The organism is Bacillus sp. CZDM1 (assembly GCF_055502545.1).
The window spans coordinates 403,700-461,370 of record NZ_JBUESO010000003.1 but is presented as its reverse complement, the minus strand read 5'-3'; the positions used below and the strand labels follow the sequence as shown (position 1 = coordinate 461,370).

Annotated in this window: 53 protein-coding genes and 2 tRNA genes (2 of these 55 running past the window's edge); 20 read left to right on the top strand and 35 right to left on the bottom strand. The window is 37.8% G+C overall.

Going from position 1 to position 57,671, the window contains the following annotated elements; translation table 11 throughout:
- A protein-coding gene (locus tag ACY3XC_RS09915; RefSeq protein WP_464868367.1) for a glutathione ABC transporter substrate-binding protein crosses the window boundary here: on the bottom strand, window positions 1–1,592 show its 5' portion. The gene continues 28 nt to the left of window position 1, outside the view; only the first 1,592 of its 1,620 coding nucleotides appear in the window; the start codon lies at window positions 1,590–1,592; its stop codon lies off the left edge, out of view.
- Between the two features lie 39 nt (window positions 1,593–1,631).
- Entirely contained in the window at window positions 1,632–2,642 is a 1,011-nt protein-coding gene (locus ACY3XC_RS09910) for an asparaginase (protein ID WP_464868366.1), read from the bottom strand.
- 145 nt (window positions 2,643–2,787) lie between these two features.
- On the opposite strand from ACY3XC_RS09910, the gene ACY3XC_RS09905 reads away from it, so the two are divergent.
- Window positions 2,788–3,606 (top strand): M55 family metallopeptidase, encoded by an 819-nt coding sequence (locus ACY3XC_RS09905; RefSeq protein ID WP_464868365.1) that lies wholly within the window; start codon window positions 2,788–2,790, stop codon window positions 3,604–3,606.
- A gap of 438 nt (window positions 3,607–4,044) precedes the next feature.
- On the opposite strand, the gene ACY3XC_RS09900 is transcribed toward ACY3XC_RS09905, so the two are convergent.
- Window positions 4,045–4,141 (bottom strand) — tRNA-Sec (locus ACY3XC_RS09900).
- 218 nt (window positions 4,142–4,359) lie between these two features.
- On the opposite strand from ACY3XC_RS09900, the gene ACY3XC_RS09895 reads away from it, so the two are divergent.
- Window positions 4,360–4,788, top strand: a complete 429-nt coding sequence (locus ACY3XC_RS09895) for a DUF2621 domain-containing protein (protein WP_179157505.1) — start codon at window positions 4,360–4,362, stop codon at window positions 4,786–4,788.
- A gap of 80 nt (window positions 4,789–4,868) precedes the next feature.
- Complete coding sequence (locus ACY3XC_RS09890) at window positions 4,869–5,351, top strand: hypothetical protein (RefSeq protein WP_464868364.1); 483 nt, start codon at window positions 4,869–4,871, stop codon at window positions 5,349–5,351.
- A 60-nt stretch (window positions 5,352–5,411) separates the two neighbouring features.
- On the opposite strand, the gene ACY3XC_RS09885 is transcribed toward ACY3XC_RS09890, so the two are convergent.
- Both ACY3XC_RS09885 and ACY3XC_RS09880 read right to left on the bottom strand, forming a co-directional pair.
- A complete protein-coding gene (locus ACY3XC_RS09885; RefSeq protein ID WP_179157504.1) occupies window positions 5,412–5,879 on the bottom strand; it encodes a CcdC family protein in 468 nt (155 codons plus the stop codon).
- A 66-nt stretch (window positions 5,880–5,945) separates the two neighbouring features.
- Window positions 5,946–6,653 carry a cytochrome c biogenesis CcdA family protein gene (locus ACY3XC_RS09880; RefSeq protein ID WP_095251695.1) on the bottom strand — a complete coding sequence of 236 codons (708 nt, stop codon included), beginning with the start codon at window positions 6,651–6,653 and terminating at the stop codon, window positions 5,946–5,948.
- 273 nt (window positions 6,654–6,926) lie between these two features.
- Between ACY3XC_RS09880 and ACY3XC_RS09875 the strand changes: the two genes are divergently transcribed.
- Window positions 6,927–7,106, top strand: a complete 180-nt coding sequence (locus tag ACY3XC_RS09875; RefSeq protein ID WP_179157503.1) for an aspartyl-phosphate phosphatase Spo0E family protein — start codon at window positions 6,927–6,929, stop codon at window positions 7,104–7,106.
- 42 nt (window positions 7,107–7,148) lie between these two features.
- On the opposite strand, the gene ACY3XC_RS09870 is transcribed toward ACY3XC_RS09875, so the two are convergent.
- The 9 genes from ACY3XC_RS09870 to yneA form a co-directional block, all read right to left on the bottom strand.
- Complete coding sequence (locus ACY3XC_RS09870) at window positions 7,149–8,942, bottom strand: ABC transporter ATP-binding protein (protein ID WP_464868447.1); 1,794 nt, start codon at window positions 8,940–8,942, stop codon at window positions 7,149–7,151.
- Window position 8,943: 1 nt separating this feature from the next.
- Window positions 8,944–10,695 (bottom strand): ABC transporter transmembrane domain-containing protein, encoded by a 1,752-nt coding sequence (locus tag ACY3XC_RS09865; RefSeq protein ID WP_464868363.1) that lies wholly within the window; start codon window positions 10,693–10,695, stop codon window positions 8,944–8,946.
- Window positions 10,696–10,859: 164 nt separating this feature from the next.
- The gene (locus tag ACY3XC_RS09860) at window positions 10,860–11,324 is read right to left on the bottom strand and encodes a hypothetical protein (protein WP_464868362.1); all 465 of its coding nucleotides are present in this window, start codon (window positions 11,322–11,324) and stop codon (window positions 10,860–10,862) included.
- A 177-nt stretch (window positions 11,325–11,501) separates the two neighbouring features.
- Entirely contained in the window at window positions 11,502–11,723 is a 222-nt protein-coding gene (locus tag ACY3XC_RS09855) for a YneF family protein (RefSeq protein WP_095251700.1), read from the bottom strand.
- 77 nt (window positions 11,724–11,800) lie between these two features.
- Window positions 11,801–12,241, bottom strand: a complete 441-nt coding sequence (gene sirA / locus ACY3XC_RS09850) for a sporulation inhibitor of replication protein SirA (protein WP_464868361.1) — start codon at window positions 12,239–12,241, stop codon at window positions 11,801–11,803.
- Between the two features lie 254 nt (window positions 12,242–12,495).
- On the bottom strand, window positions 12,496–14,499 hold the full coding sequence (gene tkt, locus ACY3XC_RS09845; RefSeq protein ID WP_464868360.1) for a transketolase: 2,004 nt from the start codon (window positions 14,497–14,499) through the stop codon (window positions 12,496–12,498).
- Between the two features lie 180 nt (window positions 14,500–14,679).
- Window positions 14,680–14,910, bottom strand: coding sequence for a DUF896 domain-containing protein (locus ACY3XC_RS09840; RefSeq protein ID WP_464868359.1), 231 nt, complete (start codon window positions 14,908–14,910; stop codon window positions 14,680–14,682).
- 132 nt (window positions 14,911–15,042) lie between these two features.
- Entirely contained in the window at window positions 15,043–15,699 is a 657-nt protein-coding gene (locus ACY3XC_RS09835; RefSeq protein WP_464868446.1) for a YneB family resolvase-like protein, read from the bottom strand.
- A gap of 9 nt (window positions 15,700–15,708) precedes the next feature.
- The gene (gene yneA, locus ACY3XC_RS09830) at window positions 15,709–16,032 is read right to left on the bottom strand and encodes a cell division suppressor protein YneA (protein ID WP_464868358.1); all 324 of its coding nucleotides are present in this window, start codon (window positions 16,030–16,032) and stop codon (window positions 15,709–15,711) included.
- Window positions 16,033–16,189: 157 nt separating this feature from the next.
- Between yneA and lexA the strand changes: the two genes are divergently transcribed.
- Window positions 16,190–16,813 carry a transcriptional repressor LexA gene (gene lexA / locus ACY3XC_RS09825; protein ID WP_179157496.1) on the top strand — a complete coding sequence of 208 codons (624 nt, stop codon included), beginning with the start codon at window positions 16,190–16,192 and terminating at the stop codon, window positions 16,811–16,813.
- Window positions 16,814–16,983: 170 nt separating this feature from the next.
- A complete protein-coding gene (locus ACY3XC_RS09820; protein ID WP_179157495.1) occupies window positions 16,984–17,268 on the top strand; it encodes a DUF4257 domain-containing protein in 285 nt (94 codons plus the stop codon).
- A 90-nt stretch (window positions 17,269–17,358) separates the two neighbouring features.
- Here ACY3XC_RS09820 and glnA read toward each other — a convergent pair whose 3' ends face one another.
- The 4 genes from glnA to hflX all read right to left on the bottom strand — a co-directional run bounded on the left by glnA (window position 17,359) and on the right by hflX (window position 21,916).
- Complete coding sequence (gene glnA / locus ACY3XC_RS09815) at window positions 17,359–18,693, bottom strand: type I glutamate--ammonia ligase (RefSeq protein ID WP_464868357.1); 1,335 nt, start codon at window positions 18,691–18,693, stop codon at window positions 17,359–17,361.
- Window positions 18,694–18,826: 133 nt separating this feature from the next.
- The gene (locus ACY3XC_RS09810; protein WP_464868356.1) at window positions 18,827–19,228 is read right to left on the bottom strand and encodes a MerR family transcriptional regulator; all 402 of its coding nucleotides are present in this window, start codon (window positions 19,226–19,228) and stop codon (window positions 18,827–18,829) included.
- Window positions 19,229–19,371: 143 nt separating this feature from the next.
- Complete coding sequence (locus ACY3XC_RS09805; RefSeq protein WP_464868355.1) at window positions 19,372–20,643, bottom strand: methionine gamma-lyase family protein; 1,272 nt, start codon at window positions 20,641–20,643, stop codon at window positions 19,372–19,374.
- A gap of 4 nt (window positions 20,644–20,647) precedes the next feature.
- A complete protein-coding gene (hflX, locus tag ACY3XC_RS09800; RefSeq protein WP_464868354.1) occupies window positions 20,648–21,916 on the bottom strand; it encodes a GTPase HflX in 1,269 nt (422 codons plus the stop codon).
- A gap of 171 nt (window positions 21,917–22,087) precedes the next feature.
- Between hflX and ACY3XC_RS09795 the strand changes: the two genes are divergently transcribed.
- Window positions 22,088–22,693, top strand: coding sequence for a trimeric intracellular cation channel family protein (locus ACY3XC_RS09795; RefSeq protein ID WP_464868353.1), 606 nt, complete (start codon window positions 22,088–22,090; stop codon window positions 22,691–22,693).
- 32 nt (window positions 22,694–22,725) lie between these two features.
- On the opposite strand, the gene spoVK is transcribed toward ACY3XC_RS09795, so the two are convergent.
- The 3 genes from spoVK to miaA form a co-directional block, all read right to left on the bottom strand.
- Window positions 22,726–23,676, bottom strand: a complete 951-nt coding sequence (gene spoVK, locus ACY3XC_RS09790) for a stage V sporulation protein K (protein ID WP_464868352.1) — start codon at window positions 23,674–23,676, stop codon at window positions 22,726–22,728.
- A gap of 123 nt (window positions 23,677–23,799) precedes the next feature.
- Window positions 23,800–24,030 (bottom strand): RNA chaperone Hfq, encoded by a 231-nt coding sequence (hfq, locus tag ACY3XC_RS09785; RefSeq protein WP_034672853.1) that lies wholly within the window; start codon window positions 24,028–24,030, stop codon window positions 23,800–23,802.
- 29 nt (window positions 24,031–24,059) lie between these two features.
- Entirely contained in the window at window positions 24,060–25,037 is a 978-nt protein-coding gene (gene miaA / locus ACY3XC_RS09780) for a tRNA (adenosine(37)-N6)-dimethylallyltransferase MiaA (protein ID WP_464868351.1), read from the bottom strand.
- Between the two features lie 304 nt (window positions 25,038–25,341).
- Between miaA and mreBH the strand changes: the two genes are divergently transcribed.
- On the top strand, window positions 25,342–26,349 hold the full coding sequence (mreBH, locus tag ACY3XC_RS09775; RefSeq protein ID WP_464868350.1) for a rod-share determining protein MreBH: 1,008 nt from the start codon (window positions 25,342–25,344) through the stop codon (window positions 26,347–26,349).
- Window positions 26,350–26,794: 445 nt separating this feature from the next.
- Here the strand turns inward: mreBH and ACY3XC_RS09770 are convergent, their stop codons facing one another.
- From ACY3XC_RS09770 to mutS, 3 genes are all read right to left on the bottom strand, one after another.
- The gene (locus tag ACY3XC_RS09770; protein WP_464868349.1) at window positions 26,795–27,247 is read right to left on the bottom strand and encodes a hypothetical protein; all 453 of its coding nucleotides are present in this window, start codon (window positions 27,245–27,247) and stop codon (window positions 26,795–26,797) included.
- Between the two features lie 118 nt (window positions 27,248–27,365).
- Window positions 27,366–29,246: a DNA mismatch repair endonuclease MutL gene (mutL, locus tag ACY3XC_RS09765; RefSeq protein ID WP_464868348.1), complete on the bottom strand. Its 1,881-nt coding sequence runs from the start codon at window positions 29,244–29,246 to the stop codon at window positions 27,366–27,368.
- Between the two features lie 20 nt (window positions 29,247–29,266).
- Window positions 29,267–31,861 carry a DNA mismatch repair protein MutS gene (gene mutS / locus ACY3XC_RS09760; RefSeq protein WP_464868347.1) on the bottom strand — a complete coding sequence of 865 codons (2,595 nt, stop codon included), beginning with the start codon at window positions 31,859–31,861 and terminating at the stop codon, window positions 29,267–29,269.
- A gap of 163 nt (window positions 31,862–32,024) precedes the next feature.
- Here mutS and ACY3XC_RS09755 point away from each other — a divergent pair, with 163 nt between their 5' ends.
- A complete protein-coding gene (locus tag ACY3XC_RS09755; RefSeq protein WP_464868346.1) occupies window positions 32,025–32,732 on the top strand; it encodes a YwaF family protein in 708 nt (235 codons plus the stop codon).
- Between the two features lie 67 nt (window positions 32,733–32,799).
- Window positions 32,800–32,873 (top strand) — tRNA-Arg (locus ACY3XC_RS09750).
- Between the two features lie 455 nt (window positions 32,874–33,328).
- Here ACY3XC_RS09750 and ACY3XC_RS09745 read toward each other — a convergent pair.
- The 3 genes from ACY3XC_RS09745 to ACY3XC_RS09735 form a co-directional block, all read right to left on the bottom strand.
- Window positions 33,329–34,183 (bottom strand): hypothetical protein, encoded by an 855-nt coding sequence (locus ACY3XC_RS09745; RefSeq protein WP_464868345.1) that lies wholly within the window; start codon window positions 34,181–34,183, stop codon window positions 33,329–33,331.
- 111 nt (window positions 34,184–34,294) lie between these two features.
- On the bottom strand, window positions 34,295–34,435 hold the full coding sequence (locus ACY3XC_RS09740; RefSeq protein WP_464868344.1) for a hypothetical protein: 141 nt from the start codon (window positions 34,433–34,435) through the stop codon (window positions 34,295–34,297).
- A gap of 359 nt (window positions 34,436–34,794) precedes the next feature.
- A complete protein-coding gene (locus tag ACY3XC_RS09735; protein ID WP_464868343.1) occupies window positions 34,795–35,760 on the bottom strand; it encodes a hypothetical protein in 966 nt (321 codons plus the stop codon).
- A gap of 279 nt (window positions 35,761–36,039) precedes the next feature.
- Here ACY3XC_RS09735 and ACY3XC_RS09730 point away from each other — a divergent pair, with 279 nt between their 5' ends.
- The gene (locus tag ACY3XC_RS09730) at window positions 36,040–36,876 is read left to right on the top strand and encodes an ATP-dependent DNA ligase (protein WP_464868445.1); all 837 of its coding nucleotides are present in this window, start codon (window positions 36,040–36,042) and stop codon (window positions 36,874–36,876) included.
- A gap of 387 nt (window positions 36,877–37,263) precedes the next feature.
- On the opposite strand, the gene ACY3XC_RS09725 is transcribed toward ACY3XC_RS09730, so the two are convergent.
- Entirely contained in the window at window positions 37,264–37,875 is a 612-nt protein-coding gene (locus ACY3XC_RS09725; RefSeq protein ID WP_464868342.1) for a hypothetical protein, read from the bottom strand.
- 648 nt (window positions 37,876–38,523) lie between these two features.
- Here ACY3XC_RS09725 and ACY3XC_RS09720 point away from each other — a divergent pair.
- Complete coding sequence (locus ACY3XC_RS09720) at window positions 38,524–40,041, top strand: PASTA domain-containing protein (RefSeq protein ID WP_464868444.1); 1,518 nt, start codon at window positions 38,524–38,526, stop codon at window positions 40,039–40,041.
- A 499-nt stretch (window positions 40,042–40,540) separates the two neighbouring features.
- Window positions 40,541–40,969, top strand: a complete 429-nt coding sequence (locus ACY3XC_RS09715; protein ID WP_464868341.1) for a hypothetical protein — start codon at window positions 40,541–40,543, stop codon at window positions 40,967–40,969.
- 403 nt (window positions 40,970–41,372) lie between these two features.
- Here the strand turns inward: ACY3XC_RS09715 and ACY3XC_RS09710 are convergent, their stop codons facing one another.
- From ACY3XC_RS09710 to ACY3XC_RS09700, 3 genes are all read right to left on the bottom strand, one after another.
- Window positions 41,373–41,870 (bottom strand): tyrosine-type recombinase/integrase, encoded by a 498-nt coding sequence (locus ACY3XC_RS09710; protein WP_464868442.1) that lies wholly within the window; start codon window positions 41,868–41,870, stop codon window positions 41,373–41,375.
- Between the two features lie 295 nt (window positions 41,871–42,165).
- Window positions 42,166–43,326 carry an LVIVD repeat-containing protein gene (locus tag ACY3XC_RS09705; RefSeq protein WP_464868340.1) on the bottom strand — a complete coding sequence of 387 codons (1,161 nt, stop codon included), beginning with the start codon at window positions 43,324–43,326 and terminating at the stop codon, window positions 42,166–42,168.
- Window positions 43,327–43,765: 439 nt separating this feature from the next.
- Entirely contained in the window at window positions 43,766–44,410 is a 645-nt protein-coding gene (locus tag ACY3XC_RS09700) for a coiled-coil domain-containing protein (protein ID WP_464868339.1), read from the bottom strand.
- 556 nt (window positions 44,411–44,966) lie between these two features.
- Between ACY3XC_RS09700 and ACY3XC_RS09695 the strand changes: the two genes are divergently transcribed.
- Window positions 44,967–46,184 (top strand): IS110 family RNA-guided transposase, encoded by a 1,218-nt coding sequence (locus tag ACY3XC_RS09695; protein WP_464868338.1) that lies wholly within the window; start codon window positions 44,967–44,969, stop codon window positions 46,182–46,184.
- Window positions 46,185–46,410: 226 nt separating this feature from the next.
- On the top strand, window positions 46,411–47,415 hold the full coding sequence (locus ACY3XC_RS09690; RefSeq protein ID WP_464868337.1) for a DUF3231 family protein: 1,005 nt from the start codon (window positions 46,411–46,413) through the stop codon (window positions 47,413–47,415).
- A 329-nt stretch (window positions 47,416–47,744) separates the two neighbouring features.
- Here ACY3XC_RS09690 and ACY3XC_RS09685 read toward each other — a convergent pair whose 3' ends face one another.
- The gene (locus ACY3XC_RS09685) at window positions 47,745–48,233 is read right to left on the bottom strand and encodes a hypothetical protein (RefSeq protein WP_464868336.1); all 489 of its coding nucleotides are present in this window, start codon (window positions 48,231–48,233) and stop codon (window positions 47,745–47,747) included.
- Window positions 48,234–48,288: 55 nt separating this feature from the next.
- Here ACY3XC_RS09685 and ACY3XC_RS09680 point away from each other — a divergent pair, with 55 nt between their 5' ends.
- On the top strand, window positions 48,289–49,536 hold the full coding sequence (locus ACY3XC_RS09680) for a tyrosine-type recombinase/integrase (RefSeq protein ID WP_464868335.1): 1,248 nt from the start codon (window positions 48,289–48,291) through the stop codon (window positions 49,534–49,536).
- Window positions 49,537–49,859: 323 nt separating this feature from the next.
- On the opposite strand, the gene ACY3XC_RS09675 is transcribed toward ACY3XC_RS09680, so the two are convergent.
- Entirely contained in the window at window positions 49,860–51,098 is a 1,239-nt protein-coding gene (locus ACY3XC_RS09675; protein WP_464868334.1) for a Bcr/CflA family multidrug efflux MFS transporter, read from the bottom strand.
- Between the two features lie 376 nt (window positions 51,099–51,474).
- Here ACY3XC_RS09675 and ACY3XC_RS09670 point away from each other — a divergent pair, with 376 nt between their 5' ends.
- Window positions 51,475–52,395 (top strand): hypothetical protein, encoded by a 921-nt coding sequence (locus tag ACY3XC_RS09670; protein ID WP_464868333.1) that lies wholly within the window; start codon window positions 51,475–51,477, stop codon window positions 52,393–52,395.
- Window positions 52,396–52,400: 5 nt separating this feature from the next.
- Window positions 52,401–53,135 (top strand): SH3 domain-containing protein, encoded by a 735-nt coding sequence (locus ACY3XC_RS09665; RefSeq protein ID WP_464868332.1) that lies wholly within the window; start codon window positions 52,401–52,403, stop codon window positions 53,133–53,135.
- Between the two features lie 158 nt (window positions 53,136–53,293).
- Here the strand turns inward: ACY3XC_RS09665 and fbp are convergent, their stop codons facing one another.
- Together fbp and ACY3XC_RS09655 are read right to left on the bottom strand one after the other, a co-directional pair.
- Window positions 53,294–55,225 carry a fructose-1,6-bisphosphatase gene (gene fbp / locus ACY3XC_RS09660; RefSeq protein WP_464868331.1) on the bottom strand — a complete coding sequence of 644 codons (1,932 nt, stop codon included), beginning with the start codon at window positions 55,223–55,225 and terminating at the stop codon, window positions 53,294–53,296.
- Between the two features lie 178 nt (window positions 55,226–55,403).
- The gene (locus ACY3XC_RS09655) at window positions 55,404–56,207 is read right to left on the bottom strand and encodes a helix-turn-helix domain-containing protein (protein WP_464868330.1); all 804 of its coding nucleotides are present in this window, start codon (window positions 56,205–56,207) and stop codon (window positions 55,404–55,406) included.
- A gap of 132 nt (window positions 56,208–56,339) precedes the next feature.
- Between ACY3XC_RS09655 and ACY3XC_RS09650 the strand changes: the two genes are divergently transcribed.
- Window positions 56,340–57,500, top strand: a complete 1,161-nt coding sequence (locus ACY3XC_RS09650; protein WP_464868329.1) for a Gfo/Idh/MocA family protein — start codon at window positions 56,340–56,342, stop codon at window positions 57,498–57,500.
- 24 nt (window positions 57,501–57,524) lie between these two features.
- Window positions 57,525–57,671, top strand: partial view of a ThuA domain-containing protein gene (locus ACY3XC_RS09645; RefSeq protein WP_464868328.1) — the beginning only. It continues 591 nt past the right edge of the window; 147 of the gene's 738 nt are visible here — the first part of the coding sequence; its start codon is at window positions 57,525–57,527; its stop codon lies off the right edge, out of view.

Below are 57,671 nucleotides of genomic sequence, written 5' to 3'. Positions count from 1 at the left end.
CTCAGAGAACCGTCAGGCAGTAAGTAAATGCCTTCCAGGTAATTCTTTTTCCCTGCGATTGTGTCTTCGACAATCAGAGGTGCCCAAGGTGCATCGTCCCAAATCATTTTCTGAACGTCAGCGTAAGCTGCTTGGCGTTTTTCTGGATCTGCTGTTTGTAAAGCAGCGTTAATTAACTGATCTGCCTTTTCATTTTGGTAATAGCCAACATTATAGGATTTTGGTGGGATTGAATCTCCGGCAAGTAACGGACGAATTCCCCAATCTGCATCCCCCGTGGATGAAGACCAGCCACCATAGTAAAGCTCGACTCCGGCATCTTTCGCATCCTGAACGGACCAAATTTTTTCCGAAAGTGTACCTGCTTCCATAGGAACTACTTCTACTTTAATGCCAACTTGCCCCAATTGCTGTTGTAAAAATTCCATTGCCTTCATCGCATCTGAGTTGTTTGCACCCCATATGGTAGTTGTAAAACCTTTTTCATAGCCTGCTTCTTTCAACAGTTTCTTTGCCTTTTCCAGATCATATTGGTATGTTTTTTGTTTAGAATAGAACTGGAGTCCGGCCGGAATGATTGAATCCATTTCGCTTCCAAATCCACGGTACACAACCTTTAGGAACGCTTCTTTATTAATCGCATAGTTTATTGCTTGACGTACTTTAACATCATTGAAAGGTTTCTTTGTCGCGTTCATGGTCATATAACGTGCTACAATAGAAGGTTTATTTTCTACGATTATACCGTCTTTTCCATTGATGGCTTCCACCTGTTCGGTAGGAACCGGATAAATAAAATCGGCTTCCCCTGTTTGTAACATCGCTACGCGCGCTCCGTTTTCCGGTACAGGCTTAAACTTGATGCTATCTACCTTCGGCAAATCCTTTTCCCAGTAGTCCGGGTTCTTTTCAACAGTCAAATGGTCGCTTGGATCCCACTCTACAAATTTGAACGGGCCAGTTCCAACAGGATGCGTGGATACCTCTTTCCCATATTCCTTCAAAGCCTCGGGACTAATGATTCTTGCCGCAGGATGGGCAAAGTTATTCAGCATGGCTCCAAACGGTTCCTTTAACGTGACTCTAAAGGTGTACTCATCTACAGCCTCTGTTTTGTCAACTAGTGAAAACATGCTGTGTCTTTTTAATTTATTATCTGGATTAGCTACGCGGTCGATGTTTACCTTCACTGCTTCCGCATTAAATGGGGTACCATCGTGGAACTTGATTCCCTGCTTCAATTTGAAGGTAAATACTTTTGCATCATCGCTAGCTTCATAGCTTTCCGCCAAAACAGGAACCATCTTCATATCTTTGTCGAACCCAACCAAGCCTTCGTACATCGTAGCTTGGACAGAACCGGACAACGTATCGTTCGTGTCCTGCGGATCCATGCTTACGAGGTTATCTTTGATGGCAATCGTAAGGCTGTTTCCGTCTTTTTTGGCAAGCGGTTGTTCTTCTTGCTTTGTCTCTGTTTTCGCTTTCTGGCTCTTTTCCGACGAACCAGACTGACTGGAGCAGCCTGCAAGCGCAAGGCTTATGGCCATGAATCCAGTAAGAACGGCGGTCAGGTATTTTCTTTTTACCATTTTATTTCCCCCTTGATCATTTTTATATACAAAAGTGTCTTAGCACTTGTGTAACGAAAAGGATGGTACCATTTCACCCACATTTTCTTGGCGGGCATTCTTAAGAACAGGGCGGTAATGATGCATAACTTTGTTGAGCTGCTCTTCATTGATGAAATTAAGTTGTCTCAAGGTCTCTAGAGCGACAGGATAGGCTGCTCGACCATTTCCGTCCTCTATCTTGATTGCGATGCCGATTCCCGTTTCCCTATCCCCGATCAGGTAGACACCTTCTGCTCCTGCTTTGCCAAATAAACGGCCTTTAGTCGCATTCATAAAGTCGGTACAGAAACGGCCAGTTCCACCTACCATCTCGGGATAATTCATCATGGCAGTTGTTATTCGATTCGCAGCCTTGGCTCTTTCTTCTCCCATGGAATCAGGGCGGGCCATTCTAGCAAAGGCATAGGCAAACCGCTCTAACGGCAGGGCATGCACTGGAACTCCACAGCCATCTGTTCCCATTTGAATTTTATCAATTGGATATTCCGCCACTTCTGAAATCGTTTTCAAAATTCTTTGTTGAACCGGATGGCTGGGCAGATAGTAATCTACAAGCGTTTCTCCCATGTGTTTAGCTGTCACCAGCATGCCTGTATGCTTACCAGAGCAATTGCTATATAAAGAGGTGAGATCCTTACCCTCTGCCATCAATTTCTTATATGTATCCTGCGAATGTGGAATATGGGTTCCACATTGTAAAGCTGTGTCTTCAATTCCTGCTCGTCCAAGAATAGCCAGTACTCGATCAGTATGCTGGGCCTCTCCACTGTGTGAAGCGCAACATAACGAAATGTCTGATTCAGACAGCTCATAGAAGTCTGCAGCCCCTGTTTCCACAACCGGAATTGTTTGTAAAGGCTTCACAGAAGACCGAGCATAGGTTAACCGATTAGGATCCCCAAGCGAATATAACAATTTACCTTCCAAATTAACGACAGCTATGTGTCCGAAATGGGAGCTTTCTACCCTTCCACCACGATATACATCTACTAGTTTTGATGGAAACAAAACTTTGCACCTCTTTTCTGTTTTTTCAGAATCTTTCGTTAATCATATTATATAATTTAACCTATTTCAACCTATTTTTTTAAAAGGAAAATGCAATAGTGATATAGAATAATTAATAAATAGGTTTTAATAGGGGGTAATAAGTGTGAAAATTTTTATTTCTGCGGACATTGAGGGAGTAGCTGGAGTGGTTCATCGTGAGCATACCGCACGGGATGGGCGGGAACACGATCGGGCTAGAATGCTGATGACTCAAGAGGTAAATGCATGTATTGAAGGCGCCATGTCAGTGGGAGCTACGGAAATTGTTGTGAATGATTCCCATGGAACGATGCGTAATCTGATCCCCGAAGCGATGCACCCTGATGCAGAGTATATCACTGGTTCCCCGAAGACACTTGCGATGATGGAAGGGATTAGTCCGGAGTTCGATGCAGCTTTATTTGTAGGCTATCACTCCAGGATGGGAAACGACGGTATTTTGAATCATACTTTTCATGGAGGAGTTATTCGAAATATAAAAATCAATAACCTTGATATGGGTGAAATTGCGCTGAATGCAGGAATTGCCGGGGTATTCCGAGTGCCAGTTGCCCTTGTTACGGGATGTCAGTACGCAGTCGAAGAAGCAACGGATTTCATTCAAGGAATTAAAACAGCTGTTGTTAAACACACCATTAATCGGCAAACGGCCAAAAATTTAAGCCCACAGAAAGCGCAATGCCTGATCAAAGAAAAAACAATTGAAGCCCTTTCGAGTCTTCATAATATTCATCCTATCAAAATGGATGGCCCCTTCCAGGTCGAAGTCACTTATCTACACCCAGGCTTGGCCGATGCCGCCGGAATTCTGCCAATTGTCGCAAGAGTGAACTCAACAACCCACTCCTTCGAAACAGATGACTTCCTCACTGCATTCCGGTATATTCGTAGTCTGATAGCCATTGCGGGAGCACTAAACTAATAAGGTAGACCATGGGGACGGTTCTCGTGGGTGACAATCGGAGGTTTTAAGCGTAAAAAAACACAACTAGCTGATGAGCTGGTTGTTCTTCATTAGTCATATCTTCACAAGAAAACATTTTAGATAATCAAAGTGGATATAGTATTCTGATAAGGTCCTAGGTGCAAGTGTGCTTCAGTTTTCTTAAAAGTCATGAACTTATCAAACATCTCCCAATGTTAGTTCATCTAAGTCCTTTTTTGAACTCTTTTCACTGCATTGCCCACCCTTATACTAACGGATTGTCTTTAGCATAAAAATAGCCCCCTATAAATTTTTATAGGCGACTAAAAGTAATTGTTATGTACAGTCTCGTTTAACAGCTGCAACAGTCTAACATGAAAATACCATTTAGACTGGTGAGGAGACAAATTATTAACAACGATAAATGGTCAATTTTGGCGGGACTGCGTGGGAATCGAACCCACCAGACCTGGCACGCAGGTCTCAAGCAGTTTTGAAGACTGTGGAGGACACCAGTACCCCATTCAGCCCCAGAATTATTATTGTAAAAAAGATAACTACCATTTGTAATCATAATACAATGGAATATAGTAATAATCAATAGAGTTGGGGATTTTGTCATTTTTTCGACAACTTTTGCAACCGCCTTAAGGATGGCTTCTTCCTTGATAAAAAAGGCGAAGACTTGTCTTTTCACCACTTAAAAGACTATAATAGGTAGATGAAAATAGTATTTTGAAGGTGAAAACTATGCAACTAACAGGTTGGTTCTTATGGTTTATATTAATATGGATTTTTGCATTTGCAGGTTTAATGGCGATTGGCGGATTTTTTATGTTTCGGAAATTTCTCAAGAAAATGCCGAAAGAAGATGGCAAATCCGTGATGGACTGGGAAGAACACTATGTTAATCAGACTCGTCATTTATGGGGCGAGGAAGAAAAACAACTTCTAGAAGATTTAGTTAGCCCTGTTCCTGAGCTTTTCCGTGATGTCGCTAGACATAAAATCGCAGGAAAGATTGGCGAACTTGCGCTTAATGAGAAGGTATCAAGAATAACGGAAGAACTTGTCATCCGCGGTTACATTCAAGCAACGCCGAAAAGGGATCATAAGTTTTTACGTAAAAAGCTATTTGAAAATAGAATTGATGTAGCTCCTTATGAGCATTTATTCTAAACCGACCAATTTTTGGCGGTTTTTTTTTATAATTTTGGATATTTTAAAAAAGAGTCAAATCGTAGGTTGGGGTGAAACAAATGGCAAAACGTATGGCAACAAAAAGGCACAAGATATTTAATCTATTGTTAATATTGATTCCGTGGATGTCATTATTATTTATAGGAAAGCGTGATTTTAAACGGTATTCTTTTTCAGGAGTTTTTATTGTTATTTTTGAAATCATTAATCATCTATATGGACACAAGCGGAATTGGTGGAAGTTTTATGACAAGCGAAAATCCTTCATGAGGGATGAGCTTCCTTTTAGTGTAGGCCCTTATATGCCACTATCGATGTGGCTGCTTAAACTTTCATATGGAAACTTTAAGAAATTTGTGTTATTGAACGTGATTTCTGATGGCGCCTTTGCTTTCCTTATCATAGATATCCTTAAAAAGCTTAAAATCATCAGTCTAGGTCGATTAAATCATGTTCAGTTTTTCATTTACTTACACTATAAAGCGTATATTTTATATGGTGTACAGTATTTGTTTGATAAAATTAGAAGATATCGATATTAAAAGAAATGCTCAGAGTACTTTGTACCCTGAGCGTTTTTCAATACCATGACAGTATTAGTGTTAGCTACGAAGTTGTTTGTATAGCTTTTTATAATCGAGATACATCGCTACCCGCCATGGTACAATCATACTAAAAGCAACCAAGAAGAACATACCGCTTAGCTCTCCAAAATCAATCGTTGTACTTAAAATCGATTTTAAAGCTAACCTCACAACTAATAGTCCAACTAAAATGTACATAAATGCTTTGGATCGTTTTAGATAGATTTCGTTCTCGCGAATCTCAAATTTAGAGGTTTTAATTAACAGGATGGAAAAAAGCATCCCTACAATTACTACCTCAACTATTTCCAGAGGAGTTAATCTAAATTGAGGTACTACATACATTAATGCCCCGCTCGACATAAAGACTGGCGGCAGGATAATTTTCTTTACATTTGTAGGCTTCTTAGCGGCCTTCATGCGGACGAATAAAGCAAAAATCCCCATAAAAACCGCACCGATTGAAGAAACAACAACAAAGTTCATAGGTTTCAACCCCTAATTCCTTAAAATAAAGCTCTAAATTCATATTTTACTATATCCTTCTAATGTTTAGAAGCCTGTAAAACCACCAAACATACCGGAGAAAATCGTAATAATTTTTGTCATCCAGTCAAAGAAAAGTACGATACCCATGACAATCATAAGATAACCACCGATTTTAACAATCTTTCCACTGTTTTTGCGAATCCATTTCATACGGCCAACAAAGAAAGATAGGATTAGGAACGGTATCGCAAATCCAAGTGAATATGCAACCATGTAGAGTACACCAGAACCTGGATTTGTCGCGGCAAGGGCGATTACCGCCGAAAGAATCGGACCCGTACAAGGAGTCCAGCCAGCCGCAAAGGCCATCCCAATAAGTGCTGAACCAAAAAAGCCTGATGGTCTATTTTTAAATTCTAATTTCCGATCCTTCATCAAAAACTCAGGTTTAAATACACCGACAATAATTAGTCCAAAAAGAACGATAAATATTCCGCCTAACTGACGAATGAGATCTTTGTACTCAAGGAAAAAGCTTCCAACAAAAGAAGTACCAAAACCAATTGCGATAAAAATAGCCGAAAATCCTAAAAGGAAAAAGATTGTATGTAGAAGACTTCGTTTTTGAAGCATGGCATTTTCAGTTTTTAACTCTCCTACAGACATCCCAGTGATATAGGAAAGAAATGCAGGGTAAAGCGGTAAACAGCATGGTGAAATAAAACTTAGGAAACCGGCACCTAAAGCTAAAAATATATTTACATCCGTCATATTAACACTCCCACTATAGTCGATACCTTATCATTTTATCAAACATTTCCACTAAATGATAATGGTTAACATGAATATTTTGTGTCTCTAAGAGTCAAATATCATTTCCTTCAAAAACCTTCCTATGTTTCTACCATTTCCCTGTATTAGATGGATATTTTCTTACAAATATCTTGGATTTATTCCCAACTTAGGTTATACTAGTAAAACATTGGTAGAGAATAACTATCAATGTTTTCTATTATTGGAGTTTCTCCGGAAAGGACCACGGCAATGATCAAACAAGATCTAATTGTATTGATTGAGAAAAAGCGTGCTGAATTAATTCAAGTCGCGGTCACAAACGGCCTGACTTCCTCCATCGCTATTCGCTATAGTCAAGAATTAGACCATCTTTTAAATGAATATAATCGAAAATATATAAAGAAAACTCGCCAAGTGGCGAGTCTCTAATGTAAAAATCCTGGCTAATAACCAGGATTTTTCTTTTTGTCCTTAATGCATGATATCCTCTAAACGTTCCAAAGCCCCATTTTGCAGCAGGAACATTTTATGGTAAAGTCCGCCTAGTGCCAATAACTCTTGATGTGTGCCTCTTTCAACAATTTCTCCTTGATGTAAAACGAGTATTAAGTTCGCGTCTTGTATCGTAGATAACCGGTGGGCAATAGCAATTGTCGTACGCCCCTTTCTCATTTTGGAAAGAGCTGTTTGAATTGCTTCCTCCGTTTCGGTATCAATATTTGCCGTGGCCTCATCGAGGACGAGAATCTTTGGATTAGCGGCAATGGTCCTTGCAAACGCAATTAATTGACGCTGCCCGCTAGAAAACGTAGATCCTCTCTCCACTACTTTATGATGATAGGAATCTTCCAGCTTTTCAATAAAGGTATGCGCTTGAACAAATTGAGCTGCTGCCTCTACTTGTTCATCTGTTAAATGATGATTATGAAGCGTAATATTATCTCTTACACTTCCGTAAAATAAAAACGGATCTTGAAGGACAAGCCCCATTTTTTCACGTAATTCATCCTTGGAAAAATGACGGATGGACTGACCATCAATTAAGATATCGCCCTTTTCGTATTCATAGAATCTCATTAATAGATTGATAATCGAACTTTTCCCACTTCCTGTATGACCAACGAGTGCTACGGTTTCTCCAGGATTTGCTGTAAAGGATATATTTTTCAAAACATCCCGCTTGCCATCATAGGAAAAGGTTAAATTCTTAAATTCAATTCTTCCTTTTTCAATCGATAGATTACTTTCATTATTTTGTCCAGGTGCCAATTCCTGCTTATCCAAGATTCTAAAGACACGTGCTCCAGCAACAATTGCTTGCTGGTACAACGATAACCTCATCATCATATTATTTACTGGTTCAAAGAAACGCTCCAGATAATTAACAAAAGCATATAACACACCGATTTCTACTGGACTGTCCAATGATGTAATACCAAAATAATTTAAGACAATGATTAATCCTAGAATAAAAATTAAATCAACTGCAGGACGCAGCAATAATCCATCTATCTTAATGTTCTTCATTCCCGCATCATAGTGTTTATCATTGATGTCTTCGAACTCTTTGCGAAGTCTTTTTTCCTGGCGAAATACTTGAATAATACTCATACCCTGCAGGGATTCACTAAGTTTAGCATTTAATTGGCTGAGTCTTTCACGCATTTCCAAATAAAAACGGGAACTAAATTTCCGATATAAACTCATGACGAGAAGTATTAATGGAATAAATATAAGACAGAATAGCGCCAGCTTTACATCCAGGATAAACATTGTAATGAAAATTCCGGTTAGTAAAAATCCGCTTTGGATAAAAGTCGAAAGGACAGTAACAAACATATCTTTAATGGCCTCGGTATCGTTAGTCACCCTTGAAACAATACTTCCCGCCGGCGTTTGATCAAAATACTTAAGACCTAGTGACTGTACCTTTGAAAAAATATCAATTCGAAGCTGTTGAATAATCTTAAGAGCAATCTCCTGAAATTTTACTAATTGAAAAAACAACAAGAGGGATTTTACAATTTGAATTCCTAGATAGCTTGCCCCTAGGATAACCAGTGGCTGTAAAACCAAATTTCCTGGTGTTAGGTAATCATCAATAAAGATTTTTACTAGAATCGGAGATGCTAACTCTCCTAGTGTTGTTAACACTAACAGGCTGAATGCTAGGATTAATTCCTTTTTATGTGGTTTAGTATAGGAAAGCAGGCGATATAAAACTCTTTTTTGTTCTTTTTCAGTCAGCTGTGCTGTTTCTTCCATTTTAATGTCCTCCATGTTCAACCAACTCCTCTAGCTGCTGACGTACATACATTTCCTTATACCAGCCATGTGCTGCCATTAATTCTTCATGTGTCCCTCTTTCAATGACCTCGCCATTATCAAGCACAAGAATTAAGTTTGCGTGCTGGATCGCACTCAAGCGGTGAGAGGTAATAATCGTTGTTTTCCCTTCTCGATTCTTTCTTAATGCCGAAAGAATCGCCTCCTCGGTCTTTGCATCGACGGCAGAGAGGGAATCATCTAACAATAACACTTCTGGATTCATCAACAGCGCACGTGCAATACTAATCCTCTGTTTTTGACCGCCAGATAAGGATACTCCCCTTTCGCCCACAACCGTTTGATAGCCTTCTGTAAATTGAAGAATATCATCATGAATACTGGCCAGCTTTGCTGCATCAAAGATATCTTCTTTCGGTGCATGAGGGTTCGTGAAGGCAATATTTTCAGCGACACTCGCAGAGAACAAGAAATGGTCTTGTGGAACATAGCCAATCACTTCACGTAGTTTTTCCAATTTATATTCTTGAAGTGTATGACCGCCGAAGGTAATTCCCCCTTCATAGTCCTCAAATTCACGAATAAGCAGCTTTAACAGTGTTGTTTTACCAGCACCCGTTTTCCCGACAATCCCTAGTGTCTCTCCTCTATTAAGAGTGAAGCTAATATTCCTTAACATTGGTACTTTTTCACCTGGGAAAGTGAATTTCTCAATATTATAGTGGATATCGCCGCTAGGAACGATCTCTAATGCATCACTTCGATCTGTAATATCAGATTCTTCACGAAGCAGTGCGGCCACACGGTCATACGAAGCACGACCTCGTTCAACGATATTAAATAACCAGCCAAATGCCAACATTGGCCATATTAAAAGTCCTAAATAGGTGGTAAAGGCAATCAATTCGCCAATCGTTAACTCCCCAGCCAATACGTATTTGGAACCAAAGGTGATGGCTAAGAAAAAAGAAATAGCTACAATAATTGAAATCGTTGGATCATATAATGAATCTATTTTTGCTACCACGATGTTTTTTTCGACTACATCCTGTGATTGCTTACTAAAATCCTCTATGTCTTCCTTTTCCTGACCAAAAGTTTTAATGACCTTAATCCCAGAAATACTTTCCTGTGTTTTATCATTCAAATCTGAGAAGGCTTCTTGTGCCTTGTGGAAGGTTCGATGCAGCATCGTACCAAACCAGCTTGTAAGAATAGCCATAAAAGGCATTGGGATTAAACATATCAAGGTTAATTTCCAGCTAATCGTAAATGCCATGGCCAGAATCACAAATCCACCTGTTGAAAGAGAATCAACCAATGTTAGGACTCCTGCCCCAGCCGTTTGTTGTATGGCTTGCAGGTCATTTGTCGCATGCGCCATTAAATCGCCAATCCTTCGTTTCTGATAAAACGATGGCGACATATTTGTAAAGTGTTGATATAATCGATTTCTTAGCTGTTTGCTAAGCTTAACCGCCGAACCAAAAATCATAATTCTCCAAAAATATCTCAAGACATACATACCGAGTCCTGCCCCGACTAATACCGCCATCCATTCAAGGAGTATACCTTTCGTCATCGTTCCGTTATTAATATGGTCAGCAATGACCCCAATGACCTTTGGCGGCACAAGTTGCAGCAGTGCTACAAACAATAAGATAACGGTTCCAAATATGTAAGCTTTTTTCTCTTGTTTAAAAAACCAGCCTAAATCTAAAAATACTTTCATAATCGTTCCCCCGAAAAATGATTCAACTTTTTCTTTTTATTATTTTAAAAAATCTTTTACTCACCCGAAGATTTATTTTACCAAATATTATAAAAATAATAAAGATTTAGACACCCAGTCTCTGTATGAAAAAAGCACTCATTTTTATGAGTGCTTTTCCTAAATTATTCTGCTTCTTTTTCTAACTCTGCCAATTTCTCCTCGGCAGCTGTTCTTAATTCATCTACTTGAACCTTAATGTTATCTGGTACAAACTTCACTCTGTTTAAATAATTTTTGATAACCTTATGATCAGTTAAAATAGCATTGGGGTCATTTGGGTCGTATGTCTTTGTTTGAATTTCATTGTTTTTAATGAAAGCAGATGCAAGGTAGTAGAAATCTTTCTGCGATTCACTCTTTAATGAACCTGTTTCTTTTACTACCGCCTCGTAATCTTTAGCAAGGATCAATTCCGCGAATTTCTCATCCTCAGCAGTCAGCTCTCTAGTGTTTGTGTTTTCTTTTGCAGCGTTTGTACCTTCTTCTGTTTGATTCTCTTCAGGAGTAGCTGCTTCTTCTTTTTCTTGCGTTCCACATGCCGTTAAAGCTAGAAGTAGAATTAAAATAAGTGATAAAACTTTTTTCATGTAGTATGGCTCCTTCATTCTGTTGTTACTTGCTTAGCGTAACTAGTATGAACCTTATTATTCCTTTTTTCAATAGAACAACTAAATATAACACTTTTCGAAAAATTCCTACTTTCAAATAAAAAAAACCACTTCTTTTGATAATTTTCAAAAATAAGTGGTTTTTTGACTTTTTATTTATTTGCCTTGCTGTTTATTCATAGCAGACATCATTTGGTTGATCTTCTTTTGAGAAGGCTTCATACCCATTTGCATCATCATCATTTTTAACATTTGTTCATTAATTGGCGGATTTTTCTTTAAGTAGCTCATCATGTATTTACGAGCAATGAAAAATCCTAGAGCTACACCAGCTACTAATGCTAGTACAACAACTAGAATCCATAAACCTGTACCCATTAAACTTCCTCCTTCATGTTGTCTATCATACAGTGTACTAAATAAAACGGGAATATACAATATTCTCTTGTAAAAGATTAGACATATTTTCTTTCTTTAATAGGCTTTAACCAACCAAACCGCTGATGATCAAGATCTAAAGCCATAAAGGAAGATTCACATTTTCTAAGCACTTCAAAGAAAATCGTTTCGGCTTCATAACTGCCGGAAGCCTCAATTGTAATTAAATCTTGGAAGACCCTTAATTTCGCTGTACTTAGTTTTCCACTTAATTCAATGGAGTATGTACCATGTTCAGCCAGAAACCCTTTCTTTTTTCCAAGTTGTTTTTGAATTAACTGATGTAATTTCAAAACCTCTAATGACTTTGTTATATAAGAAATCTGCTTATTAGTTATAAATTTCAGTTCACCGTCTGCTTTATGATGTTCCTTAAAAAGCTGAAAAAACATACGCTCTCTTCCGAAGTAATGGGCGGCAAATTCATCTTCTATTAGATAAAGCTGATAATTCCTCACAACGATCTCTCCTTCGTTGAATACCCTTTCTATCAATTATAATGAATCACTATCAAAACATTTGTCTTATACCGGCAAAAAATATCACTATTATTGTCGAATCCATAAGATTCTTACAAATTTTATTATATCCAACTAATAATTGGAATGTCTCGAATATTTCAAATCATTCATCTAATGTTCATATATATATATAGTAGAAAAGCAAAAAAAGAGAACGACATGACGTCGCTCTCTTTGAAATCATCTATTTATTATTGAAGAAGTGCTTTAACACGTGCAACCACATTACTTACACTAAAGCCGTATTCTTCCATAATTTTCTCTCCAGGTGCAGAAGCCCCAAATGTATCAATGGCTAGGACGTCTCCTTCATCACCAGTGTATTTGTGCCAGCCAAATGAAGAACCAACTTCAATTCCAAGACGTTTTTTCACATTCTTTGGAAGAACGGAGTTTTTGTATTCCTGTGATTGTTGTTCAAAGCGATCCCATGATGGCATGCTTACAACAGAAACATGAATACCTTCACCAGCTAATGCTTTTTGTGCTTCAACCGCTAAACTTACCTCTGAACCAGTTGCAAGTAAAAGTGCATCTGGAGTTTCTCTTTCAGAAGGTGATACAACATAAGCACCTTTTGAAACTCCTTCATATGCATTTTTATCTGTATCCTTAAGTGTTGGTAAATCTTGACGTGTTAACACTAAAGCAGTTGGTTTGTTTGTTGACTCAACCGCAAGCTTCCATGCAGCAGCTGTCTCATTACCGTCTGCTGGACGAATAATAGAAAGACCAGGCATTGCACGCAGTGCAGCAAGTTGTTCAACCGGCTCATGAGTAGGTCCATCTTCTCCAACAGCAATACTGTCATGAGTAAATACATATGTTACTGGCAAGCCCATTAAAGCAGCAAGCCGGATAGCAGGACGTAAGTAGTCAGAGAACACGAAGAATGTTCCGCCAAAAATTTTCACTCCACCATGTAAGGCGATCCCATTCATTGCAGCACCCATTGCAAATTCACGAACGCCAAACCAAATATTTCTAGCATCGTAGTTGCCTGGCGCATAATCTCCGGTACCTTTGATCATGGTTTTATTAGAACCAGCAAGGTCAGCTGAACCACCGATAAAGATTGGTAAGTTTTTCGCAATGCCATTTAGTGCCTCACCTGATGATGCTCGGCTTGCTAGTGCTTTACCTTCGCTGTATACTGGAATATCTTTATCCCAGCCCTCTGGCAATTCATTTTTCAGTACTTTTTCTAATTGACTAGCTAATTCAGGATATTCGTTCTTATATTGTGCAAAGAGGTCGTTCCATTCTTTTTCCTTTTTCACACCATTTTCAACGATTAGGTTTTGGAAGTTTTCGTAAACTTCATTTGGTACGTGGAAATCTTCTTCAAATGTCCATTTATAAGCTTCTTTTGTCAGCTTTAACTCATCTGCTCCAAGCGGTGAACCATGAACACCTGAAGTTCCAGCACGGTTAGGTGAACCATAACCGATAACCGTTCTAACTTCAATCATCGTTGGTCGATCAAGATCAGTTCTAGCTTCTTCTAGCGCTTTAGCAATTTCTTCAAGATTATTTCCGTCTTCTACGCGAACATATTGCCAGCCGTATGAAGTGAAACGATCTTTTACACTTTCAGAGAAGGATTTATTTAAATCACCATCAAGTGAAATATCATTGGAATCGTATAAAACTACTAAACGACCTAGTTTTAAATGTCCAGCAAGCGACGCAGCCTCTGCTGAAACACCCTCCATTAAATCTCCATCCCCACAAATACTATATGTAAAATGGTTTACTAATTCATAATTTTCTTTATTGTAAACACTAGCTGTATGTCGTTCTGCCATCGCCATTCCGACTGCCATTGCAATTCCCTGTCCAAGTGGACCAGTTGTTGCTTCTATCCCATCCGTATGACCATACTCTGGGTGTCCTGGAGTTTTACTTCCCCATTGGCGGAATTGTTTTAAATCATCCATTGATAGCTTATAACCTGACAAATGAAGCATGCTGTATAATAAAGCAGATCCATGCCCTGCAGATAATACAAAACGGTCACGGTTAAACCACTCTGGATTTTTCGGATTATGGTTCATAAAACGTGTCCATAACGCATAGGTCATCGGTGCAGCACCCATTGGCATTCCAGGATGCCCTGAATTTGCTTTTTCAATCATATCAATAGAGAGCGTACGAATAGAGGTTACTGACAAATCATCAATAGTATTAAACATTAATTAAATCACTCCTGATCCACTAGGATAAAAAAATAATAACAACTATTATATTATAGTTCTTATGGTACTAATTCAACAATTAATTTGAGTACTAAACAAATTAAATGACTTTTATTTTCTTATTTTAGCACTCTAGAGGGTGTAATATGTAAAAAGGAAAACAAAATGTTTCCCTAATTAATGAAGATTATATTTTTTTCGAACTTTTATCTTTTCAGGTGTTACGTCATTTCCTTCTGGATCGATGATTTTGGTATTGGTTAATGTATCCAGCATAGAACTGCGGAAAGTGGTCAAATATTCGCTTCTTAATTTTGATTGTTCCTTCGCTTCTGCTTCTGTTAAACCAGTTGCTTTGGCTTTTCTGGCTAATTCATTGATTCTTGCCATTTTTTCTTTCGAGAGCATGAAGAACCCTCCTTTCAAACTTGTCTGTTGATATCCGCTTCGATCATTAGAGTGACAACAATAAGCTTTATCACAGTAATTACTTAAAGACTGATTTTACTAAAAAATAGACCATCTGACAAGGCAAATGGTCTACTGCTCTTCTGAGTCGATAGATTGTTGAGATTCTTGATAGCGTCTGTGAACAGTTGCTTTTGAAATATTGTACCCAAAACCCCTTAAAGTAGCAGCAATCTCCGAAAAAGTTAATTTGTTTTTTCTAAGACGGACTATCTCTTCAATGGGAACTTCTATTTTTTCCCGTCCCGAATTCGATTCGAGATTTTTAAGATTCTTTTCAGGCTTATATCCATGAGCAATAGCTCTTTTCATTCCACGCTTGATTTTGATATTATGAAGCTTACGCTGATATTCTTCAACCATACCCACTATATTTAATACCATGGAATCACTTTCAGATAACTGCAGCTCTCCATTATGAGAGATACTATACAGCTTAACGCCCTCTTTCATTATAAAATGCAGAAGAGCAATCTTCGCATTTCCTCGTCCAAGCCTCGTTTCATCTTGAATTAAAACTGCTTGTACTGTTTTTTCTTTCAACAAATCCAATAGCTGCAGCATTCCATCTCTATCTAGTTCATAACCACTTGCTTGCTCTCTAATAATGGATACCACACTAAAATGATATTGACCCGCTAGCTTTATAAGTTCCTCTTCTTGACGCTTTAATGAGGTTTCCTGGGTATCTTTATTTGTACTTACCCGACAATATATGACAGCATTCACCATCTGCCATTACTCCCCTGCAGCGCTGGCGTATTCAGTTAAAGATCCAGCTTCAAGGTTTACAGGGATTGTGATTTCATCGCCAGGATAAATTCTATCCCCGTCGATATTGTTATGCTGCTTAACCCAGCTGACAAATTCATTATTGGAGTAAGAATGCTGATTCGAATATTGGTTAGAGATTTTCCAAAGTGAATCGCCTTCGGAAACCATAATTGTTACGAACTTCTCTTCCACGTTAGAATTGAAACGTAAGGATAAAATAAAAGCTAATGAACAGCTTAAGATAATTAATAATATTGCATAAGAGTATTTTTCCCATATTTTTTTCATAACAAAACCCCTATTCAGAATATATGTTCGCTTATTTATTTTTATTATAATCCGAACGTTTGTTTGTTGTCAACAATAATTCGAACTTATGTTTGTATAAAAAATACGAACATGCTATAATTAATTTAAATATTAAATAGGGCGAGGTGTATCTATAATGACAAAAATATCTAAGCGCCAGCAGGATATCCTTGATTTTATTAAAGGGGAAGTAAAGAAAAAAGGGTATCCGCCATCCGTAAGAGAAATCGGAGAAGCGGTTGGGCTTGCTTCTAGTTCTACTGTCCATGGTCATTTAGCACGTTTGGAGAGCAAGGGACTGATTAGAAGAGATCCCACAAAACCGAGAGCAATTGAAATACTAGAAGCAGATGAAACTTTGAATATCCCAAGAAACAATGTCGTCAATGTGCCGATTGTCGGTAAAGTAACTGCTGGTCTGCCAATAACCGCCATTGAAAACGTAGAAGAGTATTTTCCACTGCCTGAAAGTCTAGCGCCTGCCGATGAGCAAGTATTTATGCTAGAAATCATGGGTGAGAGTATGATAGAAGCCGGAATTCTTGATGGAGATTACGTGATTGTAAGACAGCAGCAAAATGCGAATAATGGTGATATCGTCGTTGCCATGACAGACGAAGATGAGGCCACTTGTAAGCGATTCTTTAAAGAAAAAGATTTCATTCGTTTACAACCAGAGAACTCAACCATGGATCCGATTATTCTAAGAAATGTTTCAATCCTAGGAAAAGTTATCGGAGTTTACCGTCATATTCATTAATTGAAAAGAGCAGATGTTATAAATCTGCTCTTTTTTATGTTTATTTTTGGTAAATTATACAAAAATGTGTATTTTTACTCATTCTATGTAGTTATCACTATTAGTATAATGGTAATACACCAAGATTTACCTTAGGTCAAAAAATCTGGGCTTAAGGAGTGTGGAAAACAGTGTTGAAGGACATTATTTTCTCAATGGTTATTGGTGGATCAGTAGGAATTATCAGTCATGTACGAAAGCACGGAAAAATCATCATGCCTCGTAAAACAAAGAAGTTTATTTATCTAGGTTTTCTAGAAGAAATACTTCTGTGCTTAGTTGCTTGTCTCCTCGTGGTGATTTACACAACTCCCAATTCATTAGTTGAGAATATTTTAGTATCGGTACTTGTAGGGATTAGCAGCGATATTATTCTAACCAAGTTTAAATTACTAAATGAAAAAAGTGAAAAATAAAAGAAACAAAATAACCCAGTATGGATTATATCCACACTGGGTCTCTTAATTTTCGCTGTGAATTCTTTGTCAATACTGGGTTACTTAATTTTAGTACATGCTCATGTATTGATCGCGTTCCCAAGGATGTACAGTTGTACGGAACATATCCCACTCGATCTCTTTTGCTTCGATAAAGTGTTCGAAGATGTGCTCTCCTAATCCAGATACAATTACTTCATCTGACTTCAATTGATCTAATGCTTGAGCTAGTGTTGCAGGAAGATCGATGATTCCTTCTTCGATTCTTTCCTCTTTGCTCATCACATAGATGTTACGGTCAACTGGAGCTGGAGGAGTCATTTTATTCTTAATACCATCTAAACCAGCTTTTAATAGAACAGCCATTGCTAGATATGGGTTTGCAGCTGGATCAACGCTTCTTACTTCTACACGAGTACTTAAACCGCGGGAAGCAGGAATACGAATTAATGGTGAACGGTTTCTAGCAGACCATGCAACATAGCAAGGTGCTTCATAACCAGGTACTAGACGCTTATAAGAGTTTACAGTTGGATTCGTTACCGCTGTAAAGCTTGGAGCGTGCTTAAGGATACCTGCAATGAATTGACGAGCTGCATCACTCATTTCTAAGTCGCCAGTTGGCTCATAGAATGCATTTTTGCCATTTGTAAATAATGAAAGATTCATGTGCATTCCAGAACCATTTACTCCGTATAATGGTTTTGGCATAAACGTTGCATGTAAACCGTGCTTACGAGCAATCGTTTTTACTACTAATTTGAATGTTTGAATTTGGTCACATGCTGTTAAAGCATCAGCATATTTAAAGTCAATTTCATGTTGCCCTGGTGCTACTTCATGGTGAGAAGCTTCAATTTCAAAGCCCATTTCTTCTAGTTCTAGTACGATATCACGACGGCAGTTTTCTCCTAAATCTGTTGGCGCTAAGTCGAAGTATCCGCCTTGGTCGTTCAACTCTAGTGTTGGCTCACCTTTTTCATCTAATTTAAATAAGAAGAATTCTGGCTCAGGTCCTAAGTTAAAGTCTGTAAATCCAAGCTCTTCCATTTCTCTCAATACTCTTCTTAAGTTATTACGTGGATCACCATCAAATGGATTACCTTCTGCAGTATAAATATCACAAATTAAACGAGCTACTTTTCCTTTTTCAGCTGTCCAAGGGAATACTACCCATGTATTCAAATCTGGATATAAGTACATATCAGATTCCTCAATACGTACAAAACCTTCGATAGAAGACCCGTCAAACATCATTTTATTATCCAAAGCCTTTTCTAATTGGCTAACTGGAATCTCAACGTTTTTAATTGTTCCTAAAATATCAGTGAATTGTAGACGAATAAATTTAACATTTTCTTCTTGTGCCAAACGCTTAATATCTTCTCTTGTAAACTTTGCCATTCTTATTACCCCCAAATAGTTTTTTAATAAAGGCTTTTTTCTGTCAGAAAAGAGCTTGCAAACTTAATTTCAAGCACAATCAAAGTTTGTTCCACGGTAAAATCAGATTTAGGAACAATTACAGAAAATCAACCTAATGGAAAAATCGTGACATATCCCCTTGCCTTAAAGACGAACGATTAAATCTGCCAGCTTGCTGTAATTCATGTCTTAGAAGATTTCGCAGCTGGTCATCCGTCAAATTTTGCTTGGCTTTTTCAGCCTGTTCCTGAAGCACATTCACTTGCTGCTGTTTGACAAGGAAGAGCTGTTTTATACCAGCCATATTCACTCCTTGATCAATTAAATCCTTAATTTCTAATAGACTATCAATATCATTTAAACTAAATAGTCTTCTATTCCCATCAGTTCTTGCTGGAGAAATCAATTGATGCTCTTCATAGTATCGGATTTGTCTAGCTGTTAATTCTGTCAGCTGCATGACCGTTCCGATTGGGAATAGTGGCATTGAGCGGCGTATTTCCTTTCCACTCATTCAATTTCTCCTCTCTTTTTGCTAATTTATATTGTTATTATATTTCGTGTTAGAAAAGATGTCAATCCTATGTTAGATTTTCTAACATGGTTTTTACAAAAAATAAAAGGACAACTTTATGAAGTTATCCTTTGTATAATTCCTTAGTTTAATTCAATCAAATTTTTATCAATCAATGAATCAACAGCAATACAAACCGCCATTTTCACATGAGAGTAGGTTAATCCTCCTTGAACATAGGCTACATAAGGAGGTCGAATCGGTCCATCAGCTGTCAGCTCAATACTTGCACCCTGAATAAATGTTCCAGCTGCCATAATTACATCATCCTCGTAACCCGGCATATAGGCTGGGTACGCAGTTACATGTGAATTAATTGGTGAAGCAAATTGAATGGCTTGGCAGAAAGCAATCATTTTATCCTTATCATCAAATTGAACAGATTGAATTAAATCCGTTCGATTTGAATCCCATTTAGGGGATGAATTCATCCCTAGTTTCTCAAGAAGTGCAGCTGTAAAAACAGCTCCTTTTAACGCTTGTCCCACTACATGCGGCGCCAAAAAGAACCCTTGATACATTTCTTGAAGACTGTATAAGGAAGCTCCCGCCTCTGCTCCAATACCCGGTGAGGTCATTCGATACGAACAGGCTTCAACATATTGTTTTTTCCCGACAATATATCCACCCGTTTTCGCCATTCCTCCACCCGGATTTTTAATCAGCGAGCCTGCCATTAAATCAGCACCTACATGGCAGGGCTCTAATTCTTCGACGAATTCCCCATAACAGTTATCTATAAAAACTACGACATCCTCTTTGATTTCTTTTACAAAAGATATCATCTCTTTGATTTCGGAGACAGTAAATGATGGTCTAGTTGCGTAACCTTTTGAACGCTGTATACCTATCATTTTTGTATTAGGTTTGATTTTTTCAGCTACTAGACCCCAATTTATCGTTCCTTCCTCTGTTAGAGCCACACTATCGTAAGAAATACCAAACTCCTTTAGCGAACCCACTCCATTGCCGCGAATCCCTACAATTTCCTCCAGAGTATCATAAGGTTTTCCAGTCATATAGAGAAGTTCATCCCCAGGACGAAGGATACCAAATAATGCAATGGAAATCGCATGCGTTCCCGAGATAATTTGCGGTCGTACAAGTCCTGCTTCCGCACCAAAAACATCGGCATAAATTAACTCCAATGTATCCCTTCCGATATCATCATATCCATACCCAGTGGATGGCATAAAGTGCGAATCACTCACCCTATGCTTTTGGTAACTTCTCAATACACGAAATTGATTCGTTTCAATTCTTTCGTCTATCTCTTTATGTACGGATGCAATTTGTTGTTCAATATCTTTTACAATTTGTTGAAGCTTTTCCCCATTTTTTAACTGTTGAAACATGCTGTTACTCCATTCTCATTTTGTATTTCTGTAATTGCCCGGAAATTTGTTGATTTGGAAGAGAAAATCCTCTGCATTGATAAAATTCTTTTTCTTCATCAAAGACTAGTTCTCTTACAATCGTCTCATTCTTTAATTGTGCCAGTAGTTTCCCCTCTGTCGAAGGTATACTAACTTGATATTGATCCATCATTTCAATACTGACCTTTTCAATTTTTCTTTTCAGTTCATTGCGATCCTCTTTATCATAGGCGCTAATAAAAATGAGAGGAGTGCTTGTCGTTGGCACAAAGTCCGGATGTTTAATATCCCTTTTATTATAGACAGTAATTTGTGGTATGTCTTTAACTTCCAAGTCTTCAAGCAGCTTATTCACTGTTTTTTCATGTTGGAAATAGTCTGCATTTGACATATCGACAACATGCAAAAGGAGGTCTGCTTCCTTAACCTCTTCAAGCGTCGAACGGAAAGCAGCAATCAGCGCGGTTGGAAGGTCTTGAATGAATCCCACGGTATCTGTAATTAATGTTTGAAACCCACTTGGTAAAATCAACTTCCGTGTCATTGGATCCAATGTAGCAAAAAGTTGATTTTCCTCAAACGAATCCGCTTCAGACAGTCGGTTAAAGAGTGTTGATTTGCCGGCATTTGTATAGCCAACAATTGCTATTTGGAAGGTTTTGTTTTTCTTCCTTCTTTCTCGGTAACGCTCTCGGTGCTGCACAATTACAGCAAGCTGACTTTTAATTTCATCAATTCTTCGGCGAATATGACGGCGGTCTGATTCGAGCTTTGTTTCCCCAGGTCCTCTTGTCCCAATACCTGCACCTAACCTTGATAAAGCTGTGCCTTGACCAGCAAGACGAGGCAGTAAATAATGGAGCTGTGCTAGTTCAACCTGAAGCTTGCCTTCTTTAGACCTAGCTCTTTGTGCAAAAATATCTAAGATTAACTGAGTCCGGTCGATAATACGAGCATTTAACTCAGATGAAAGATTTCGTTTTTGGCTGGGGGATAGTTCATCGTTGAAAATGACTAAGTCTGCTTCTACCTCATCTACAAGAGCTTTTAATTCTTCTACTTTTCCTTTTCCTATATATAACGCTGAGTGAATACGTTCACGTTTTTGAACAACCGTCATTAGAACTTCACCCTTAGCTGTTTCAGTTAAGGAAGCAAGCTCCTCCATTGAATATTGGAACCTGTTATCATCCAATGTTTGCGTTTGGCAGCCAACTAAGATTGCTTTTTCTAAGCTTACCTCTTGTTCCATACCAACACCTGCTTTCATTAATTTTCCTTACCTCATCATACCAAAAAAGATGATTTTACCCTAATTTTTGAAAAATTTTTGTTGATTTATCACACCTCCGTGTTAAAATCATATTGTTTGCTGAAAATTTAAAAATAAATGTATTTCACATCGAGGGAGAAACCGAACAAAATGACATGGGATGTTTTAAGTATTATCGGTACAATTGCTTTTGCTGTTAGCGGTGCCATTGTCGCTATGGAAGAAGAGTATGATATATTAGGTGTTTATATTTTAGGAATTGTCACTGCTTTCGGTGGCGGTGCCATACGAAATCTACTTATTGGGGTCCCGGTTTCTGCTTTGTGGGATCAGGGGTTGTTCTTCCAATTTGCCCTTTTATCGATCACGGCTGTATTTTTGTTTCCAGCAAATTTGTTGCGGCATTGGCAAAGATGGGGTAATCTCTTCGATGCCATTGGCTTGTCTGCTTTTGCAATTCAGGGTGCTATTTACGCAGCGAATATGGACCGTCCGATTAGTGCTGTTATTGTGGCAGCTGTCTTAACGGGAATTGGCGGAGGGATTATTCGTGATTTATTAGCAGGCAGAAAACCGATTGTATTACGATCGGAAATTTATGCCGTTTGGGCTATTGTTGCTGGTCTAATGATTGGATTAAAAATAGCATCAAGTCCGTGGGAGTTGTACACTCTATTTGTGCTTATTACTGCACTAAGGGTACTTTCCTATACATTTAGCTGGAAGCTTCCTGCTAGGAGACTTGGAGCACATTAAAAAATCGGCGGCATAAATGTCCGCCGATTTTTTTATGAATCCTCCTCAAAAATTAAATCATTACTTCGAAGTGTCATTAATTCATGTTTGTCGAAGCTATTCTGCAACAAAAGCCGCATCGCTTGAGCGCGAATGGATTTTTCAATAATATTCCGGACATATCTGCCATTCGAAAAGCTATTGGGATTGAGCACGGATTTCACCCAAATTAAATGATCCTTTAGTTTTTTCTCCGCACCATGACTCAAACTATATTCTCGTTCATCCAGCATCCGAGCAGAAATTTCCATCAATTGATCAATTGTATAATTAGGAAAATCTATGACTAATGGAAACCGGGAGTGCAGCCCAGGATTTAAGGTTAAGAAATAATCCATCTCCCGAGAATATCCAGCCAAAATGAGGATAAATTCATGCTGTTTGTCTTCCATATGCTTGACTAGCGTATCAATCGCTTCTTTTCCAAAATCCTTTTCTCCTCCGCGTCCTAATGAATAGGCTTCATCAATGAATAATATTCCACCCTGTGCTTTTTTAATTAAGTCCCGGGTTTTTTGAGCCGTATGACCAATATATTCCCCCACAAGGTCGGCTCGTTCTGCCTCAATTAGGTGCCCCTTAGTCAGTACGTTCATTTTTAAAAAGAGCTTGCCAATTAATCTGGCAACGGTCGTTTTCCCTGTCCCCGGATTGCCTTTAAACATCATATGAAGGGCTTGCTTTCTTGCCTTCATACCCACTTCTTCCCGTTTTTTATTCACGAATATCCATGCATAAATTTCTTTTATCATTCGTTTCATTTCTTCCATACCTACTAATGCCCCGAGCTCGTCTTCGATTTCTTTTAACGCGGCGTGCTCCGGGGGTATAACCTTTGGAACAACTTGAGGAACAGGAAGCTCTTTCGTCAATGACTTCCTCTTTTGGGAGTTGAGCGATACTGTTATTTGTCCATTACTCTTCATGCGAATCGGTTGGTCCAAAGCCTTCACCTCTCATTCTGCAACGCAATACTCCTTCATTTATGTGTATTCATCTAATTACCTTTTCATTATAAAAATAAAAAAGAGCCCATAGATTTCATGGGCTCAGGTCATTCGTACAGGTTATTGGGCATCAAGGTCAAGCTGAACATTTCTTTGCGGCGCAAAGGTTGAAATGGCATGCTTGTATACCAATTGCTGTTTTCCTTCAGATTCAAAAAGAACCGTAAAATTATCAAAGCCTTTAATTTGGCCTCTCAATTGGAATCCGTTTAATAAAAATACCGTTACATGGGTATTATCCTTGCGGCACTGGTTTAAAAATTGGTCCTGAATGTTGATGGTGGTTTTCATTTGTATATCCTCCTCTTTTATCTCTACTACTATGTATTCGATTTTACTTGTAGCTTTCCTTCAACGTACTGTGAAATTTCGTTAATTTTTTTTGACAAATCTGAGACATTTGTCATGTCAAACCATTCTACATCCATTTTGTTACGAAACCAAGTTAGTTGTCTTTTTGCATACCGCCTTGAATTTTGTTTTAAACTTTCAACGGCGTCATGATAACTAACCTTTCCATCTAAGTAATCATAGATTTCTTTGTAGCCAATCGCTTGAATGGATTGACAATCTCTGACTCCCTGCTTGTATAACCCAGAGACTTCTTCGAGGAGCCCTTCGGATATCATTATCTCAACACGAGTATTAATCCGTTCATAAAGCTTTTCCCTATCCATGGTTAAACCAATAAGAGCGGTTTCGTAAAGAAGGTCAGGCTGCTGATTCATTTGATATTCACTCATAATCTTACCAGTACAATGATAAATTTCAAGTGCCCTTATAACTCTTCTCACATTATTTGGGTGAATTTGGCTTGCACTTTCAGGATCTATCTTTGTTAATTCAAGATGCAGCGCCTCATTTCCAATCTCTTTTGCCCTCTCTTCAAGCTGCATACGAAATGCCTCATCTGCAGGTGCCTCTGAAAACTGATAATCATAAATGACGGCTTGAATATAAAGCCCAGTCCCGCCGACAATGATAGGAAGCTTACCTTTCGAGGTAATTTCGGATATTTTCGTTCGGACAAGCTGTTGGAATTCCGCTGCTGAAAAACCTTCATCAGGCTCTTTAATATCAATCAAATGGTGGGGAATTCCTTCCATTTCCTCGACTTTTATTTTTGCAGTTCCGATATCCATGCCCAGGTAAACCTGCATGGAATCGCCGCTGATAATTTCGCCATTATAACGTTTAGCCAGTTCTATGCTTAGCTTTGTTTTTCCAACTGCAGTTGGACCAATAATGACTAATAATTTCTGTTTTAAATCCAATATTTTCACACTGCCCTTTTTCATTATTTACACGTGGCTCAGAACCATGCCATACTAACATCCTAACATATATTTTAAAAGCAGTTGAACATCAAATAAGTATAATCAAAAAATTACTTTTCTATGCATCATTTTGACAAGGATTTTAATTATTACAGTTTTAGCCCAACTAATAAATTTACTTTACAACTTTACATTCCTATAACGATTCATTTACAAACACCTTCTTACCCCCAAGTTCGTGGTAGGCTTAATCGTAGCTTATTTTGTAGAAAGATGACTAGCCAAACGGCAAGTTGTCGAAAAATAGGGAAATTAGGTGGAGTAAATGTTATCAAACTTTGAGATTGGAATCGACTTAGGAACAGCAAATATATTGGTATATAGCAAAAACAAAGGAATCGCTGTAAACGAACCTTCTGTGGTGGCTATTGATACAGAAACAAAAAAGGTTGTAGCTTTTGGCATGGAAGCAAAAGAAATGATTGGAAAAACGCCTGAGAAGATCATGGCAATCCGACCATTAAAGGAAGGCGTCATTGCTGATTATGACCTTACAACGGAGCTGCTGAAGCATATCATGCGTAAAGCCTCTAAATCCGTCGGTTTTGCCCTTCGTAAGCCGAATGTTGTAATTTGTACACCTTCCGGGTCAACAAGTGTAGAAAGAAGAGCTATTCAAGACGCCGTGAGAAATGCCGGCGCAAAAAAAATCCAGTTAATCGAAGAACCGGTTGCGGCTGCGATTGGGGCCGGAATGCCTATTGATGAGCCGGTAGCCAATGTAGTTGTTGATATTGGCGGGGGTAATACTGAGGTAGCGATTATCTCGTTCGGGGGTGTTGTGTCCTGCCATTCCATTAAAATTGGCGGAGACCGCCTCGATGAAGAGATCATTCAGTATGTCCGCAAGGAATATAATGTGTTGATTGGCGACAGAACAGCTGAAAATATTAAAATGGAAATTGGTTATGCGTTAGTCGATCACGAAGAGCTGCACATGGAAGTACGCGGTCGTGACCTTGTGACAGGATTACCAAAGACGGTTACCCTATCATCCTATGAAATTAGAAGTGCTTTGAAAGAATCGTTATCTCATATATTAGAAGCAATTCGCGCAACACTAGAGGACTGCCCAGCGGAACTGAGCGGCGACATCGTCGACCGTGGTGTGATTCTAACGGGTGGCGGCGCATTGATGAAAGGTATGGAAGAATGGCTAAGTAAGGAAATTTTTGTTCCTGTACAATTAGCCCCGAATCCGCTCGAATCCGTGGCAATCGGTACAGGACAAGCCCTTAAATATATGCATAAGCTCCCTGCAACAGTGAGATAGATTGAAAAAAGAGTGCTATTTTTAGCACTCTTTTGCTATTTTATCAGTTTTTCAGTAACTTCGGGCTACTTGCATTGACCCAAATGCTTTTTATAAATGCGCTACGGTCACTCCAGCCTGACTGCATTGACCCATATGCTTTTTATGAATGTACTTCGGTCACTCCAGACCACCTGCATTGACCCACATTCTTTTTCTGAATGAACTTCGGTCACTCCAGACTACCCGCATTGACCCGAATGCTTTTTCTAAATGCTCTTCGGTCACTCCAGCCTGCCTGCATTGACCCGAATGCTTTTTCTAAATGCTCTTCGGTCACTCCAGACTACCTGCATTTACCCAAATGCTTTTTCTGAATGCACTTCGGTCACTCCAGACCACTTGCATTGACCCAAATGCTTTTAATGAATACTCTTCGGTCACTCCAGATAACCTGCACCCATGTCTATATATCGCTCTGGCGTTTTCTCATATTATTAAAATATAGGAATATCGGAAGTGGAATGACGATAAAGCCTAAGCTTTTTATAATTTGGTTTTTTGCGTTTTCTCTTGCCCGGTTCTTTTCATCTTTTACCATTTGATCATATCTTTCACGAACTTCAGCATCTGTTAAGCTTTGACTTTCCTCCGTTGGAACTTTCTTATCCTGATAAACCTGCTTAAAATCTTCAAAGTTTTGATAATAACCTGGCGGACTTACTAAATCAGCCGCGGCCATAAAAATTGAAATTCCTCCCCCAATCACCATCATAAGTGTTGCAAATAGGACTAAATACGTATAAAGATGACGTATCACTTTCTCTCCCCCCATTTCTTTATTTTTCGCAGCGTAGACGATTACAAAAATAATAATAACGATCGGTAAAAAAGTACTCAAGAGACCAAAAACAAACACACTCCCACCTCCTTCACATCTCTCTTATAGTGTAATTTTACACCAAAATACAAACAAAGGTAAGTCCTTATTATTATATTTTTCAAAAAAAGAGTGCCTCTTTATAAAAGAGAGCACCCTACATAACTCGTTTAAACATTTTCTCCATCTCATATGACGAATAATGGACAATTATTGGTCTTCCGTGTGGACAGGTGAACGGATCAGAAGCTTTTCTTAAATCATCGAGCAATGCCTGGATTTCATCATTCCGTAAATGGCGATTGGCTTTAATCGAAGCTTTACAACTCATCATGATCGCTGCTTCTTCACGAAGTTTTTTAATATCGACTTTTTTCATCGAAAGCAGCTGCTCAATCATTTCTTCAATCAGTTGTTTTTCATCCCCTATAGGGAACCATTGTGGATGCGAGCGAACGATATAGCCGTTCATTCCAAATTCCTCAAGGAATACGCCAACCTTTTCTAATTCCAAACGGTTTTCATTTATTTTCAGATATTCATCCGTGGAATAATCCAGGGTGATCGGAACAAGTAATTCCTGCAGCTCCGCATGGACTTGACCAACTTTTTCACGGAAATACTCATACTTCAATCGTTCCTGTGCCGCATGCTGATCAATAATATATAAACCATTTTCATTTTGAGCAAAGATATACGTACCATGCATTTGACCAATTGGATATAACCTTGGAATCCGGCTTTCCATTTGGTCGGCATCCTCACTTGATTCAGTTGCTGCATCTATTTCATTTGATTCCATCACAGGTGGTGGAGTGTATTCCCAGCTATTTGGTATGGTTACCTCTTCCTCAACCTCTCTAGGAATCATTGGTTCCACTTTCACCTCAAGAGCTGGTACGGTTTCCTGAATGGTATTCGGAACAAAAGATGAATCCCATTTTATTTCTTTTCTCTCGGGAACTGGACTGGTCCTTTCATCAAGAACCAATGTGGTTTGCTCAGACTTCGGAATCTCTTTTTTCTCTTGCGTATATGCAGTTGGAATCAATACCTTCGATTTAAATGCATTTTTGATAATTTCAGTGACCAGTTCATTTAGTTCTGTTTCCTTACTAATACGAACCTCCATTTTGGATGGGTGCACATTGACATCCACCAATAATGGGTCCATCTCAATATTAAGGAGAACTATCGGAAATCTTCCTATAGGAAGTAACGTATGGTACCCTTCCTGAATCGCTTTGGCTAGAGCATAATTTTTAATAAAACGACCATTGATCATCGTAGAAATATAGTTTCTAGATGCTCTAGTTACCTCAGGCATCGAGGCATATCCACTAATCTTATAATCAAGCGACTCCCCAGAAACCGGCACAAGCTGTTTGGCAATTGCCATTCCATAGATAGATGCCAGCACTTGGCGAACATCACCATTACCGTTCGTTTGCAGCAGTTTACGTTCGTTATGAATTAAGCGGAAGGCAACCTCTGGATGAGAGAGAGCCAATCTATTCACCACATCGGTAATATTTCCGAGCTCTGTATGAATGGTTTTCATATATTTTAGGCGTGCTGGTGTGTTAAAAAATAAATCAGTTATCGTAAGGTCCGTTCCGCGCCTGCTCGAATATTTCTCAAAAACCTCAACCTTACCGCCTTCAATGACTACTCGATTTCCTGCGCCCTCACCCGTTGAGGTTTTCATCTCTAGCCTTGAAACGGATGCGATACTGGGCAGAGCTTCCCCGCGAAAACCGAGAGTCTTGATACGAAACAAGTCATTTTCATTTTTTATTTTACTAGTCGCATGACGTTGGAAGGCGAGTAAGACGTCTTCTTCTTCGATTCCATTGCCATTATCCGTGATTCGAATTTTCGCCAGGCCTGCTTCTTCTACTTCAATTTCAATAACCGTACTGCCTGCGTCAATTGCATTCTCTACTAACTCTTTTACAACCGAGGCTGGACGTTCGACTACTTCACCCGCTGCAATTTTATTGGATAGTGCATCATCTAATTGGATAATCTTACCCATACCAGTCACCTCCTACAACTTTAGCCTTTTAGCTTTTTCTGAAGCTCATACAACAGATTAATCGCTTGAAGCGGTGTTATATCTAGTAGATCAAGCTCTTTCATTTTATCGATCACTTTCTTTTCTTTTGAAGAAAGCTCTTGTTTCTTCTGTTCTTTCGGTTCATCAAAGAATGACAGCTGTGATGGCTGCTCCTTTATTTCCTTTACTGTATTTTTAACAGCGACAGGTTGTACATCTGGTTTTTCTAGTGCTGATAAAATTTCGTTAGCACGATTGATTAGTTCCTTCGGAAGCTCAGCTAGCTGCGCTACATGAATTCCATAACTCTTATCTGTTGGTCCTTCTTTAATTTTATGGAGAAAGACCAACTTTCCATTATGTTCAATTGCACTAACATGAATGTTCTTTAATTTTTCAAGCTCGTCTTCAAGGACTGTTAATTCATGATAATGAGTTGAAAATAGTGTTTTCGCACCAATGTGTTTATGAATATACTCAATAATAGCCTGGGCCAGAGCCATACCATCATAGGTCGAGGTCCCGCGGCCGATTTCATCAAATAAAATCAAACTGTTTTGTGTAGCGTTGGTCAAGGCATTTCTAGCTTCAAGCATCTCAACCATGAATGTACTTTGTCCAGATATCAAATCATCCGCTGCCCCAATTCTAGTAAATACTTGATCAAAAATTGGAAGCACCGCTTCATCTGCAGGTACATAACATCCGATTTGTGCCAAAATGGCAGTTAAAGCAATTTGGCGCATGTACGTACTTTTACCACTCATGTTTGGACCTGTGATTAGCAGAACCTCTCGCTCATGATCCATAAAGCAGTCATTCGCTACATATTCCTGCGCATTCAATACTTTTTCAACAACAGGATGTCTGCCTTCCTTTAGGACAACTTTACCCTCTGTAGAAAATCTCGGTTTTACATAACGTCGCTCTTCACTTACCTGTGCAAAGCATTGAAGGACATCCAGCTCACTAACCGCTTTTGCTGCAGCCTGCAGGCGCGGGATATGTTCTTTTACAATCTCGCGAATTTCAGTAAAAAGCTGATACTCAAGTTCACCGCTTTTTTCCTCTGCCTGTAAAATTAGCTCTTCTTTTTCTTTTAACTCAGGGGTAATAAAGCGTTCCGCATTTGATAAAGTCTGCTTTCGCTCATATTGCCCTTCTGTTAAAAGATGCAGGTTTGCTCTCGTTACTTCTATATAATAGCCAAATACACGGTTATAACCGATTTTCAAGGATTTAATCCCTGTCTTTTCGCGCTCTTCACGCTCAAGCTGCGCAATCCATGTTTTCCCGTTCCGGCTTGCATAACGGTATTGATCTAACTGTTCATTGTATCCGTCACGAATCATATTTCCTTCTTTTAACGAAAGTGGTGGATTCTCGACAATTGCTTGTTCTAAAAGGTCAGTGACTTCCTCGCAAGGATCTAGTGATTCAGCAATGTTATTTACTTCTTCATTCTCCATGCCAAAGAGAATTTGTTTTAAGAAAGGAATCTGCATTAATGATCGTTTTAATTGGACAAGGTCACGGGCGTTTACGTTACCAAAAGCAACACGGCCAGCAAGCCTCTCCAGATCATATACTTCTGTCAACTTTTCGCGAAGCTCCTGGCGTTCAAAATACTTGTCCATTAGAACTTCTACAATGGTTTGGCGTTGTTCAATATCCTGACGAGTAATTAAAGGGCGGTCAATCCAAGTTTTCAGCGTTCTCCCACCCATGGCGGTCATCGTTTCATCAAGCAGCCAAAGCAGAGACCCTTTCTTTCCTTTTGAACGAATTGTCTCCGTTAATTCAAGATTCCGTTTAGAGTAGTAATCAATTTTCATATATTGATGAATTTGATAGGTTGTCACCGGTTGGAGGTGGTCAAGGCTTCTCTTTTGTGAACGATATAAATAATGAAATAGCCTGGCAGCACTTTGCTTTAGTTTATCTTGATTGAGATTGTCTAAAAGATGTGAAAAATTCATATCTACTGAACTATTATCTTCGAATGAAATGGCGAGGACATCACGTTCACGCATTTTCTTCTGCAATTCAGCATCGAAGTCGTTGGCGACAACCACTTCCTTGGAGCTTAATACGGCTAGTTCATTTAACACTTCATCAAAGTTGGATGAGAGCTGGGTTACCTTGCTTTCACCTGTTGAAAGATCCGTATAAGCAAATCCAAATGTTTGATCTTCAAAACAAGAAATGGAAGCAATATAGTTATTTTCTTTATCTGATAATGACTTACCTTCCATTACCGTTCCAGGTGTAATAAGCTGGACAACTTCCCGTCTGACCATGCCTTTTGTTAGCTTGGCGTCTTCCATTTGCTCGCAAATGGCTACTTTATAGCCCTTTGAAATAAGCTGTTCAATATAGTTAGGGGCAGAATGATAAGGAACCCCGCACATCGGAATTCTATCCTCACTGCCGCCTTCGCGGCTCGTTAAGGTTATCTCCAATTCTTGCGATGCTTTAATTGCATCATCAAAGAACATTTCATAAAAATCTCCTAAGCGAAAAAATAAAAAGGCATCTTGATAATCTGCCTTCACGGTTAAGTATTGCTGTATCATCGGCGTATAACCAGCCATAATGACCCCCACGTTTTAATTATTTCGAGTATCTTCGACAAACTATTATACCATATTTCAGGTAGACTTAGATTAGGTAGAAATTTCTTTTATCCAGTTATGGTCGGGAATGGGACATACCCGCATATAATTCATAGTAGCAAATCGAAAAGGGTGGTCAAAGATGAGTTGGTTTGGAGGCAGTTTTAAGGAATATGATTTTGTAATGTTTTCTGTCAGCCATTTTGTCATCATTGCTATTCTTTTTATTGGTTCTATGGTTATTTATCTTAAAAGAGAAAAATTTAAGGATGAAAAATGGAGAAAAGCTGAGGTAGCCATAGGGATATCTTTAATGCTGATTGAGGTTAGTTATCATATTTGGATGGTTGTAAATGATCGGTGGGCTGTCAGTCATGCGATTCCATTAGAATTGTGCAGCATCAGCCTCATTTTATCGGTACTATTATTGTTAACCAGAAAAAAAGTTATTTATGAAATTTTATTATTTACAGCCTTATTGGGTGCATCTCAGGCAATATTTACCCCATTGTTAAATTTTGATTTCCCGCATTTTCGCTTTTTACACTTCTTTTATACACATTTAATGATGATTTGGGTTGTCTTCTACTTTACTTGGGTACAAGGCTATAGACCAACCATATGGTCCGTCATAAAACTCTTTGTCTTTTTAAATGTCTTGATGCCGTTCATCATGCTTATTAATAAGACAGTCGATGGGAATTATATGTTTTTGAGCCATAAACCCAATAGTGCCAGCCTTTTAAACCTTCTTGGTCCCTACCCATGGTACATCTTATCAATGGAGTTTTTATTAATAACCCTTAGTCTCTTCGTATGGTTAATTTTCAGGAAAGGCGATAAAAGGTAGAAAAGGTAATTATTTATTGACCTTTTAGCTTTAACTATTTATAATAAATAACGTTCCTAATAAATGTGTCCCGATAGCTCAGCAGGATAGAGCAACAGTTTCCTAAACTGTAGGTCGGAGGTTCGAATCCTCTTCGGGACGTAATAAAAACCTTGCGAAATCAACCTTTTCAGGATGTGCAGCAAGGTTTTTTATTTTATCTGATTCTTCATTGCCGTAAATCTGCCGCAAATGAAAAAGCATTAAAAAATGGCCCCTCTTGAATGGAAAACCATTTGTCTTTTTAGGATTTACACTCAATATTGCAAGTTGAGTACTACTCACGTTAATTGATTTGCTTATTAAACAGCAATCATAAAAACCCTAGAAAATGCGTTATATCAACGTTTCTAGGTTTTTTTTTGTACTCTGCTTTGTAGAATTTTGTATTCTCCCCTAAACAAATGGGGGGGCTTTTGGGGGAAGTATTTACTAAATTAACTCAAGTGGACAGACGTATATACATTATAATAAAAACTTACATACAATAGTCACCGCAGTATTTAAAAAAAAAGCCCCGATTCATATCAGGGCCCTAATATCAATTTACTATTTTCTTATCTACGCGTTAATGCTTTATTATTTCTTGATTTTCGTTGGTTATGCGCATTTTTTGGAAACAGTTGTATAAGGATTGATATTTTTTCACTATCTTTCTTTGTCAACATTTTTTGATGTTTTACTGAATATTGAATCAGAGAAAACAAATCCGCTTTTTCGTGCCGGAAATTTCTATCCTTAAATTGAGTAAAGTAATTTTGATTTTCTTTATACTTGAAAGCATTCTCATACGCATGAATGGCTTTTGACAACTCCCCTTGGTCTTGATAATTCAAGATCTCTGCTATTCTTCCTTGAATAGTTGCAATAGTGAATTGCATATGTGATAAGGAACGCTGCACTCTTTCATTATGGGTATTCTCTGAAATTCCTAAATCATTTTTTGCCTTTAATGCAAGCTGTAATGCATTCCGCAACTCCTTCAAATCCTTTGGATACATCCAAAACTTTGCTTTTGCCTTTTGGTGAAAATAATGAGGGTTTTGAGCCGTGTAATCATTCAAATGCTCATAAATCAGATTTATTAATGGGCTAACACCATGATTTTTGACAGGGAAAATATCATTAATAGTATCAAATTTAACATAATCCATTACAGCGTTAGAAAATTCTCGATCTTTAGGAAGTTTTCTCTTATAAAGCCCTATGATGTATTTGTATGCTTCCACAATCTTCAGGTTATTCTCCCTACTCTCAGCAAAATTTCCTAGTGTTTTCAAAATCCAGAAATTTGCATTTGGAAGTAATTTATATCCTGAATAACTTTCCTTTTCAAAATAATCTGTGTAAACAAACTCAAGAGCCGGCTTCACTTTTTGATGAATAAAACCAATTTCTTCAATCAATTCCAAAGTGGTAATCATCTGATCAGTGTTTTTCTTATTATAAGTAAGTACATCCTGAACATCTCCGTGTAGTTTCTCCGTCTTCCATCCCTACCGCATAAAACGCATATGCAAATATCACTGTCTTGATGTCGTTCCAACTACAATGAAGGGAAATTCTTCTTCATAATGAAATAATATCTTTCCCCCAAAATAGATGTCATATAGTTCAGGTAATTCCTCTTTCATTGCCACTTCCATGATAACAATTCGGCTCACTTCAACCACTCCTTTTACCTTTATTATGAGGCTTGTAAAATAAGGTGGATGGAAAAATTATGAACTTAATATGAATTATCTGCATCTGCTGTATTTTCGAGAAGGGAATTCATTTATCCCCTATTTTAAAAATGGATGGGTTCCTATTCATTTATTCTTTTTTAAAAAAGGCTTATACCCCGAAACGATCCCGATATTACCACCCAGTGGCGTGCTGCTATGCATGTTACAATATTCACCACCTGAACAGCAAAAAACTGAAATATCGTAAGGTGTTCTTTTTGAAGTATAAAACTCGCTGAAGAAATAACAAATTAAATCCTACACAAAAAGGCACCCTATTTAAGGATGCCTTGTATTCATTTTACTTTCAATTGAACATCAATTTCGGACCATCCGGAAACTTGGTCATCTTCGAACGTGATCCTAGACAGCCCATATCCCCACCTATTGCCGGTGATGGAAGTCGGAGTCCCCATCACATTGACGACATCCTGCTTTCTGTCTCCGATTCTAAAAGAAGAAGCATTCTCATCAGTTTTGGGGATTATAACCTTTAGTTTGGTATCAATCTCACTCCATCCAGATACAAATCCGTCGGTGAACGTAATTCTGGAGAGACCGTATCCCCATCTGTCCCCGCTGATTGAAGTGGGGACACCTTGAATCTGCTTAACATCGTCTTCGGAAGAACCCAGTGTAAAAAATCCGACAGACACTTGAACTGGGGTTGACTCCAATTCTTGCGAATAAGGATTGATTGTGACCTGCTGATTGGAGTAGTTAGCTAATTCCTCGTTACCAGTATCGCTCATAAAAGCGACATATATCTCTTTGCCTGGTGTATATAATATGCTTTCTGTTACGACTAACTCCAACCCTCTTCCGATTTGAGAGACAATCGAATTCTTCGTTGATTCATCTACAAATTCCCATCCGTCTTTGGGAACTTTAACATCGACTTCTATCGTGTCGCCTTGCTGAGCATAGCTGATATCAAGAACACCGCCGTTTGAGTCATGAATGACCTTGTCGAATAAGTTCTGAAGTTCTGTCAAACTGAATTTTGTTTGGTCTGGGACGGGTTTCGCTTTCTCTTTTACATCTGATCCCGTGAGTGCTGATTGTTTCACTTCTTTTTTTTCATCATTTGGCATGTTTTGAATGATGATTGCCGTTGAGGCTATGACCGCTAGGAACACCGAAACAATCATAATTACTAATCTTTTTGACTTGATTTTTTTGCTGATTAGATAACCAATCGATAGAAACACAACGAGATTAACCATGCAGTCTATTAACAATCCTAAAACTTCTACTCCCATATAAAACCCACTTTCTACCCATTTTCTAAATTATAGCAGAAATGGAATTTCTATTGGAAAGGGCATATAAAAACATTTAAGGAGCTACCTAACTTTACGCAATTAAAATATTTATGTAAAATATCTGCCGTTTCTTTAACAGCTTCTTGAAAAAACCTGCCCTTTAGCTGAATAAGACTTATTTAAAAGAGGATTTATTCTTCTGGAATAAGGCTCCTTCCAACAACCCCCTAATTTCTATGAACCATTTCTGTAGTATCATAGTATTGAGGTAAATCTATATTTATTAGCCCAATGCTACTTCATAAAACGGATACACCCTTCGATCATGTTGACTATATTACAGAGTTGAAAATGGATGGGTTCCGTCTCATCTATTCCAATATAGAAGAAAAAAAGCTTTATACCCGTCATAATACCGATATTACCACTCGTTTCCCTGAACTCTTGAACCTTGATTTACCTAAAGGAACCGTTCTGGACGGCGAGGTAGTCGTCACAGATTCCTCTAGCAAACCGAATTTTGAAGCAGTTATGAGTAGATTTTCAACTTTCAATACAGACAAGGTAAAATATATGGCGAAGTATGAGCCTGTATCGTTCGTTGCATTTGACGTGCTGTACCATAAAGGCGAGAAGGTAACCCACCTGCCGCTTTATGAACGAAAAGGAATCCTCGATGAGATCATACCATTTAATACGCCCATTCTATCTAAAGTAATGAGCATTGATGGCAGCGGTATTCCCCTATTTGAACTTATCAAAGAGCAAAACCTTGAAGGGATTGTTCTAAAGAAAAAGGACAGCTCTTATGAAATTGGCAAACGGTCATACTCCTGGCTTAAGGTGATTAATTACCAATATATAAATGTGATTGTAAACGGTTACCGGAAAGGAGACTTCGGATGGCTGTTATCTTATGAGGATGGTAGGTATGCAGGCATTATGGAGCTTGGTGTTCCTAGTGAAGTAAGGAAGAAAATTTATCAGATGCCTAAAAAGGACGAGTATGATAAATTTGTGTTTATTGAACCTTTATCATGTTATGTAAAATATAGAAATATAACTAAGGCAGGTCTCCTTAGAATTCCTTCTTACATTTCAATGAATGAATAATAGCCCTTCTTTAGATGGGCTATTACTAAAATATATCATCCATTTAGGATATCATCCTCCTTCCTATTTCCTTACTGAAGTTTTCCTGTATCCTGTTTCTCATCTATTATCAAAATGTTGTCTCTGTATATTAGAGCATACGATTGTATCCATACCATACACATAAAATGCCTTAGGTTACTCCAGACCCTTTTCTCTTAATCTGTTACCTCATTAAAATCCTTATTAGTTAAGTACTATCTCCGACATTGTAGATATATATAATATAAAAAAGGAGAGTAATCCGTGAATTATAGGGAATCCTCCTTTTTTGGTTCTATATTAGCGAGGATAGATTTCAAATCGCATATTTGCCCCGACATCGACTTTACTACACTCTTTATTAATTCAGTATTTATGCGCATCCGGACCGTGGATCGTCAAATCACAAGTGTTTTCCCCCCAAACTGGATTGCTCCACTTAACATTCATTGTGACCCCGAATTCAGTATCGACCCCAGGTGCCGTATAAATAATATGGCCAACTGTACCTTCAGTTATAGTCCACGAAGGGCTTTGAGCACCAAATACTAGAGTTTGTTGGGGTGGGATTTGCCCTGTAGGAGTGAGTGCCCAGCCGCCTTCTTCGAGTTTTTCATATCGTTTTCTAAACGTAAGATTGGTGTGATTATTTATTTCAAGGACCACTGATCGAAATTGATTTAATTGCTTAATGATATTTGTTGCAGTTTCTACTGCTGATTTAGTATTAGCAATTCCGGTTAGAATACCTGAACCTGCAGCCCCCGCCGCTGAGGAGGTTGTTTGTCGTTTATTCAGATTATACCGATTAAAATTGGGGGTAATCTGTTGGATAGCATACATGTAGTATGGATTAAATGGAATTGCCGAGTATGGTGAAGGGGCTGACGATGGATAGTTTTGAGGATAATAGCCCCTATATAATTCTATTGTTTGCCTATGGTTCATAGAGACATTTCTTCTTTTTCGTTCTACCATTTCTAACTTCCTTTGCTATAAGATAATCCAATATATGTGTGCTTTATTAATTATGTTTTGGGTATGTGTCCATTTTTGTTTTCTAAGTATATTTCGTTTCATGTAACAGGTTTGTTAAGTCCATTAAGGATGATATGCAAAAAGATGTGGACAGTAAAACCTAGGTACCCTAGAAAGTTAAATATCTAATACAATTTTTAAGTAAAACGTAAATCCTTGACATGACTTATAAAGTCCTTGCCATAAATTGCTTTTAAATCTTCTTAATCAGTTCATGAGGTACCTTACTCCAAATGATATTAATAGGGAGTAAAACATCTTTTTTAACCTACACTTTTATACAGTGAAGATTTTTCCTTTTTCAATTACAAAAGAGATAGAATTATCCTCATAAAGGAATAAAACACGTATTAGTATGGACGTTGCTCAGTTGATAGTTATTCGCCCGATTTCAAATGGACAATTTACTAAAAAAATAGACAGACGTATATTATTGGGGAAATTAACAGTTTAATAACATATCTTAATGGGTTTGAATAGGAAACGGAGATTTAAGCTGAAAATAATCAATCTTCAGCTCATCAAGTACCCACTTTATCCCGCTACAAGGAATTGTGAAATAATAGATTATTGGGGGAATCACATTTGGTGCAACAAATTTACCTAAAGGAATTTAATAACGAAGAAATAGGAATGGGTTTTAACAGTCAATCAGGTAAAGCTATTGGCACAGCCCTTGATGTTGGAGAAATTACCGAGAACAAAGTTGTACCTGGCGCACAGGTTCAAGCACAAATTACCATGGTAAATTCCCACGAAGAAATTATGGAGAAAATGGGAATGTCTTTCGAGGCGCAAGGAAGATACGGAGCTTTTACAGCTTCTCTTAAGTCCAATTTCGCAGAATCCTCGAGTTACAATTCAACCTCAACCTTTTTGGTTGCCCGCTGTATTGTCACAAATTCATTTGTACGAGGAAGAAAATTTCGTGTAACACCCGAAGCGGAAGCACTACTTAAATCGAACCGTTTCGTGGAATTCAATAAAGCTTTCGGTGATAGTTTCGTAAGAGGGATCCAAACTGGAGGAGAATTTTACTGTATTATTAGGATTACGTCTTTCGACATCAAAAAGCAGGCCGAGTTATCGGTGGCGCTTCAGGCTGAATTTAACGGCTTAGTCGCTGCCGGAGAGTTCAAAGGTCAGTTTAATAAAGCCAATCAGAGTTCATCCACCAGGTCGGAATATATGGCAACGATGTATCAGCGGGGTGGCAAAGGTGAACAAATCAAATCAATAGTTGAAATCAGCGAAGCAATACAACGTTTTAAGGATTTTCCAATATTCGCTTCACAGAACCCGGTCGGTTATGAAACTGAGATTGCTACCTATGACACAATTCCTCTTCCACTTCCCACACCTGAAGAGCAAGAAAATTTCACCATTGCGCTACGCGATGCTCGGGAGAAAAAGTTGTATTATATCCAAAAAAGAAATGATCTCGAATTTGCATTTAGACAACCTGAATTCTTTGAAGAACTCCCAGCACCCGAGATTCTACAAAATGGCATCAGTGTCTATTCACAATTAATTAATGCTGTTATGGACCATGGGATTAGACTCTCTAGGGGTGAAATAAAGACACCGACACTTTTCACGCCGACAATAAATGAGCCGACAATTAAATTGAAAAGAAAACCTCCTGAGGTAGTTACACCTCCCGTGGAAATGGTTAAGGTACCTGATATCGTAAATTTACCCGTGAAAACAGCTGATTCAATTCTGAATTCACTAGGACTAAATCCAAATCATAAGAAAATTAAAGTGTCTGCGGAGTCACCTGTAAGAAGAATGCATGTGGAGAGGCAGTCACCTCCACCAGGTACGGAGGTCAAGAAGGGTTCGGATGTCGATATAATCTACTTTTGTACTGTACATGTTCTAGGGACTATCGGCTGCAGGCCTTCTTCATTTCGTCATCCCTATTTCCACCCTAGATTAACGCCTTTCCAGCATTATGAATATCCCTACTTAATAACAAGACAGATCTATCCATTTTTCTACACTGGAATAATTCCTTTACAGCACTATGAAAATTACGATTCACTATCAAGACAAAACTATCCATATTCCCAAATTGGATTAATGTACGTCCAGGACTATTAATATCCTTATTTAATTCCAATAGAGAACTATCCTTATAGAGGATTTTATGGAAATAGTAGCTAATTACGGCAGCTACCGGAGATATGGTAAAAGTCATGAAGGGAAATAAAAGTACACTACTTAGCGATGATCCATTTTTGAAGTCCGGAAAGAAGAATTTGCCCATTGCTGTAGAAGTGTCAATCTAATTCTTGCACAGATACGAAATCTATTCCGTGTGCATGAAATGTTCAACCAGATCAATCAGAATACTTGGTGCTTCTGTCAAGTATTGCGGAACTGGAGAGGAATATTATCTCGGAACAATCAAGATGAGACTAGAAGCAGCAAGGTCAAGGGACGACAAGAGAGGAGTCCAGCGAAGAAAAGTGAAAAGATATCTCTGGCTTTAAAGAAATATACGATTGGATTATTTCATGGAACTTTTTTTTACGCTATTATACTAAAGGACATAGACTGGAGTACTTCTGAATAATGAAATAAAAGGAGGTAATTATTAATGTCACATGTAAATCACTACACTGGTTACTGGAATATGCCTGCATATCCTAATGTATCTCCTGTTACATCCCCTACTGTATACTCGTTTTTCAAAAGAGCGGACCCTTATAATCCGCCAGTGGGATTACATTTTCATGCCTGGGGGGCGCAATTATCACTTGATGATGGAAGCACACGATGGCTAGCTGAGGCATTAAATTCGGGAGCTACTGCTAGCGGCATTGCATCTGGTTTGGTTGCAATGGGAGTCATAACTGCACCGGAGGCTGGAGCAATACTCGTTGTTTCTGCCATTTATAAGATTGGTAGTGTATCTATAAATTCTGCTAATAATTTAGGTGGCAATAAGGGTGTTTACTTTAACATTCCATGGCCAGTTATTCCTGGTGCTCCTTTAGTTGCAAGCGTTCCTCATGCTAGATCCTAAAATAGGAGAGTATGAACTGTTTACAGTGAGATAAGATTGTATTTCTTTTTAGGATATCAAATAAGGAATGTTACAATATAGGGAAATATTGCCTCGTCTCATCTTGGGAGGGGGTTTTTTAATTAATAAATCCCCCCTCCCTGATAATTGCAAATGGTGTTTACAGTAATGCTATAACCGTCATAGCAAGTATATTTAAACTCAGATAAATTTTGAATAAAATAATCTATATTAATTATCTTCATCGCTTAGTTCTTTGTTAACAGATAAAACGCTACTTTTATCACCCTAGAGGTAGTGTTATGGATCGTTAAACTCATTCATTCGAAACCTGAGTAAATTGTTTATGACGGTCGCCCAATTTGAAAATTTTGGATGTACCATCCGCCACTAATCACCTTTTTTACAACTTGAATGACTGCAAGCTATTTTCAATTTCTTCATCGGTGATCCCAATATAACGCAAGGTGATTTCTGGGTGAGAATGATTTAATATTCTTTGCAATGTTGCAATATCTTTTGATTGCTTGTAATACCAATAGCCAAACGTCTTTCTCATTGTATGGGTTCCAATTCCTTCATCTATGTCACACATTCTAGCAGCTTTGTTTAGCTGTCTGTATGCCTGGATTCTCGTTATGGGCTTATCGCCCTTCCTGCTAGGAAAAAACCATGCACTATTTAAACCTTTTATGTAGTTGTTCAATTCTTCGTAAATATTGTGCAAGTGAACGGTTCTTGGCTTGTCGGTCTTTCCTTCCTTGACAATCACTTTCTTTTTTCCTTTTACATCCTTCACTTTCAGTTGCAACAAATCGCCTACTCGTAATCCTGTATTGATTCCCAGTAAAAACATAATGTAGTCACGTTTGGAACAATGCCGCTTTAAACTCCACTTCATATCCTCTAATTTTTGCAAATCCCGAATCGGTTGCACATCTTGAATTTCTTTAGCCAACTTTCCACTCCCCTTTATAAAGTCAGGTACAATAGGAATCTGAATGTAACGTTTTCTTTGATTATCTTAATTTTATCTCATTACTATTAAAAGTCAAGTAGGAAAGTAAAATGAATGTAACATTTTATCTATTATGTTACATTCGGTTTTTGGCGAATTTCATAAAAAAAGCTGCAGATGCAGCTTTTAAACGAAGTACCGATTCATAAAAAACTTACCTTGACTATTGTTGAATGTTCTAGACTACTAACGTAAAAATAGCTATTCCGCGAGGACCAGCTAAATCTCCCGAACCAAACTGACCTACCCGTACGGGAACGATAGGATTGGTAATATCATAGATTTCTATCGTGCTATCGAATACATTTACTACATACATAGTGGTCCCGGTAATCGCCAATTCTTCAGGCCCATTTAAATTTCCATCATTTAACTGTCCTATACGTGCTGGAAATGTAGGAATGGAAATATTATAAATTTCTATCGTGTTATCATCCCGATTTGTTACATACAGAATGTTCCCGTTAATCGCCAATCCAACAGGAGTAACTAAATCTCCTGAACCAAACTGACCTACCCGTACGGGAGAGGCAGGATTGGTAATGTTATAAATTTCTACCGTGTCATCAAAAAAATTTGTTATATACATAGTGGTCCCAGTAATCGCCAATCTGAGAGGACCATTTAAATTTCCATCATTTATCTGTCCTGTCCGTACCGGAAATGTAGGAATAGAAATATTATAGATTTCTACCGTGGAGTCGCTAAAATTTGTTACATACAGAGTTGTCCCAGTAACAGCCAATCCGATAGGTTGATTTAAATTTCCAGCATTAAACTGCCCTACCCGCACGGGAGCAGTAGGAATGGAAATATTATAAATTTCTACCGTTTCATCTCCTTGATTTGCTACATACAGAGTAGTATCCTTAATCGCCAATCCATTAGGTTGATTTAAATTTCCAGCATTAAACTGCCCTACCCGTACAGGAGCGATAGGATTGGTAATATTATAAAGTTCTACCGTGTTATCATTAAAATTTGCTACATAAAGAAATCTAGCTGTTGCTGGTGTTGGAGAAGGAGGAAGAGTTTTGTTTAAATCCAGAATATTTCGAAATTTGAATTGCAATAACATTTCTTTCATGATGTTGTCTTGAAAATTCCTTTCAATACTCGAGTTCAAATCAAGAAAATTGGAAAGGGTAATGAATGGAGGGGAAACCGGTGTTCCGCCTTGTAATGTTCCTAAAAAACTTTGGATTGCTTCTGCTTGAGAATTGATCATGTGTGCCAAAGATAACTCCTCAAGTGCAATGGAAGCCAACAGCAATGGAACGGTCTGAGCAGTGCTAATTGAAATATCGGGTGTTATATTAGGAATATTTGGTAAAGACATAATTATTCACCTCCTTGGTAGGTAGAATATAGTAGAAGAAACGAGAGCACAAAGGCTTGTAAAGCATTTGTGCTCTATATATTATTCAACTAGATTTTGAGTGATTGTATGCTTGTCCCTTTGTAGATGTATATTCCAAAAACCCTTTATATCTATCCTTTAGTTCCGTAAGGACCGTCTAGCTTTTACCTGAGTAATGTAACCATTCTCAATTTAAGCTAGAAACATTTCGCACAGCTAACATTCTCTGTTAGCTTAAGGGACCTTGAATTTCAATGTAACAAAATATGTATTTTGTTACATCAAGCGATTTATCAATTTCGGTAATAGAAGACTCAGATGTTTACTTAAATCTGTATTTTCAAACATCGCCCTAAAAAAAGGAAAAAAAATAAAAGCACCTCGAAGGATGGCTTTTATTTTATTTTATTTATTGATTTTAATATGTATAGGTATGTAACTGGAATGGACTATTATAGTGAATGGCAACAACGCTACCAACTTTTGGCTTGTATCTATCGTCTCCTTTGTATTCTACAATATATTCCTTACCGTTCACTACTTTAAAGAGAATGTTACCTTTATAATCGGTTACTCCTACCAGTTTATCTTCGGGATTATTTTTTTCCCAAAGATATACCACCTTATTAGGCACGGATAGATATGATTTATAGACATCACCTTCCGTGTCAAGTAGCGAAACATTCAAATTAAAATTTGCACCATCAAAGGAAAGCCTCTGCTGGACCTGTTGTCCATCTGGATCTACAGTGACTGGAGAAGCCTTAAGCTCCTCAATCTCTTTTTTGAGATCTTCTATTTGTTGTCTCATTGAATCTAAGGACTTTTCCTGTTCAGAAATTGTACCATTAACAGAAGATACTTTATCTTTAACTGATTCTACATCCTCATTAAGCGGAAGAAGGTCCTTGACCTGAATTGTTAAATCAGAAACAGCAGCCTTTAGCTCATTAATTTGAGCAGGAATTCCACCCTTCTCCCCTTCCGCGTTAGCAGTACTTATTGCAACCCCTCCAACCACTACTGATACCGCTATGGCTGCTCCTAAAATTTTCTTTCTCATAATATGTTTTTTACCTCCTTTTTTACTAAGTAATTATTTCGATAATCTAGTACCAATTTCCTGCTTTGTTTACACAGTTAACACAACAAATATACCTATCATCACGGTATTGGAATATCTCTATAGTTCATAAATTTACCTCTTTCGTGGGTATTACTTTTGAATTTAAGTTATGAAACCTTCTGAAAGCCTTTGTTTTTCCCATGTTTTTTTTAGTCAATACTTTTAAGTTATGAAACTATATTCATAAAAAAAGACCGTCTAGAGACAGTCACTTTCTTAAACTAAAGCACCCGTTAGCCACCCATGAATCGCTAAAAACAAGCTCTTCAACACAAAGAATGAAAATGTATTGAATCCGTCCATACTTGTACTAAGGCTGGAGAGGAAGGTCGATGAACTATGGTGCCATAGAGCCCATCCGTTAGTCTGACTCCAACGACCACGGTGCACCACAAACTGTCGCTCCCTTACGGGAAGCACTCATGGTAGATTAATCCTTATTCTGATTGTTGCACCAGCCTCCAATATACAAGCCTAGAAAGGAAAGATTTCAATGGATGTAATCATTGAAAGAACATGTGGTTTGGATGTCCATAAGGACAACATTACGGCATGTATAATGACACCTGAAAGAAAGGAGATTCAAACGTTTTCTACCAAAACAATTTTTTTACTAAAGTTAATGGACTGGATTAAGGAACATGGCTGTACCCACGTTGCCATGGAAAGCACAAGTGTTTATTGGAAACCGATTGTTAATTTATTGGAGTCTGAAGGAATTGAGTTTTTAGTTGTGAATGCCCAACATATGAAATCCCTGCCTGGTCGTAAAACCGACGTTAAGGATGCGGAATGGATTGCAAAACTTCTTCGCCATGGACTTCTTAAGGCTAGTTTCATCCCTAACCGAAATCAACGAGAATTACGAGAGCTTGTTCGCTACCGCCGTAGTATCATTGAAGAACGAGCCAGACAACACAATCGTATTCAAAAGGTTTTAGAAGGAGCCAACATTAAACTAGGATCTGTTGTTTCTGATATTTTGGGTGTTTCATCTAAGGATATGCTTCGTGCCATTGCAGATGGTGAGGATGACCCTGAGAAACTAGCGAATTTCGCTCGACGTACAATGAAGAAGAAAAAAGAAGAACTTGAACTGGCACTTCAGGGCTATGTTAATCCACACCAACGTTTAATGTTAAAGACTATTTTAACGCACATTGATTTTCTAACAGAGCAGATTGAAATGTTGGATCAAGAGATTGCTCAAAGAGTAAGCTCTTATCAGGAAGATATAGAACGTCTCGATTCAATTCCAGGGATTGCCACCAGAATGGCTGAACAGATCTTGGCTGAAATAGGAACAGATGTTGGAAACCAATTCCCCACTGCCGCTCATCTATGTTCATGGGCTGCCTTGGTTCCTGGTCATAATGAAAGTGCGGGTAAAAGAAAATCTAGTAAATCTAAAAAAGGTAATAAATACTTAAGATCCGCATTAACAGAAGCAGCTCAATCAGTCAGAGGGTCCAAAAACTATCTCGGTGCATTGTATAGACGTACAGCTGGACGAAAAGGAAAGAAAAAAGCAGCCATTGTAGTAGCCCATGCGATGTTGAGAATCGCATATTACTTGTTAACTAGAAAAGAAATGTATGTAGACCTAGGCGAAGACTACTTTGATAAACAAAGACAAGTATCTATTGTACGCCATTCAGTCCGCAGACTAGAAAACCTAGGATACACTGTAACAATTACAGAAGCCTCCTAATCCTTAATCAAGCCCATAAACACCACTGATCAGACGCTCTCTCCTTTTAAAAAAAAGTTGAATGAGCTGCGTCTATTTAAGTATTGCCATTTTTCAGATCTCACAGAAGTTAATTTTCATGGTAGTTCAACAAGCAACTGCTCAACTGTTATCATCTAAAAGGTTTAAGTCCAAAGAAATGCATATCTATTACTGAATTAGTAAAAATTACGGAAGAGGTGAGAAAATGGAAAATGATAATTTAAAACTTACATCTTCCGAAATAGGAACACTATGGGGGGAGTATGTTAACGGAACAATGATCGAAATAGTAAATAGGTATATGTTTTCTATTTTGGAAGACGAATCAATAAAAAAGATTTTTGAAATAGCCATTGAGACATGGGAAAAGCAAAAGAAGCAGCTTGTTTCCTTCATTGAGAAAGAGGGATTTCCAGTTCCAATTGGATTTACTGAGTCAGACCTGAATAAAAGTGCAGAGAGATTGTTTTCTGACATATTCTGTTTGAATTATTTGCATATTATGACTTTACATGGTTTGTTGGGACATACAACCGCTTTAAGTGTTTCTGTCAGAAAAGACCTTCGGGAATTTTACGATGCATGTGATAATGATGCAAAAAAAATGTATCATTTAACAATTGAGTTATTGCTTGAAAAAGGAAAATTCCAACGAGACCCCTATTTCTATCCTAAGGAGAGCCCTGAATTTGTTACTACCAAAGATTTTGCTGATGGATTCTTCGGAAAAGGGAGACTTTTATCTTCTACAGAAATCATCAGTATTTCTCTTAACATAAAAAAGAGCATTATGGCTAAAGCTCTTTCAATCGGATTCAGTCAAGTCGCTGAATCGAAAGAGGTAAGGAAGTTTTTGGAGGATTCTGAAAAAACGGCTGATGAACAGATACAAGCCTTCTCAAAAATTATGCACACAGATAATTTACCAGTTCCAATGTCTTGGGAATCAGAGGTTACAATGTCAAAAGACTCTCCTTTTTCTGATAAATTATTGTTGTATCATATTGGTTTCTTGGCTCAAACTGCACAAGTATATCACGGGACAGGTCTAGCATCAGCCATGCGAACAGACCTTGGATTAGCTTATGAAACAGCCATTCTTAAAAATATATTAGTAACCAAAAACTGGTTTGATATTATGGTGAAAAACAAGTGGTTAGAACAGCCTCCACTTGCTCCCAATAGAAAAGAACTTGCACAAGATAAATAAGATATCCCCCTCATAAGTGAGGGGGATATTTTTAATTAGCTTCTTAATTTAATGGACAATTCAACATCAAGTAGTTATTTCCTACTTCAACTAAACTGCTTCGTTAGCTCAACAAGAAAAAAGGACCACCGCAGCAATCCCCGTTCTTCAACTCTTGCCCCCGTTAATACAACAAGATGTATATAACGTTCGCATGATTCATTACTTAATTTTATTATGAATTTAAAATATATTCAGATATATTTTCTGTTTAGCATAGCCCATGCTTCAAATTATCTAAGAAAACCCATTAAAAATTGTTCCATTTCTTTATAGGGATTTGTATTGCATTATTTTTTGATTTGTAAAGTTTGTAAAGAAAGCCCTATTGCTGCTCCGCCAAGAATTCCCGTTAAAGCTAAAACAAAAGGCGTTGCAAAAAAATCCAAAAGTAACATTCCGCACCCAAATCCATTTGCTCCACCTAACCCCAGTTTCCAAACGGATATTTTACTATTGAAGGAAAGACCCAAAATGATTCCACCAACCCCGCCTCCCAAAAGACCAGTAAGGAGAAACTTCATAGGTGGTTCCCACATAGTTAACATGACAAAAAACGGAATAATAAAACCAAGAAAGAGACCGCCCCCGCCAAACAAGGCGATTTTAATAACAGATGGTATACTTAATCCTAAAGAGTAACCTAATGCTAACCCCCCAAGAAGTCCCATCAAACCAAACCCGAACAACATGAAGTCGCCAAGATAGGCAGCAATCAGTCCACCCAAACCGAATCCGAGAGATGACAAAAGAACAAGCCTTAATTTTGTCTTAACCACCGATTGACCCCCCCCTAAAATACATTTTTATATGTTTTACGAAGCAAAGATGGTTATGTTTCAATATTTATTTTATTATTTAACTGTTATGCTCTTTCTAAGACAACGAGGTAAAAACACTTGGGAATTAAGTATTTCTCTAGGTAGAGGTCATGATGGAAAATACATTAAAAAAACGAAAAATGTTAAAGCGAAAAATAAAACTGAGGCAAAAGAGTTATTAAGACGATTTATTTCCGAGGTAGAAACAGGCGAATATTCAAATTTAGGCAATGCTTTTTTCTTTGATGTGGTTAATGATTGGCGGAGAAAACATGCTGAAAACCTTGCAATTCGTACTCAACAGGGATATGAATCTAATTTAAAATTAAGGGTACTACCCTATTTTGGAAATATGAAGGTATCTAATATTAAGAAAATACATGTTCAAAATTTTTTTGACAGCATTACAAAAGAAGGATCACGATTAGACGGAAAAGAAACAAAACTTTCCAACTCCCATATTAACAATCATCATATTTTATTAGGAAGTTTATTAGGAAGTATATTCTCATTTGCAGTGGACCGGGGATATATTAAAGAAAGCCCACTCAAAGGTGTCAAAAAACTCAAAGTACAGAAGAAAAAATTGAGCATTTATCAGAAAGCAGATATTGCAGCGTTAATGAGTCAACTAAATAATGAACCTTTATTATGGAAAACATTAGTTACCTTAGCGGTGATTACTGGTGCCCGTGAAGGTGAGCTTGTAGCCATTGAATGGAAACATATAAACTTTGATAAGTCGATAATTACAATTGAGCAATCTTTAACACTAAAAACAGGTGAGGGTATAAAAGTTAAATCTACCAAAACTGAAAGATCAAGACATGTAACCGTACCTGCTTCAATGCTCAAGTTACTTAAGGAATTAAAACTTCTACAAAACAAGGAACGCATTCATAATTGTCAGGAATGTCAAAATGATTTTGATGGAGTAGTCCGTGACTTTATTTTTACATCACCTGGTTTTAATGGGAGACCGCTACGACCTGACAGCGTCTCGCAGTGGTGGAGTAGATTCTTAAAAAAGAATCCAACCCTTAATAAGATTACTTTCCATGGGCTTCGGCATACTTCTGTATCATTGTTAATCGATGAAAATAATGCAATGAAAGTGATTAGCGAAAGAGTCGGGCATGCTAAAATCAGCACCACAATGGATATTTACGGTCATTTACTTGAGGATGCTGATAAAAAAGCAGCTGAATCTTTAAATAAAGTTTTCGATGACTTAGGTATAAAAATTGCAAATGATAAATAAATTATGTTTGCCGCAGTTAGATTTTCTTTCACACCAAAATTTTTTTGCCGTAAATTTGCCGAAAAACTGCCGTAAAACTCATTAAAAATAACTAAAATTTATTAAAATTAGCTAAATCTAAAAAAACTATTATGTATTGATATATTAATGTTTAAGCCCTATTTTACGGAATTCCAACAACAACATATCATACTTTTCCTAAACTGTAGGTCGGAGGTTCGAATCCTCTTCGGGACGTCAAAAAGCCTTGAATTTTCAAGGCTCTTTATTTTTGTTAAAAAATTTAATAAAGTAAACGCCTGACGATTAGTCAGGCTTTTCTATTATCCCTTAATTTGAAAATTCCCCTTCAGCTTTCTTCTTGGCTGAACGTTGAAAACGTTTCGGACCACTCCATAATAAATCAATAAAGCGATAAAGCTAGTTGCAAACATAATAACCCCCATTGGAATGGCTGTATACTCTCCTGCTATTCCAACAAGTGGAGCTGTTAAAGACCCCAGAACAAATGGCAAAAGCCCTAAAAGTGCAGAGGCACTTCCTGCTATATGGCCTTGTTTCTCCATAGCTAACGTGAACGAAGTTGAAGAAATGACGGCTAAGGATCCAATAAATAAGAAGATAGGAATCGCAACGGCAATTAGCGGCGCCTTCAATAGAAGAGCTACAAGTAACACAGCACCTGCTATGTTAGCCGTAAATAGCCCGATCTTTAAGAAGGTTGTTTCAGATATAAAATCTGCTAAACGTCCAACCAATTGACTTCCAATAATCAACGCAACACCATTTACTCCAAATAATAGACTAAATACTTGCGGAGATACACCGTAAATATTTTGATAGACAAAAGGAATACCTGAAACATAAGCAAAGATCCCTGCAACGATTAATCCTTGAGTAAAGGCATACCCTGTAAACTCTCGATCCCTAAACAAGGAACCAAAATTCTTTACGACCTGTGAAAAATCACTTGGGACACGCTTTTCCTTTGGTAGGGTTTCCTCTAGTTTCCATGAAACCATTAAAACTAAGACAATTCCTATACACGATAAAACTAGAAAAACTCCTGACCAGTCTGTAAACGCCAGGATGATGGCTCCGGCAATCGGTGCCACGATCGGTCCAAGATTACCCACTAACATCAATAAAGAGAAAAACTTAGTCAGTTCTCTTCCACTGTAGAGATCGCGAACGATTGCCCTAGAAATAACGAGACCGCCTGCTGCCGCAAAGCCTTGAATGAAACGGGCACCAATAAAAGTATAAATATTGGGAGCAAATGCACAAATTACAGAAGCGATTAAATACAAAAAGAGGAAAATCCTGAGTGGTTTTCGACGGCCTTGCACATCACTCATCGGTCCAATAATTAATTGACCCAATCCTAATCCAAGGAGGCAAGTCGTTAAACTAACTTGAACGAGAGATGCCGTTGTATCATAATCTTTCACAATCGTAGGAAATGATGGCAAATACGTATCGATCGTAAAAGGACCTAAAAGACCAAGTGACCCTAATAGTAATGCAAGTTGTAATCGTTTCCTGCCTGTTAAAGTATTCAACTATTACTCTCCTTTCTATAAAACCATTGATATATATTTCTAAAAAAGTTCAGCATTATTAAAAAAGCGATTAATAAATAACTGGTTTGAAGAACACACATGCATACAAAAATAGCACAGGACAAATTACTTCGTCAAGCGAAATATTTTTATAAAATTTTTGGGAAAACAGATTGAATATTCATTATTAGTAAAAGAGCAGGAAGAATCCTGCTCTTTTACATGATTCTATATTCCTGTTTAATTATGTTACTTCAACTCCCTCAACCTCCGATTTCTGCGTAATTTGGGCTTTTCTTCTGATTGTCTGCATAGAATGTAGACAAGCGTATGTGATCTGTCAATGAAAATAGTAAACCTTGGAGGGAATAACCGAATGCATTTTATTGAAGATGTAAAAGACGTGAAATTTAGTTTTTTGGAAAAACCGCCAGCGTCGTCTATGACCCATGCCTTTGTTTATGCTAATAATCAAAACGAATACTATGCAGTTAAAAATGGAGAGCGTTTGTCACGTAGTGAATTGCGGATTGGCAAATATAAAAAGGTTTATACAGTCAATATGCAGCAGGAAACCATTACCTTTAAGGAGGAAGTCCCATCGTCTACAAGAGGACGACAGTTTTCTGTCAATTTATTTATCGATATTGCCGTTGAACACCCCGAACGGTTAGTTCAACAAAATGCAGGAGAAATTGGCACCATTATTAACAATAATCTGCCCTTCTGGGTGGAGTCGGAAGCAAGATTTTATCCTATTGAAGAGGATCTGAGTTTTGCACGGCATATTGAAGAGTTTTTTCAAACCTCGCCATTAGTCAAGGTGTTAAGAGAGGCTGGTATTGTGGTTCGAAATGTTCGTGTCTTGATCCGACAAGGTATTCGGGACCAGCGCCATGATGAGGCGATCGCTAATTTAGACCGGAACGCAGAACTATCTGCCTATCAAGAGGCTCTGGACTTGGAGGAAGCCCGCCGGATTTCTGCCTCGATTAAAGAAGCCCTTCAAGCAGGTGATTTCATCACTGCAGGGAAGCTTGGAGAAAAGAATGAAATGGCAAAGCGGTTAGTGGAATCGGAGTTTAGCCAAAATCAAGCCTTCAAATTTGAGGTAAACAAACAACTTTTTAACTTGATCAACGATCACTCTATTGACCAGTTTGATGCAGAACAAAGATTGGCCAAGCTAAAAAAGCTATTCCCCTACCTTCCCGTCAATCTGGAAAACATCAATAGAAAAAAACAGATATCTGGTCCAAGAAGAGAACTTTCATCCTATTTAAATAAAGGAGAATAGCGGTTGTGGAATCCATTTTAAATCAGTTGTTTTGGATCTGGTCACTTATTTCTGTTCTGCCGGATTGGTTGCGTATTTTTTTGGCTCTCTTTTTGCTACTACAGCTCGCAAGGCTGATTTTGTTGTACATTGTTCCTCCCTTCTTAAACTTATTGTGCCGTTTGTTGAAAAAAATGCTTCATCTCATTTCTTACCCATTCATGGCACTTCTTTGCACAATGCAAAGGAGTCGGAGAGATACAGGAAAATCTGGCATTCCTGTTTGGATTGATATCATTGAAGGAATGTTTGCCTTGTTCGAACGTTTTTTCAACAAAATGATTCAGCTTTTCATGAAACGGAAAAGGAATAAAACTGGGATTAAAAGATGGACTTTCTATACTGCCACAGGATTAGTGATTTTGCTAACTGCTGCAATCATAAACAATCCACATGAGTGGTATACACAAACATGGAAGAAAGCTGAGGCATGGTTAAACCTAGAACATGTGCACATACAGGCATCCGGGGCTTCCCCTGATCAAAAAGAATTAATTTTAAATAAGAATTATGAAGAAGGCGGAAATATTCGTGAAACTCCGGCACTAACCGCTCCTCGTCTATACACGATTACAAATGGAGAAATCATGCACTTTTTGAATGAAGAACAAGTAGATTCCAAAGGAATTAAGTGGCTAAAAGTTCAAACCGCAAACGGGATCGAAGGCTGGATTTCAGCCTTGATTGTCAGGGAAAAATAAAAAATTGAGAGAATATTACTATCTTAGTGCCACTATGGATTGAACCATTCCCATGATTTTATCATCCTGTTTCCAGTTTCATAGAACAACCCATTTAAGGAGAGTTGACTTCAATGTGAATAGTCCCCTCTCCTTATTTAAATCTCTTCCTAATTGTGTTAATTCATATAGCGATATTCTCTCAGACTATTCAAAATAGAGATTTCCTGTAGCAATTTTTCTCCAACATTTGTTTCTCTAACCTTTTTTCTCTTTAATTCTTCATCCACTACTCTTTTAATTGATAAAACATCTGTCCCGTTAAGTAGAACATCTTCTTTTGAATTAAAATGCTTATGGGCGACCAGTTGCATACCGTAGGAATTATATAGTAACGTATATCCTGCTATACCTGTTGTTGATTGATAAGCTTTGGAGAAACCTCCATCGATCACGATCATCTTACCATTTGCTTTAATTGGATTTTCTCCCTCAATTTCTTTAACCGGTGTATGGCCATTTATGATATGACCATGGTCAGGATTCAGATCAAATTCTGTAAGGATTTTGCGGCAAATTTCTTCATTTTCGCGTAAATGGTAGTATGGGTTCTTCCTCTCTTTATGGGTTGCCTTGTCCTTAATAAAGTACCTCTCAAACGTTGTCATTGCTCTTTTTCCAAAGAGTGATGAATATTCTCCTGTCCATAAATACCAGACCATATCTGTCGCAAGATCATCTGTCTCTTCAGGATGTGCAAAAGCATGACGTAAATACCGTTCAAAAACATCAAGTAATTCACGACCTGAATAGGTATTATTTTCAATAACCATTTTTTCCATATTCCCTTTTTCATCTAAAGGAATACAACCATGTATTAATAGGTTCCCGTTATATTTTAAATAAAGACTCCCTTTCTTCATAAGGAAATTCATATGTCTGGCCAGCTTTTCTGAATGCTGGACTGAAAATAATAATCTTTCCATAACCTGCTTTTCTTCTTCTAGTAACTGATCAGGCTGCTCGGGATTTACCGTTGCAAAGCAACTATTTTCTAGAGGGTAGGTTTTCCCATAAATCGTTATTTCGTTCTTGTCATAATCAATTTTCTCAAGCAAAAGCCTTTCTGACATATTAAAATGCGGACGCCGCTTTATAATAGGCATTTCGAGTTTGAACTGAATCATTGCAATAGCTTGATGAATTTTCGTTATTTGTAATTTTTCATGATCAGATTGTTTCTTATCTGAATGTACCTTAGGTCTGAAAGCCGGATTGTCCTGATAGTATTTCTCCGCAAGATTCAGAAGGGGTCTAAGGTTGATTCCATATACATCTTCAATAATGTCCAGATTGTCGTATCTTGCGCAGATACGAATGATATTAGCAAGACAAACCATTGAACCAGCAAAAGCACCTAGCCATAGTACATCATGGTTTCCCCACTGAATATCTACGGAATGATAATTGATCAGAGTATCCATGATTTTATCAGGTTCAGGTCCACGATCATAAATATCCCCAACCACATGAAGATGATCGACAACTAGTCTCTGAGTTGTATAAGCGAGACCTGTTATGAGTTTATCTGCCTGACCTAAGGAGATGATTTGCTGGACAATTTCTGTATAATATTGCTCCTTATTTGTAGATTGATTCGTTTTGTATAGCAGCTCTTCTATAATAAACACAAACTGACTCGGCAATGCTTTTCGTAATTTCGAACGTGTATATTTGAAGGAAGCATGAGAAATAAGCCTTATCATCCGCTCAATGATTACGATATACCATTGGTTTAATTCATGTTCATTGACAAAATGATTTTTAATTAATTTTAATTTTTCTTCAGGATAATATACTAATGTTGCAAATTCATTTATTTCTTTATCAAATAAAACATCTTGAAACAAGTCTCTGATTCTCTTTTTCACATTCCCTGATCCATTTCTTAACACATGTTGAAATGCTTGATACTCCCCATGTAAATCACTGACAAAATGTTCTGTCCCCTTTGGTAGATTAAGAATGGCTTCTAGATTAATAATTTCAGTTACCACTTTTTCTTCACAATCATATTTCTGAAGAAGTAAATCTAGATATTTTGAGTTCAAAATCATGTATCCCCTTTCAAAATTCACCATTTATTTTCTATCTAATAGATTGAGATTAATTATTTATATTATCAGATCAAATAATAGTTATTTTACTATTTAGAATTCTCCTGTCAACCAATCTTAATGAAAGATTAAATTCTACATTTGATGTATTGATGACCCATTAACGCTTCATCTATGTAATATTGATAGGATACAAATCCATAAACGACTGGGGTTTCTTTTCTCGGTATTCCTTTGGTGTACATAATTTTATCTTTACAAAGTTGCGATTGAATGAACGTATGCTTTCATAACCACAAAGATAAGAAATTTCGGTCATATTTTTTTCTGTATAGATTAATAGGTAACAAGCATAGTTTACTCGTGTTTCATTTAAAAAATCCACAAAAGACATATGAATATGGGTATTAAAATACTTCGATAAATAATTATAACTGTAACCTAAAGTACTAGCGATACTTTTTAAAGAGATTGATTCTGTAAAATGGTCCTGAATATAGGTTAGCAATTTATGTAGCAGCTCTGGATCTTGTTTTTCTCCTTTAATTAAGCTTGTTTGTCCCATTAGCTCAGATAATATTAAATAGAGACAGGCTTTTTGTTCAAGCAGATTTAGGCTTTCTTTGAAAAGTGTCCTAGTAATTAGTGTATTTGCTTCTAAAGATAGGTTGAAAACTGGATTTTCAAGTGAACTATTTTCTATCATCCTTTGAAATGTCGGAACATAGTCTGGCGAAAAAATACAAATTTTAGCTCGAGAATGTAATTCTGTAATAAACGAGTGAATTTCATACGGCAATATGAGTAAGAATTGTCCAGTTTTCAAATGGTAACTTTTTTGGCTCACAATGACTTCCAATTCCCCATCAACTAGGAATAATAATTCAAAACCACGATGGAGATGGCTTGGAAAGTTTAGATTCAATGTATGATAGTTTGATATTAAATCAAAATGGTGTGCTTCATATATCAACATACTAAGAACAACCCCAGTAAAGAGTAAATTTTGTCTAGGATTATATAAGTTTTTACTTGTTGTGTCAAACCTGTAAATGATAGATTTATCCATATTAGAGTTTACTTGATGACATAAAAAAGGAGATAAGCTATGGAAAAACTTAGAATCGGAATGGTCGGCTATAAATTTATGGGAAAAGCACACAGTCATGCTTACCGTGATCTTCCACTGTTTTTCCCGAACACGGTTCATCCTGAAATGAAGGTTATTTGCGGCCGTGACCTAAATGGTGTGACCACTGCAGCCAAGCAATTTGGCTGGGAGGAATATACAACCGACTGGAAAAGCCTCTTAGTAAGAGATGATATCGATTTAATCGATATCAATGCACCTAGTGATGTACATAAAGAAATAACCATTGCTGCTGCACAAGCAGGCAAACATGTTTTTTGCGAAAAACCGTTAGCGCTTACATTAAAAGACTCTAGAGAAATGCTCGATGTCGTTGAGGCTGCCGGGGTCAAACATATGGTTGGATTTAACTATCGCTTTGCCCCTGCTGTTATGCTGGCCAAAAAGCTTATTGACGAAGGAAGATTGGGCGAAATCTATCATTTTCGTGCCTGGTTCTTACAGGATTGGCTCGTGGATCCAAACTTTCCGCGTGTCTGGAGACTTCAGAAAGAAATTGCAGGTTCAGGCTCTCACGGAGACCTCGGGGCTCATTTAATCGATCTATCTCACTATCTCATTGGCGATATTACCGAAGTAATTGGGATGAACAGAACGTTTATTCAAGAACGTCCAATTCCTTCTCAGATGACGGGCTTATCAGCAACAGGCAGTGATAGTAATGAAAAGGGCGAAGTGACAGTAGATGACGCTACCTTGTTTTTAGCTCAATTTGCTAACGGAGCTCTAGGAAGCTTTGAAGCTACTCGCTTTGCGGCTGGACACCGCTGTACGAATTCATTTGAGATCAATGGCAGTAAGGGCAGTGTTATCTTTGATTTTGAACGGATGAATGAACTTCAGGTTTATTTCGTTGATGATCGAGACGATGTCCAAGGCTTCCGCCGCGTCTTAGCGACTGACCCTGCACACGCTTATGCAGAAAACTGGTGGCCGCCAGGACATACGATTGGTTATGAACATACGTTTATTCATGAAATCGTCGAACTTATGGAGTCTTTTCGGGAAAATCGACAGCCTGTTCCAAACTTCCGTGATGGTGTAAAGTGCCAGGAAGTCTTAGAAGCGGTTGATTTATCGATTGAAAAACGCCAATGGATCCGAATATCTGAGGTATAAAAAATGATAGGGAGTGCGATTACGATGAAAAAAAGTGCATTGATTGTTTGGGGCGGCTGGGATGGCCATCAGCCCGAACAGGTAGCTGAAATCTTTAAGGGGATCCTTGATGAAGAAAACTTCCAAGTAGAGGTATCCAATTCACTAGACTCATACGCAGACAAGGAAAAG

What these genes read in the sequence shown, in the direction of transcription:
- ACY3XC_RS09895 (WP_179157505.1), top strand. Translation starts at nt 4,360, where the DNA reads ATGCAACTAACAGGTTGGTTCTTATGGTTTATATTAATATGGATTTTT.
- ACY3XC_RS09890 (WP_464868364.1), top strand. Translation starts at nt 4,869, where the DNA reads ATGGCAAAACGTATGGCAACAAAAAGGCACAAGATATTTAATCTATTG.
- ACY3XC_RS09885 (WP_179157504.1), bottom strand. Translation starts at nt 5,879, where the DNA reads ATGAACTTTGTTGTTGTTTCTTCAATCGGTGCGGTTTTTATGGGGATT.
- ACY3XC_RS09880 (WP_095251695.1), bottom strand. Translation starts at nt 6,653, where the DNA reads ATGACGGATGTAAATATATTTTTAGCTTTAGGTGCCGGTTTCCTAAGT.
- ACY3XC_RS09875 (WP_179157503.1), top strand. Translation starts at nt 6,927, where the DNA reads ATGATCAAACAAGATCTAATTGTATTGATTGAGAAAAAGCGTGCTGAA.
- ACY3XC_RS09870 (WP_464868447.1), bottom strand. Translation starts at nt 8,942, where the DNA reads ATGGAAGAAACAGCACAGCTGACTGAAAAAGAACAAAAAAGAGTTTTA.
- ACY3XC_RS09865 (WP_464868363.1), bottom strand. Translation starts at nt 10,695, where the DNA reads ATGAAAGTATTTTTAGATTTAGGCTGGTTTTTTAAACAAGAGAAAAAA.
- ACY3XC_RS09860 (WP_464868362.1), bottom strand. Translation starts at nt 11,324, where the DNA reads ATGAAAAAAGTTTTATCACTTATTTTAATTCTACTTCTAGCTTTAACG.
- ACY3XC_RS09855 (WP_095251700.1), bottom strand. Translation starts at nt 11,723, where the DNA reads ATGGGTACAGGTTTATGGATTCTAGTTGTTGTACTAGCATTAGTAGCT.
- tkt (WP_464868360.1), bottom strand. Translation starts at nt 14,499, where the DNA reads ATGTTTAATACTATTGATGATTTGTCAGTAACCTCTATTCGTACGCTC.
- ACY3XC_RS09840 (WP_464868359.1), bottom strand. Translation starts at nt 14,910, where the DNA reads ATGCTCTCGAAAGAAAAAATGGCAAGAATCAATGAATTAGCCAGAAAA.
- yneA (WP_464868358.1), bottom strand. Translation starts at nt 16,032, where the DNA reads ATGAAAAAAATATGGGAAAAATACTCTTATGCAATATTATTAATTATC.
- lexA (WP_179157496.1), top strand. Translation starts at nt 16,190, where the DNA reads ATGACAAAAATATCTAAGCGCCAGCAGGATATCCTTGATTTTATTAAA.
- glnA (WP_464868357.1), bottom strand. Translation starts at nt 18,693, where the DNA reads ATGGCAAAGTTTACAAGAGAAGATATTAAGCGTTTGGCACAAGAAGAA.
- ACY3XC_RS09810 (WP_464868356.1), bottom strand. Translation starts at nt 19,228, where the DNA reads ATGAGTGGAAAGGAAATACGCCGCTCAATGCCACTATTCCCAATCGGA.
- ACY3XC_RS09805 (WP_464868355.1), bottom strand. Translation starts at nt 20,643, where the DNA reads ATGTTTCAACAGTTAAAAAATGGGGAAAAGCTTCAACAAATTGTAAAA.
- hflX (WP_464868354.1), bottom strand. Translation starts at nt 21,916, where the DNA reads ATGGAACAAGAGGTAAGCTTAGAAAAAGCAATCTTAGTTGGCTGCCAA.
- ACY3XC_RS09795 (WP_464868353.1), top strand. Translation starts at nt 22,088, where the DNA reads ATGACATGGGATGTTTTAAGTATTATCGGTACAATTGCTTTTGCTGTT.
- hfq (WP_034672853.1), bottom strand. Translation starts at nt 24,030, where the DNA reads ATGAAAACCACCATCAACATTCAGGACCAATTTTTAAACCAGTGCCGC.
- miaA (WP_464868351.1), bottom strand. Translation starts at nt 25,037, where the DNA reads ATGAAAAAGGGCAGTGTGAAAATATTGGATTTAAAACAGAAATTATTA.
- mreBH (WP_464868350.1), top strand. Translation starts at nt 25,342, where the DNA reads ATGTTATCAAACTTTGAGATTGGAATCGACTTAGGAACAGCAAATATA.
- mutL (WP_464868348.1), bottom strand. Translation starts at nt 29,246, where the DNA reads ATGGGTAAGATTATCCAATTAGATGATGCACTATCCAATAAAATTGCA.
- mutS (WP_464868347.1), bottom strand. Translation starts at nt 31,861, where the DNA reads ATGGCTGGTTATACGCCGATGATACAGCAATACTTAACCGTGAAGGCA.
- ACY3XC_RS09755 (WP_464868346.1), top strand. Translation starts at nt 32,025, where the DNA reads ATGAGTTGGTTTGGAGGCAGTTTTAAGGAATATGATTTTGTAATGTTT.
- ACY3XC_RS09735 (WP_464868343.1), bottom strand. Translation starts at nt 35,760, where the DNA reads ATGGGAGTAGAAGTTTTAGGATTGTTAATAGACTGCATGGTTAATCTC.
- ACY3XC_RS09725 (WP_464868342.1), bottom strand. Translation starts at nt 37,875, where the DNA reads ATGGTAGAACGAAAAAGAAGAAATGTCTCTATGAACCATAGGCAAACA.
- ACY3XC_RS09715 (WP_464868341.1), top strand. Translation starts at nt 40,541, where the DNA reads ATGTCACATGTAAATCACTACACTGGTTACTGGAATATGCCTGCATAT.
- ACY3XC_RS09710 (WP_464868442.1), bottom strand. Translation starts at nt 41,870, where the DNA reads ATGAAGTGGAGTTTAAAGCGGCATTGTTCCAAACGTGACTACATTATG.
- ACY3XC_RS09705 (WP_464868340.1), bottom strand. Translation starts at nt 43,326, where the DNA reads ATGTCTTTACCAAATATTCCTAATATAACACCCGATATTTCAATTAGC.
- ACY3XC_RS09700 (WP_464868339.1), bottom strand. Translation starts at nt 44,410, where the DNA reads ATGAGAAAGAAAATTTTAGGAGCAGCCATAGCGGTATCAGTAGTGGTT.
- ACY3XC_RS09695 (WP_464868338.1), top strand. Translation starts at nt 44,967, where the DNA reads ATGGATGTAATCATTGAAAGAACATGTGGTTTGGATGTCCATAAGGAC.
- ACY3XC_RS09690 (WP_464868337.1), top strand. Translation starts at nt 46,411, where the DNA reads ATGGAAAATGATAATTTAAAACTTACATCTTCCGAAATAGGAACACTA.
- ACY3XC_RS09680 (WP_464868335.1), top strand. Translation starts at nt 48,289, where the DNA reads ATGTTTCAATATTTATTTTATTATTTAACTGTTATGCTCTTTCTAAGA.
- ACY3XC_RS09670 (WP_464868333.1), top strand. Translation starts at nt 51,475, where the DNA reads ATGCATTTTATTGAAGATGTAAAAGACGTGAAATTTAGTTTTTTGGAA.
- ACY3XC_RS09655 (WP_464868330.1), bottom strand. Translation starts at nt 56,207, where the DNA reads ATGTTGATATATGAAGCACACCATTTTGATTTAATATCAAACTATCAT.
- ACY3XC_RS09650 (WP_464868329.1), top strand. Translation starts at nt 56,340, where the DNA reads ATGGAAAAACTTAGAATCGGAATGGTCGGCTATAAATTTATGGGAAAA.